The organism is Streptomyces sp. STR69, from assembly GCF_024519455.1.
In the GTDB taxonomy this organism is placed as follows: Bacteria; Actinomycetota; Actinomycetes; order Streptomycetales; family Streptomycetaceae; genus Streptomyces.
In genome coordinates this window covers 259,675-315,551 of the sequence record NZ_JALJRY010000003.1, presented here as the reverse complement: position 1 = coordinate 315,551, position 55,877 = coordinate 259,675, and the positions used below count along the sequence as shown (strand labels likewise).

General features: G+C 70.9%; 54 protein-coding genes and 1 pseudogene (1 of these 55 running past the window's edge). 28 read left to right on the top strand and 27 right to left on the bottom strand.

Features of this window, described 5'->3' with window-relative positions; genetic code table 11:
* The 3 genes from OC490_RS07740 to OC490_RS07730 all read left to right on the top strand — a co-directional run.
* Positions 1-128, top strand: partial view of an SCO0930 family lipoprotein gene (locus tag OC490_RS07740; RefSeq protein ID WP_262057200.1) — the 3' end only. The gene continues 784 nt to the left of window position 1, outside the view; 128 of the gene's 912 nt are visible here — the last part of the coding sequence; the start codon falls outside the window, past its left edge; the stop codon is at positions 126-128.
* 339 nt (positions 129-467) lie between these two features.
* Entirely contained in the window at positions 468-1,280 is an 813-nt protein-coding gene (locus tag OC490_RS07735) for an SAM-dependent methyltransferase (RefSeq protein WP_262057061.1), read from the top strand.
* Entirely contained in the window at positions 1,277-3,421 is a 2,145-nt protein-coding gene (locus OC490_RS07730; protein ID WP_262057060.1) for a putative bifunctional diguanylate cyclase/phosphodiesterase, read from the top strand. Before OC490_RS07735 ends, OC490_RS07730 begins: the two co-directional genes overlap by 4 nt.
* Positions 3,422-3,433: 12 nt before the next feature.
* Here the strand turns inward: OC490_RS07730 and OC490_RS07725 are convergent, their stop codons facing one another.
* Together OC490_RS07725 and OC490_RS07720 are read right to left on the bottom strand one after the other, a co-directional pair.
* Positions 3,434-4,657: a PQQ-like beta-propeller repeat protein gene (locus OC490_RS07725; protein ID WP_262057059.1), complete on the bottom strand. Its 1,224-nt coding sequence runs from the start codon at positions 4,655-4,657 to the stop codon at positions 3,434-3,436.
* Positions 4,658-4,701: 44 nt separating this feature from the next.
* Positions 4,702-5,583: a LysR family transcriptional regulator gene (locus OC490_RS07720; RefSeq protein WP_262057058.1), complete on the bottom strand. Its 882-nt coding sequence runs from the start codon at positions 5,581-5,583 to the stop codon at positions 4,702-4,704.
* Between the two features lie 120 nt (positions 5,584-5,703).
* On the opposite strand from OC490_RS07720, the gene OC490_RS07715 reads away from it, so the two are divergent.
* The 7 genes from OC490_RS07715 (at position 5,704) to OC490_RS07685 (ending at position 13,370) form a co-directional block, all read left to right on the top strand.
* Positions 5,704-6,375, top strand: coding sequence for a succinate dehydrogenase (locus OC490_RS07715; protein WP_262057199.1), 672 nt, complete (start codon positions 5,704-5,706; stop codon positions 6,373-6,375).
* 1 nt (position 6,376) lies between these two features.
* Positions 6,377-8,329, top strand: a complete 1,953-nt coding sequence (locus tag OC490_RS07710) for a fumarate reductase/succinate dehydrogenase flavoprotein subunit (protein WP_262057057.1) — start codon at positions 6,377-6,379, stop codon at positions 8,327-8,329.
* The gene (locus OC490_RS07705; protein ID WP_262057056.1) at positions 8,326-9,075 is read left to right on the top strand and encodes a succinate dehydrogenase/fumarate reductase iron-sulfur subunit; all 750 of its coding nucleotides are present in this window, start codon (positions 8,326-8,328) and stop codon (positions 9,073-9,075) included. Before OC490_RS07710 ends, OC490_RS07705 begins: the two co-directional genes overlap by 4 nt.
* Before the next feature lie 122 nt (positions 9,076-9,197).
* Positions 9,198-10,223, top strand: a complete 1,026-nt coding sequence (locus OC490_RS07700; protein WP_262057055.1) for a hypothetical protein — start codon at positions 9,198-9,200, stop codon at positions 10,221-10,223.
* 172 nt (positions 10,224-10,395) lie between these two features.
* A complete protein-coding gene (locus tag OC490_RS07695) occupies positions 10,396-11,169 on the top strand; it encodes a GNAT family N-acetyltransferase (RefSeq protein ID WP_262057054.1) in 774 nt (257 codons plus the stop codon).
* The gene (locus tag OC490_RS07690) at positions 11,169-12,104 is read left to right on the top strand and encodes a lysophospholipid acyltransferase family protein (protein ID WP_262057053.1); all 936 of its coding nucleotides are present in this window, start codon (positions 11,169-11,171) and stop codon (positions 12,102-12,104) included. The genes OC490_RS07695 and OC490_RS07690 overlap by 1 nt, the downstream gene beginning before the upstream one ends.
* A 120-nt stretch (positions 12,105-12,224) precedes the next feature.
* Positions 12,225-13,370 (top strand): alanine--tRNA ligase-related protein, encoded by a 1,146-nt coding sequence (locus tag OC490_RS07685; RefSeq protein ID WP_262057052.1) that lies wholly within the window; start codon positions 12,225-12,227, stop codon positions 13,368-13,370.
* Between the two features lie 73 nt (positions 13,371-13,443).
* Here the strand turns inward: OC490_RS07685 and OC490_RS07680 are convergent, their stop codons facing one another.
* A complete protein-coding gene (locus OC490_RS07680) occupies positions 13,444-15,786 on the bottom strand; it encodes an excinuclease ABC subunit UvrA (protein WP_262057051.1) in 2,343 nt (780 codons plus the stop codon).
* A 172-nt stretch (positions 15,787-15,958) separates the two neighbouring features.
* Between OC490_RS07680 and OC490_RS07675 the strand changes: the two genes are divergently transcribed.
* Positions 15,959-16,981 carry an alcohol dehydrogenase catalytic domain-containing protein gene (locus OC490_RS07675; protein WP_262057050.1) on the top strand — a complete coding sequence of 341 codons (1,023 nt, stop codon included), beginning with the start codon at positions 15,959-15,961 and terminating at the stop codon, positions 16,979-16,981.
* Here OC490_RS07675 and OC490_RS07670 read toward each other — a convergent pair.
* Together OC490_RS07670 and OC490_RS07665 are read right to left on the bottom strand one after the other, a co-directional pair.
* Positions 16,971-17,975, bottom strand: coding sequence for an LLM class flavin-dependent oxidoreductase (locus OC490_RS07670; protein ID WP_262057049.1), 1,005 nt, complete (start codon positions 17,973-17,975; stop codon positions 16,971-16,973). The genes OC490_RS07675 and OC490_RS07670 overlap by 11 nt on opposite strands.
* Before the next feature lie 52 nt (positions 17,976-18,027).
* Positions 18,028-18,450, bottom strand: a complete 423-nt coding sequence (locus tag OC490_RS07665) for a (2Fe-2S) ferredoxin domain-containing protein (RefSeq protein ID WP_262057048.1) — start codon at positions 18,448-18,450, stop codon at positions 18,028-18,030.
* A 69-nt stretch (positions 18,451-18,519) separates the two neighbouring features.
* On the opposite strand from OC490_RS07665, the gene OC490_RS07660 reads away from it, so the two are divergent.
* From OC490_RS07660 to OC490_RS07645, 4 genes are all read left to right on the top strand, one after another.
* Entirely contained in the window at positions 18,520-19,011 is a 492-nt protein-coding gene (locus tag OC490_RS07660) for a hypothetical protein (protein WP_262057047.1), read from the top strand.
* Between the two features lie 109 nt (positions 19,012-19,120).
* Complete coding sequence (locus OC490_RS07655; protein ID WP_019068355.1) at positions 19,121-19,462, top strand: ArsR/SmtB family transcription factor; 342 nt, start codon at positions 19,121-19,123, stop codon at positions 19,460-19,462.
* A gap of 3 nt (positions 19,463-19,465) precedes the next feature.
* The gene (locus OC490_RS07650) at positions 19,466-19,978 is read left to right on the top strand and encodes an SRPBCC family protein (protein ID WP_262057046.1); all 513 of its coding nucleotides are present in this window, start codon (positions 19,466-19,468) and stop codon (positions 19,976-19,978) included.
* On the top strand, positions 19,978-20,646 hold the full coding sequence (locus OC490_RS07645; protein ID WP_262057045.1) for a dihydrofolate reductase family protein: 669 nt from the start codon (positions 19,978-19,980) through the stop codon (positions 20,644-20,646). The genes OC490_RS07650 and OC490_RS07645 overlap by 1 nt, the downstream gene beginning before the upstream one ends.
* Positions 20,647-20,666: 20 nt before the next feature.
* On the opposite strand, the gene OC490_RS07640 is transcribed toward OC490_RS07645, so the two are convergent.
* The 5 genes from OC490_RS07640 to egtA form a co-directional block, all read right to left on the bottom strand.
* Entirely contained in the window at positions 20,667-20,882 is a 216-nt protein-coding gene (locus OC490_RS07640; RefSeq protein WP_019068358.1) for a dodecin, read from the bottom strand.
* 93 nt (positions 20,883-20,975) lie between these two features.
* Entirely contained in the window at positions 20,976-21,938 is a 963-nt protein-coding gene (egtD, locus tag OC490_RS07635; protein ID WP_262057044.1) for an L-histidine N(alpha)-methyltransferase, read from the bottom strand.
* Positions 21,935-22,708 carry an ergothioneine biosynthesis protein EgtC gene (gene egtC, locus OC490_RS07630; RefSeq protein WP_262057043.1) on the bottom strand — a complete coding sequence of 258 codons (774 nt, stop codon included), beginning with the start codon at positions 22,706-22,708 and terminating at the stop codon, positions 21,935-21,937. Before egtC ends, egtD begins: the two co-directional genes overlap by 4 nt.
* The gene (egtB, locus tag OC490_RS07625; RefSeq protein WP_262057042.1) at positions 22,708-24,039 is read right to left on the bottom strand and encodes an ergothioneine biosynthesis protein EgtB; all 1,332 of its coding nucleotides are present in this window, start codon (positions 24,037-24,039) and stop codon (positions 22,708-22,710) included. Before egtB ends, egtC begins: the two co-directional genes overlap by 1 nt.
* On the bottom strand, positions 24,036-25,340 hold the full coding sequence (gene egtA / locus OC490_RS07620) for an ergothioneine biosynthesis glutamate--cysteine ligase EgtA (protein ID WP_262057041.1): 1,305 nt from the start codon (positions 25,338-25,340) through the stop codon (positions 24,036-24,038). The genes egtB and egtA overlap by 4 nt, the downstream gene beginning before the upstream one ends.
* 280 nt (positions 25,341-25,620) lie before the next feature.
* Between egtA and OC490_RS07615 the strand changes: the two genes are divergently transcribed.
* Positions 25,621-26,445: a TIGR02452 family protein gene (locus OC490_RS07615; RefSeq protein ID WP_262057040.1), complete on the top strand. Its 825-nt coding sequence runs from the start codon at positions 25,621-25,623 to the stop codon at positions 26,443-26,445.
* 4 nt (positions 26,446-26,449) lie between these two features.
* Here OC490_RS07615 and OC490_RS07610 read toward each other — a convergent pair whose 3' ends face one another.
* From OC490_RS07610 to OC490_RS07595, 4 genes are all read right to left on the bottom strand, one after another.
* Positions 26,450-26,896 carry a type II toxin-antitoxin system PemK/MazF family toxin gene (locus OC490_RS07610; RefSeq protein ID WP_262057039.1) on the bottom strand — a complete coding sequence of 149 codons (447 nt, stop codon included), beginning with the start codon at positions 26,894-26,896 and terminating at the stop codon, positions 26,450-26,452.
* 55 nt (positions 26,897-26,951) lie between these two features.
* Positions 26,952-28,439, bottom strand: coding sequence for a flotillin family protein (locus tag OC490_RS07605; RefSeq protein WP_262057038.1), 1,488 nt, complete (start codon positions 28,437-28,439; stop codon positions 26,952-26,954).
* Positions 28,440-28,583: 144 nt separating this feature from the next.
* Positions 28,584-28,802: a hypothetical protein gene (locus OC490_RS07600; RefSeq protein ID WP_262057037.1), complete on the bottom strand. Its 219-nt coding sequence runs from the start codon at positions 28,800-28,802 to the stop codon at positions 28,584-28,586.
* A gap of 2 nt (positions 28,803-28,804) precedes the next feature.
* On the bottom strand, positions 28,805-30,250 hold the full coding sequence (locus OC490_RS07595) for an amidase (protein ID WP_262057036.1): 1,446 nt from the start codon (positions 30,248-30,250) through the stop codon (positions 28,805-28,807).
* Between the two features lie 237 nt (positions 30,251-30,487).
* Here OC490_RS07595 and OC490_RS07590 point away from each other — a divergent pair, with 237 nt between their 5' ends.
* Positions 30,488-31,876, top strand: a complete 1,389-nt coding sequence (locus OC490_RS07590) for a glycoside hydrolase family 43 protein (RefSeq protein ID WP_262057035.1) — start codon at positions 30,488-30,490, stop codon at positions 31,874-31,876.
* A gap of 126 nt (positions 31,877-32,002) precedes the next feature.
* Here the strand turns inward: OC490_RS07590 and OC490_RS07585 are convergent, their stop codons facing one another.
* The 4 genes from OC490_RS07585 to OC490_RS07575 form a co-directional block, all read right to left on the bottom strand.
* Complete coding sequence (locus tag OC490_RS07585; protein WP_262057034.1) at positions 32,003-32,938, bottom strand: SMI1/KNR4 family protein; 936 nt, start codon at positions 32,936-32,938, stop codon at positions 32,003-32,005.
* Between the two features lie 47 nt (positions 32,939-32,985).
* The gene (locus OC490_RS07580) at positions 32,986-34,248 is read right to left on the bottom strand and encodes a cation:proton antiporter (protein ID WP_262057033.1); all 1,263 of its coding nucleotides are present in this window, start codon (positions 34,246-34,248) and stop codon (positions 32,986-32,988) included.
* A 72-nt stretch (positions 34,249-34,320) separates the two neighbouring features.
* Positions 34,321-34,587, bottom strand: coding sequence for a hypothetical protein (locus OC490_RS49530; RefSeq protein WP_410098593.1), 267 nt, complete (start codon positions 34,585-34,587; stop codon positions 34,321-34,323).
* Positions 34,588-34,929: 342 nt separating this feature from the next.
* Positions 34,930-36,237 carry an MFS transporter gene (locus tag OC490_RS07575; RefSeq protein ID WP_262057032.1) on the bottom strand — a complete coding sequence of 436 codons (1,308 nt, stop codon included), beginning with the start codon at positions 36,235-36,237 and terminating at the stop codon, positions 34,930-34,932.
* Positions 36,238-36,731: 494 nt separating this feature from the next.
* Between OC490_RS07575 and OC490_RS07570 the strand changes: the two genes are divergently transcribed.
* From OC490_RS07570 to OC490_RS07560, 3 genes are read left to right on the top strand one after another with little or no spacing between them, the layout of a single operon-like run.
* Positions 36,732-37,034, top strand: a complete 303-nt coding sequence (locus OC490_RS07570; protein ID WP_262057031.1) for a hypothetical protein — start codon at positions 36,732-36,734, stop codon at positions 37,032-37,034.
* Positions 37,034-37,783 (top strand): hypothetical protein, encoded by a 750-nt coding sequence (locus OC490_RS07565; protein ID WP_262057030.1) that lies wholly within the window; start codon positions 37,034-37,036, stop codon positions 37,781-37,783. Before OC490_RS07570 ends, OC490_RS07565 begins: the two co-directional genes overlap by 1 nt.
* A gap of 46 nt (positions 37,784-37,829) precedes the next feature.
* A complete protein-coding gene (locus tag OC490_RS07560) occupies positions 37,830-38,351 on the top strand; it encodes an ABC transporter permease (protein ID WP_262057029.1) in 522 nt (173 codons plus the stop codon).
* A 73-nt stretch (positions 38,352-38,424) separates the two neighbouring features.
* On the opposite strand, the gene OC490_RS07555 is transcribed toward OC490_RS07560, so the two are convergent.
* From OC490_RS07555 to OC490_RS07545, 3 genes are all read right to left on the bottom strand, one after another.
* On the bottom strand, positions 38,425-40,026 hold the full coding sequence (locus OC490_RS07555) for a purple acid phosphatase family protein (RefSeq protein ID WP_262057028.1): 1,602 nt from the start codon (positions 40,024-40,026) through the stop codon (positions 38,425-38,427).
* Between the two features lie 87 nt (positions 40,027-40,113).
* Positions 40,114-40,641, bottom strand: a complete 528-nt coding sequence (locus OC490_RS07550) for an MFS transporter (RefSeq protein ID WP_262057198.1) — start codon at positions 40,639-40,641, stop codon at positions 40,114-40,116.
* A gap of 27 nt (positions 40,642-40,668) precedes the next feature.
* Positions 40,669-41,304: a hypothetical protein gene (locus OC490_RS07545; RefSeq protein ID WP_262057027.1), complete on the bottom strand. Its 636-nt coding sequence runs from the start codon at positions 41,302-41,304 to the stop codon at positions 40,669-40,671.
* 131 nt (positions 41,305-41,435) lie between these two features.
* Here OC490_RS07545 and OC490_RS07540 point away from each other — a divergent pair, with 131 nt between their 5' ends.
* Positions 41,436-42,515 carry an AraC family transcriptional regulator gene (locus tag OC490_RS07540; protein ID WP_262057026.1) on the top strand — a complete coding sequence of 360 codons (1,080 nt, stop codon included), beginning with the start codon at positions 41,436-41,438 and terminating at the stop codon, positions 42,513-42,515.
* Positions 42,516-42,519: 4 nt separating this feature from the next.
* Here OC490_RS07540 and OC490_RS07535 read toward each other — a convergent pair whose 3' ends face one another.
* From OC490_RS07535 to OC490_RS07525, 3 genes are read right to left on the bottom strand one after another with little or no spacing between them, the layout of a single operon-like run.
* Complete coding sequence (locus tag OC490_RS07535) at positions 42,520-43,932, bottom strand: aldehyde dehydrogenase family protein (protein WP_262057025.1); 1,413 nt, start codon at positions 43,930-43,932, stop codon at positions 42,520-42,522.
* Positions 43,929-44,807, bottom strand: coding sequence for an SDR family NAD(P)-dependent oxidoreductase (locus OC490_RS07530; protein ID WP_262057024.1), 879 nt, complete (start codon positions 44,805-44,807; stop codon positions 43,929-43,931). Before OC490_RS07530 ends, OC490_RS07535 begins: the two co-directional genes overlap by 4 nt.
* On the bottom strand, positions 44,804-46,150 hold the full coding sequence (locus OC490_RS07525; protein WP_262057023.1) for a flavin-containing monooxygenase: 1,347 nt from the start codon (positions 46,148-46,150) through the stop codon (positions 44,804-44,806). The genes OC490_RS07530 and OC490_RS07525 overlap by 4 nt, the downstream gene beginning before the upstream one ends.
* Before the next feature lie 232 nt (positions 46,151-46,382).
* Here OC490_RS07525 and OC490_RS07520 point away from each other — a divergent pair, with 232 nt between their 5' ends.
* Positions 46,383-47,336, top strand: a complete 954-nt coding sequence (locus OC490_RS07520) for an SMP-30/gluconolactonase/LRE family protein (protein ID WP_262057022.1) — start codon at positions 46,383-46,385, stop codon at positions 47,334-47,336.
* 60 nt (positions 47,337-47,396) lie between these two features.
* On the opposite strand, the gene OC490_RS07515 is transcribed toward OC490_RS07520, so the two are convergent.
* A complete protein-coding gene (locus OC490_RS07515) occupies positions 47,397-49,019 on the bottom strand; it encodes an MFS transporter (RefSeq protein ID WP_410098592.1) in 1,623 nt (540 codons plus the stop codon).
* 141 nt (positions 49,020-49,160) lie between these two features.
* Here OC490_RS07515 and OC490_RS07510 point away from each other — a divergent pair, with 141 nt between their 5' ends.
* A complete protein-coding gene (locus tag OC490_RS07510; RefSeq protein ID WP_262057021.1) occupies positions 49,161-50,156 on the top strand; it encodes an Lrp/AsnC family transcriptional regulator in 996 nt (331 codons plus the stop codon).
* 77 nt (positions 50,157-50,233) lie between these two features.
* Here the strand turns inward: OC490_RS07510 and OC490_RS07505 are convergent, their stop codons facing one another.
* Positions 50,234-51,574 carry a jacalin-like lectin gene (locus tag OC490_RS07505; RefSeq protein WP_262057020.1) on the bottom strand — a complete coding sequence of 447 codons (1,341 nt, stop codon included), beginning with the start codon at positions 51,572-51,574 and terminating at the stop codon, positions 50,234-50,236.
* A gap of 605 nt (positions 51,575-52,179) precedes the next feature.
* Here OC490_RS07505 and OC490_RS07500 point away from each other — a divergent pair.
* From OC490_RS07500 to OC490_RS07485, 4 genes and pseudogenes are all read left to right on the top strand, one after another.
* Positions 52,180-52,461: pseudogene (locus OC490_RS07500) on the top strand (SDR family NAD(P)-dependent oxidoreductase); the annotation flags it as partial.
* A gap of 55 nt (positions 52,462-52,516) precedes the next feature.
* A complete protein-coding gene (locus tag OC490_RS07495; protein WP_262057207.1) occupies positions 52,517-52,681 on the top strand; it encodes a hypothetical protein in 165 nt (54 codons plus the stop codon).
* A 108-nt stretch (positions 52,682-52,789) separates the two neighbouring features.
* Positions 52,790-53,737, top strand: coding sequence for a TerC family protein (locus OC490_RS07490; protein WP_262057019.1), 948 nt, complete (start codon positions 52,790-52,792; stop codon positions 53,735-53,737).
* Positions 53,738-53,812: 75 nt separating this feature from the next.
* Entirely contained in the window at positions 53,813-54,694 is an 882-nt protein-coding gene (locus OC490_RS07485; RefSeq protein WP_262057018.1) for an LLM class F420-dependent oxidoreductase, read from the top strand.
* Positions 54,695-54,767: 73 nt separating this feature from the next.
* Here the strand turns inward: OC490_RS07485 and OC490_RS07480 are convergent, their stop codons facing one another.
* Positions 54,768-55,331 (bottom strand): NAD(P)H-dependent oxidoreductase, encoded by a 564-nt coding sequence (locus tag OC490_RS07480; protein WP_262057017.1) that lies wholly within the window; start codon positions 55,329-55,331, stop codon positions 54,768-54,770.
* Positions 55,332-55,433: 102 nt separating this feature from the next.
* On the opposite strand from OC490_RS07480, the gene OC490_RS07475 reads away from it, so the two are divergent.
* The coding region (locus OC490_RS07475; protein ID WP_262057016.1) for a TetR/AcrR family transcriptional regulator at positions 55,434-55,877 on the top strand (444 nt) is incomplete at its 3' end.

Genomic DNA, 55,877 nt, shown 5'->3' with positions numbered 1-55,877 from the left:
TCGACTGCTGGCCGATCTACACCTTCTCCGGTGACACGGCCGCCGGAGAGACCAACGGTCAGGGCGTGGGCGGCACTTGGTACGCCGTCTCCCCTGAAGGTAAAGCGGTCGGCGCGCCCGCGGCGTAGCGAGAACCTCCCCAGGGTTCGTCGCCCCCGCCCACTCGGCAACGGATACGCGGAAGGGAGGGACCCGGGCAAGCGACAAGAGTGCCGAAACACAGCAGCGCGTACGACCACAGGTCCGCCCCCTCCGCACCGCACGGAGGGGGCGGGCCGCTTTGGCGTTTCCCGTACAGCAATTCCGGCATTCTGCGCGCCTCTCCGCGTGTCCCCGCACGTCAATTCGGCACGTGCCGTGGGCAGTGACCGAGAACGGACGGTCAATTTCCGTTTCCGCTCGCTCCTTTGGCGGGCGATCAGTAGCCTCAGCTCGAACACCGGATCGCCTACGCCTTGGAGAGATACATGGAGCGTCCCGCCTGGGCACCACGGAGCATCGACATCTCGGTGCCGAGCGTTTCGCGTATCTACGACTACTACCTGGGCGGTTCGCACAACTTCGAGGTCGACCGGGAGGCGGCCCGCAAGGCCATGGAGTTCCTCCCGGGACTTCCCAAGATCATGCAGGCGAACCGGGCGTTCATGCGTCGCGCCGTACGCTTCGCGGCGGCCGAGGGCATCACCCAGTTCCTCGACATCGGCTCCGGAATTCCCACCTTCGGAAACGTCCACGAGGTGGCCCAGGAGGCCAGCCCCGGCGCCCATGTCATGTACGTCGACCACGACCCGGTGGCGGTCGCGCACAGCCAGGCCGTCCTCGCGGGCAACGCGACCGCGGGCGTCGTCGCGGCCGACCTCCGCAAGCCCCAGGAGATCCTGGCGAGTGCCGAGGTTCAGCGTCTGATCGACGTGAATCGGCCAGTGGCCTTACTTCTCGTTGCCATACTGCACTTCGTGGAAGACGCGGACGACCCGTACGGAGCGGTGGCACAGCTGCGCGACGCACTCGCGCCCGGCAGCCTGCTGATCCTCACGCATGCCTCGTACGAGGGAATCCCGCTGCCACCGGAGCGGGCGGAGGGCGCGGTGGACGTGTACAAGGACATTCGCAATCCGCTGATCATGCGCTCGCGCGAGGAGATCGCGCGGTTCTTCGAGGGGTACGACATGGTGGAACCCGGACTGGTGCCGATGCCGGACTGGCGGCCCGACACCGCACCGGAGGACGAGGATCCGTATTCCTTCTCCGGTTTCGCCGGCGTAGGACGCACGGCGTGACCGCGGAGCCGGACGGGCCGGAGGACAGACTGCGCAGGTTCGCGACCATCTGGAGCCGGGCGGTGTTCCCGGCGACCTCGACCTCGCTGACCCGGCCGGAGTTCGAGGAGCTGCTCCTGCCGCTGGCACGGCGGTTGAGCGAGGCGCTGCGGGCCAGGACCTTCGAGGCCGAGGAGGGCAAGGCGGTCGGCACCGCCCTCGTCGCAGCGCACTGCACCGACCCCGACGCGCTCAGCCGCACCCTGGAGTGCGTCGACGCCTACCTGGTGCTCTACTGCGGCGGCGACGGCTCCCAGGAGGACCTGCGGATCCGCTCGGCCCGCCTCCAGCACGCCATGGCCGCCGGCTTCGCCCAGGAACTGCGCGAGCGCACCCTTGCCGAGCAGGAGGCCATCTCGGTGGCCGCGCTCCAGGCCCAGGGTGTCGTCGCCCAGGCCCTGCACGCGACGGAGGCCCGCTTCCGTGCGGTTTTCGAGGGCGCGGCCATAGGAATCGGCATGGCCGATCTCGAAGGCAACATCCTCCAGGTCAACGGCGCGCTGCTGCGCATGTTCGGGATCTCCGACCAGGCCATGGGCGGACGCAACGTCCGCGAGTGGACCCACCCGGACGACGCGCCCCAGACCTGGACCCTCTACGACGAACTCGTCCGCGGCGAGCGCGAGCACTACCACGTCGAGAAGGCGTTCTACCGGCCTGACGGAACGGTCCTGTGGACCAACCTCACGGTCTCCCTGCTCCGCGACGCCGACGGCAAGCCGCAGTACCAGCTCGCCCTCATGGAGGACACCACCGAGCGACGGCTGCTCAACCTCCGGCTGCGCTACGAGGCGACCCACGACGCCCTCACCGGCCTCCCCAACCGCACCCTGTTCTTCGAACGCCTGGAGAAGGCGCTCGGCGCGGGCGACAACCAGCGGTTCGGGCTGTGCTACCTCGACCTCGACGGCTTCAAGACCATCAACGACAGCCTCGGCCACGCGGCCGGCGACCGGCTGCTCGTCGAGGTCGCCGACCGGCTCCAGTCGTGCGCGACGGCACCCGGCGAGATGGTCGCCCGGCTCGGCGGCGACGAGTTCGTGGCGCTGACCACGGGACCCGACACCGAGCGCGAGGTCGACGAGCTCGCGGGCCGCATCATGAACGCGCTGATCACCCCCGTCAGCATCGACGGCCGTGACCTCACCGTGCGCGGCTCGATCGGCATCGTCGAGGGCCCGGCCGGCGAGCGCGGTCCGGCGGAGGTGCTGCGCAGCGCCGACATCACGATGTACCGGGCCAAGTCGGCGGGCGGCAACCGCTTCGAGCTCGCCGACCCCGAGGCCGACGCCCGCGCCATCACGCGCCACGGTCTGACCACGGCACTTCCTGCCGCCCTGGACCGCAACGAGTTCTTCATCGAGTACCAGCCGCTGGTCCACCTCGGCGACGGCAGCGTGCGCGGCGCCGAGGCACTGGTCCGCTGGCTGCACCCGCAGCACGGCGTCCTGGGCCCCGACCGGTTCATCCCGCTCGCCGAACACACCGGTCTCATCGTGCCGTTGGGCCGCTGGGTCCTCGACCAGTCCGTCCGCCAGGCCAAGCAGTGGCAGGAACGACACGGCGGCAACGACGCCACCGGACCGCTGCGCATCAACGTCAACCTCTCGCCCTGCCAGCTCAGCCACCCCGGCCTGGTGCAGGACACCGTCGACATCCTGGAGCGCGCCGGTGTCCGCCCCGACGCGCTCTGCCTGGAGGTCACCGAGTCCGCGCTCATCGGCGCCGACGACGACCTGCTCAAGCCGCTGCGCCAACTCGCCGAGATGGGCGTCGACATCGCCCTCGACGACTTCGGCACCGGCTACTCCAACCTCGCCAACCTCCGCCGCCTCCCGGTGAGCATCCTCAAACTGGACCGCTCCTTCACCCAGGGCATGCAGCAGTTCCCGGCCGACCCCGTCGACCTCAAGATCGTCGAGGGCATCGTCTCCCTCGCCCACAGCCTGAACCTCGCGGTGACGGTCGAGGGTGTCGAGACCGGCGCGCAGGCCGAGCAGTTGCGGATACTCGGCTGCGACACGGCCCAGGGCTGGTACTACGCCCGCCCCGGCCCGCCGGACCGGCTGCACGACCTCGCGTTGGTGGACGCGACGGGCTGAGCGCCCGCTGCCTCAGGGCAGCGGGATCGACCGCAGACTGCGATGGGTGCCCGCCTGCACGACGACATGGTCCGGGTCACCGCCCGGCACGACGAGCCGGGGGCCTTCCCCGTCCCTCGCCTGTGAGTACCGCGGGGACATGCGCGGCGCGGCGTCGCCGGTCCCCTTCGGACCGGCGCGCAGGTCGATCGAGATCACCCGGTCCCTGACGGCGGCGTCGTTGCCCGGGGTGAAGGTGACGAACCGGTCACCCGCCAACTCCCCCTCCTCCGTGGTGTCGTAGTAACTCCACAACCTCTTGGGGTGGACGAGGTCGTACGCGTTCCAGGAACCGGCGCTCGTGTCCTCCGCGCCGGCCTCGAACAGCACGAGCACACCGTCGGACGAGATCACACCGCGCTCGGGCTTGTCGCCGGTGTCCTCGGCGGTTTTCATCGGCCGGAGCGTGACCGGGTCCAGGCGCTGGAGCGGCGGAAAGACGTCCCCGGCGGAGTACGGGCTGCCGGTGCACACGAGGTAGTGGCCACCGGAGATGAGGTTGGCGCACTCGACACCCTTGGGGGTGGTCGCCACGGCGTCGCCGGTACGCGCGTCACGGGCGGTGACCTTCGTGCCGTCGGTGGTGTAGACACGGCCCCCGAAGGCGGCGACGCCCCCGTACGAGTCCGCGTGGAAGGTGCGGCTCCACAGCGACTCGCCGTCGGACATCCGGAAGGCGGCCAGGGTGATGCCCCTCTCGTTCACGTCCGGATTCTCGACGGCGTAGACGGTGCCGTCCGCCGCGCCGAGGACCGCGGGGATGCTGGCGTCGGTCAGCGGGCGTGTCCAGGCGACCCTGCCCGTGCGCAGATTCACCGCGCGCAGCGTCTTGCCGGAACTGGTCACGGCCCGTTCGGTGGCCGGGTCGACGACAAGGTCGGCGTCCTTGCCGCGGTCGGCCGGCGGGACGGACCAGGTGACCTGGCCGGTGCTGCGGGACCGCCCGACGAACCCGCCGGAACCGGTGCGGCACACGACCTGATGAGCCGTCGCCTCGCAACGGCCCTCCGCCGCGGAGTAGGAAGCGGTCCACGCGTTCCACCCGGCGCCGACGGCGGCGGTCGGCGAGGCGCTGGGCGTTCCGGGTGCCGAGACCGTCGTCCGGTACGACTCGCCGGAAGGCGTACTTCCCGAGCCCGTACAGCCCGCGAGTATCAGCCCGAGCAGCGGCACGCCGGCCAGCCATGTTCTTCGCATCTCTGGTTCCCCCCTCGTACGCGAAGGGTTCATGTTACGGACGATCAGCGCTCCAGCAGCATCCGTTGCAGTTCTCTGGCGGCCCGCGGCGGAGCCACATCGCTGCGATGCGCGAGCGCGATCGTCCGGTGCAGCCCGGGCCGGGCCAGTGGGGTCACCCGCAGCCCGCGACCGGACTTCGTGGCGACCATGCGCGGCACTACGGCCACACCGAGCCCCGCCCGTACGAAGCCGAGGACGGCGTCCATCTCGCCGCCCTCCACCGCGAAGTCGGGTTCGAAGCCCTCCGCGCGGCACGCGGCGACAGTCAGTTCGCGCAGGTCGTAGCCGTGCCGGAACATCACCAGGCGCTCGCCCTCCAGATCGGAGATCCGCACCGTCCGCCCACGCCCCGGCACCGCCGCCTCCGGAGACGACACGACCACCAGGTCCTCGCGCAGCAGCTCCACCGTCGTCAGCGCCGGTGACGGGGTGGGCAGCGGCAGCACCACCAGGGCCAGGTCCAGGGCGCCGCGCGCGAGTTCGCGTACGAGATCGTGCGAACCGCCCTCCTCGATCAGCAGCCGGATGCCCGGATAGCGGTCGTGGAAGGCGCGCAGCACATCCGGCAGCAGGCCCGTGCACAGGCTCGGCGTCGCGCCGAGGCGGATCCGGCCGCTGCGCAGCTGGACCAGTTCGAGGACCTCGTGCCGGGCCGTGTCCGCGTCGGCCAGGATCCGCCGGGCCAGCGGCAGCAGCGCCTCGCCCGCGTCGGTGAGCGTGATGTTCCCCCGCGCCCGCAGGAACAGATCCGCGCCCAACTCCCGCTCCAGCGCCTTGATCTGCTGGGACAGCGAGGGCTGCGCGACATGGACGAGATCGGCGGCGCGGGTGAAGTGCCGGGTCTCGGCGACGGCCACGAAGTACTGGAGCTGCTGGAACTGCATCCACCCACGATAGTCGTAGCCTATGGAAACCAGGCAGATCATGTCTTGGACCGATCGACTCTCCGGCGCCTAACGTCCGTAGTCATGGCTCTGGCAACGCGGACGGACCGACGGCCGTCGATGGCGCGCACGGTGTGGGACAGCTCCGTCGGCAAGAAGACAGTGATGGCGGTCAGCGGCCTGATCATGCTGCTGTACCTGGTTGTCCACATGATCGGGAACCTGAAGATCTTCTTCGGCGCGGGGGAGTTCAACCACTACGCCCACTGGCTGCGCACCGTCGGCGAGCCCTTCATGCACTACGAGTGGACGCTCTGGCTGATCCGGATCGTCCTCGTCGTCGCCGTCATCGCACACGCCGTCTCCGCGTACCAGCTCAGCCGCCGCGACATCAGGGCGCGCCCCAGCAAGTACGTGCACAAGAAGCCCCGGGCGACGTATGCCACCCGCACCATGCGCTGGGGCGGGATCATCCTCGCCCTGTTCATCGTCTGGCACATCCTCGACCTGACGACCGGCACCGTGCATTCAGGCGGCTTCCAGGAGGGCCACCCGTACCAGAACGTCGTGGACACCTTCTCCACCTGGTACGGCGACACCATCTACATCGTCGCGATGCTCGCCCTCGGCCTGCACGTCCGGCACGGCTTCTGGAGCGCCGCGCAGACCCTCGGCGCGGGCAGCCGCAGCCGCGACCGCGCTCTGAAGTCGACCGCCAATGTCCTCGCACTGCTGCTCACCGCCGGCTTCATCGCCGTCCCCGTGGGCGTCATGACCGGAGTGGTGAGCTGAAATGGCCCATGAATACGCCGACTTCACGACCGGCGACCCCGTCACCGACACCAAGTCCCCCACCGGCCCCATCAACGAGCGCTGGGACACCCGCCGTTTCGAGGCCAAACTCGTCAACCCCGCCAACCGGCGCAAACACACGGTGATCGTCGTGGGCACCGGCCTCGCGGGCGGCTCCGCGGGCGCCACTCTCGCCGAACAGGGCTACCACGTAGTCCAGTTCTGCTACCAGGACTCCCCGCGCCGCGCCCACTCGATCGCGGCGCAGGGCGGCATCAACGCGGCGAAGAACTACCGCAACGACGGCGACTCCGTCCACCGCCTCTTCTACGACACCGTCAAGGGCGGCGACTTCAGGGCCCGCGAGTCCAACGTCCACCGCCTCGCGCAGATCTCCGTCGAGATCATCGACCAGTGCGTGGCGCAGGGCGTGCCGTTCGCGCGGGAGTACGGCGGCCTGCTCGACACGCGTTCCTTCGGCGGCGTACAGGTGTCACGGACGTTCTACGCCCGCGGTCAGACAGGACAGCAACTCCTGCTCGGCGCCTACCAGGCACTGTCCCGGCAGATCGCCGTCGGGAACATCGAGATGCACCCGCGCACCGAGATGCTCGACCTGATCGTCATCGACGGGAAGGCACGCGGGATCGTGGCGCGCGATCTCATCAGCGGCCGTATCGACACGTACTTCGCGGACGCCGTCGTCCTCGCCAGCGGCGGCTACGGCAATGTCTTCTACCTGTCGACGAACGCCATGAACTCCAACGCCACCGCCGTCTGGCGCGCGCACCGGCGCGGAGCGCTCTTCGCCAACCCGTGCTTCACGCAGATCCACCCCACCTGCATCCCGCGCACCGGCGAGCACCAGTCCAAGCTCACCCTGATGAGCGAGTCGCTGCGCAACGACGGCCGGATCTGGGTGCCGAAGGCACAGGGCGACACGCGTCCGGCGAACCAGATCCCCGAGGACGAGCGCGACTACTACCTGGAGCGCATCTACCCGTCCTTCGGCAACCTGGTGCCGCGCGACATCGCCTCCCGAGCCGCCAAGAACGTCTGCGACGAGGGCAGGGGCGTCGGCCCCGGCGGTCAGGGCGTCTACCTCGACTTCGCCGACGCCATACGGCGGTTGGGCCGCAAGGCCGTCGAGGAGAAGTACGGCAACCTCTTCGACATGTACGCCCGGATCACGGCCGAGGACCCGTACACGGTCCCGATGCGGATCTATCCCGCCGTGCACTACACGATGGGCGGCCTCTGGGTCGACTACGACCTCCAGACCACGATCCCGGGCCTGTTCGCGATCGGGGAGGCCAACTTCTCCGACCACGGCGCCAACCGGCTCGGTGCCTCCGCGCTGATGCAGGGTCTCGCCGACGGCTACTTCGTCCTCCCGGCGACCATCAACGACTACCTCGCCCGACACCCCGGACACGAGGACATCACCGTCGAACACCCCGCCGTGCAGGAGGTGTTGGCGGAGACCGAGGACCGTCTCAACCTCCTCCTCTCCGTCGACGGCGACCGCACCCCCGACTCCTTCCACCGCGAAGTCGGCGAGCTCATGTGGGAGTTCTGCGGAATGGCCCGTACCGACAGCGGACTGCGCAAGGCGCTGGAGCGCATCCCGCAGATCCGTGAGGAGTTCTGGCGGCGGATCAAGGTCCCGGGCACCGGCGAGGAGTTCAACCAGTCCCTGGAGAAGGCGAACCGCGTCGTCGACTACCTCGAACTCGCCGAGCTGATGTGCCTCGACGCGCTCAACCGCGCCGAGTCCTGCGGCGGGCACTTCCGCGAGGAGTCGCAGACCCCGGACGGCGAAGCGGCGCGCAGGGACGACGAGTTCAGCTACGCCGCCGCCTGGGAGTTCACCGGCACCGGATCGTCTCCCGTGCTGCACAAGGAAGACCTGGTCTTCGAGTACGTCCACCCCACTCAGCGGAGCTACGCATGAAGCTCACCCTGCGCGTCTGGCGGCAACGCAACGCAGACGCCGAAGGCGCCATGTCCACCTACCAAGTGGACGGAATCTCCACGGACATGTCGTTCCTGGAGATGCTCGACACCCTCAACGAGGAGCTCATCCTCAAGGGAGAGGACCCGGTCGCCTTCGACCACGACTGCCGCGAGGGCATCTGTGGCGCGTGCAGCCTGGTCATCAACGGCGACGCGCACGGCCCCGAGCGCACCACCACCTGCCAACTGCACATGCGGTCCTTCCAGGACGGCGACACGATCGACATCGAACCGTGGCGCGCCTCGGCCTTCCCGGTCGTCAAGGACCTGGTGGTGGACCGCTCGGCCTTCGACCGGATCATCCAGGCCGGCGGCTACATCACCGCCCCGACGGGGGCCGCCCCCGAGGCCCACGCCACCGCCGTCCCCAAACCGGACGCCGACTTCGCCTTCGAGCACGCCGAGTGCATCGGCTGCGGGGCGTGCGTGGCCGCGTGTCCCAACGGGGCGGCGATGCTGTTCACTTCGGCCAAGATCAACCACCTCAACGTGCTCCCGCAGGGCGCACCCGAGCGCGAGACCCGCGTCCTCGACATGGTCGCGCAGATGGACGACGAGGGCTTCGGCGGCTGCACCCTCGCCGGCGAGTGCGCCACCGCCTGCCCGAAGGGCATCCCGCTGGTCTCCATCACCGCCATGAACAAGGAGTGGCTGCGGGCGACGCGCAAGGTCGCCAAGCGCTGAACTCCCCTGCGAACTCCCTTACGGGACAAGAACGTTCGCCGACAAGATGCGGACGGGCGGGACCGGGAATGGTGCTCATCCCCGGTCCCGCCAGGCATCGAGCCGCTCGGTAAGCTGCGCGCATGATCTTCACAGGCAGGGGAAAGGAGCGGTTTCTCGACGCCGTCACGGGGTTCGAGACCGCTGTGCGCGAGCGGGACGGCGAGCGGGCCCAGCGCCTGCTCCAGGACATGTACGGCCGGTTCGACAAGGCGGCGGAGCATGAGCTCGTAGCCGCCGGGCCCCGTCTCGCGGCACTGCTGCCGGACATGCCCGTGGGGCCGCGAGCCCTGACGGCCGTGGCGGTCGGCGCCTGTGTCGAACGGGGCGCGGACGCGACGCTGTGCGGTCCGTACGTCTTCGACGGGCTCGCCGCGGCCCTAGGCTCCGCCGGGGAGTTCTGCGAGCGCTGGGCGGCGACCGGGGGAGGAGACCTGCCCGATCCGGACTCGGGCGACCCGGAACCCGCCGTACTCGAACGGGCCGGACGGGACGCCACCTTTGGCTGGTGGCTACTGCCCCGCTGGGAGATGGCCACCGTGTCGATGCTGAACCGCCCCTCGGTGCGCACGGCACTCGAACCCGCCCTGCGCACTGGCCTGTTGGACGCCCTGCGTGCCGTACAGGAGGCGTCCGGCGACAGCTTCAAGTGCCTGCACTACGCCCTCCTCGTCCTCGACGACGAACCGCTCCTCGCCCTGCACCGCCCCACCGGCACCGGCTACCTGCTCCGGATGACCGGCATCGGCGACACCTTCCAACTGCACACCCTCCTCGCCGACGTCCTCATCGGCGGCGGACACATACCCGGGCAGGCGCCCTCCGCGCAGGAGGCGGCCGTGTGCCGGGACGCCCCGGGGCAGGTGCCGACCACCGGATCCTTCAACCTCGTGACCCCGGGCGGCGAATGGGTGTGGAACGAGGGAACTCCCACCGACATCCCGGTCGTTGAAGGCGTACGGTTGCTGGTCCTCGACCCGGCACCGTACAAACGCGGCTGGCCCGCCGGCCGTTTCTTCCCCGGGATGACCGGTGACCTGGTGCTGGAGCGGGTGCTCGGCGCCGACGAGACCCGGGAGTGGCTGGGGCGGTGCGCCCCGCCGAAGTGAACGGCACACCCTGATGGTCCGGGTGTGGGGACGCCGTTCAACAACCCCACATCCCGGCTCCGGGCACAGGTCACGCGCAGGACGCCCGGCGTAGGAAGAACTGTTGCGGCTGGACATACGGAACCGGCCAGCTTGTTCCTTCGCCGAACCCGGCCCGTGATCAGGGAGAGCCATGACCGGCGTTTCCACCCTCGACCGTCCCTCGCAGCCCGCCGCGCCGACCCGCTACACCGTCACGCTCGCCCGTGACGAGGACGATGTGCGTGCCGCGCAGCGGCTGCGGCACGACGTCTTCGCCGGTGAGATGGGCGCCCTCCTGTCCAGCCCGCAGCCCGGCCTGGACGTGGACGCCTTCGACGCCTACTGCGACCACCTCCTCGTCCGCGACACGGTCACCGGGCAGGTGGTCGGCACCTACCGGCTGCTGCCGCCCGAGCGCGCCGCGGTCGCCGGACGGCTCTACTCGGAGAGCGAGTTCGACCTCGCCCCCCTCGACTCGATCCGCCCGGGCCTCGTCGAGGTCGGCCGCTCCTGCGTCCACCCCGACCACCGCGACGGCACGGTCATCGGCCTCATCTGGGCCGGCATAGCCCGCTACATGGTCGACCGCGGCCACGAATGGCTCGCCGGCTGCTGCTCGATCCCGCTCGCCGACGGCGGCGCCCTCGCCGCCGGCACCTGGGACCGGGTCAGCGCCAAGCACCTCGCGCCGGAGGAGTTCCGGGTACGGCCCCTGCTGCCCTGGAGCCCGGACGGCGTCACCCGCCCCACGGACCGCGTCGAACTCCCGCCGCTGCTGCGCGGATACGTCCGCCTCGGCGCCTGGGTCTGCGGCGAGCCCGCCCACGACCCGGACTTCGGGGTCGCCGACCTGTACGTGCTGCTGTCGATGCGCCGGGTCAACCCGCGCTATCTGCGGCACTTCCTCTCGCTCGTCCCGGCCTGATGAGCGTCTGGCTGCCCAGCGCGCCCTGCACCCCCAGGACGTGCATCGGGTCGACGGGGTCCGTCACGGCCCTACCGCGCGCCGTGCTGAGATTCGTGGCCGTACTGGTCGTGGTGGCAGTCGGGGCCGCCCTCACACCCATCGGCGGGCGCATCCCCGCCCGCGCGGTGCGCTGGTGGTGCCGGACCATCGTCCGGGCCGCCGGCATCCGGCTCCGCATCACCGGAAGCACCACGCCCACCGGCGGACTGCTGCTGGTCGCCAACCACATCTCGTGGCTGGACATCCCCCTGATGGCCGCCGTACGCCCGGCCCGCATGCTGGCCAAGGCCGAGATCCGGCACTGGCCCGTCGCCGGGCCACTCACCGCGGGCAGCGGCGCCCTCTTCATCGACCGCGACCGGCTGCGCGCCCTGCCCGAGACGGTCGCCTCCATCGCGGGCGCCCTGCGGGCCGGCGGAGCGGTCGCCGTCTTCCCCGAGGGCAGCACCTGGTGCGGCCTGGCCCAGGGACACTTCCGGCGGGCCGTCTTCCAGGCCGCGCTGGACGCGGGAGTGCCCGTACAGCCGGTCGGCCTGCACTACCTCACCGACAGCGGCACGGCCAGCACGGCCCCCGCCTTCGTGGGCAGCGACTCGTTGCTGACCTCGGTGTGGCGGGTGGTGTCGACGCGCGGACTGGTCGCCGACGTCGAGGTGGGGGAGACCATAGCTCCCGGCAGCCACCCCGACCGCCGCTCCCTCGCCCACGCGGCACAGACCGGAGTGTCGGGCCGGGCCCAGCACCCGGACCACTGCACCTCGGTGGTGCGGACCCCGGTGAAAATTCGCAGGACGACGCGGAGGCGTCCTGCTAGCGTCGCGGCCATGAGGATCATCAGGCACACCGGCACCGCGACCGCGCGAGCGACCAGCTCGCCGGCTGCCGACGCCTGACCTCACCCACCTCTCCCGGCGGCCGGAAACGGACCGCCGGGACGTGTCGTTTCCACCCCCCCTCGCACCCTGCCCAGCGGTCCCTTCCGGTCCCCACCCGACCCGAAGGACCCAACCGCCATGAACACCGACGACACCGTCCGCACCTTCCTCGACTTCTACCGCGAACGCGGGCACGAGCCGATCACCGGCAGCACACTCCTGCCACCACCGTCCGACCCGGTCCTCTTCACCACCTCCGGCATGCACCCGCTCACGCCGTACCTGCAGGGCAGCCCCCATCCACAGGGGCGGCGCCTGGTCGACGTCCAGCGCTGTCTGCGCACCACCGACCTCGACGAGGTCGGCGACCGTACCCACCTGACCGTGTTCGAGATGCTCGGCTCCTGGTCGCTGGGCGACTACGACCATCCGCAGAGCCTGCGCTGGGGCTACGAACTCCTCCGCGACGGTTTCGGCGTCCCACCCGAGAAGCTGTACGTCACCGTCTTCGACACCGACCTTGAATCCCACTGCACCTGGCGGGAGTTGGGCCTGCCCGTGGAACCGACCCAGGACGAGAACTGGTGGTCCAACGGACCGACCGGCCCCTGCGGCCCCGACTCCGAGATCTTCTTCTGGACCGGCGACGGCCCGCCGGAGGGGAGCCCGACCACCGACCCGCGCTGGGTGGAGATCTGGAACCACGTGCACATGCGGTACGACCGTGGCGAGGACGGTGAGCTGGTGCCGCTGCGGCAGGTCAACGTCGACACGGGGATGGGGTTGGAGCGGCTTGTTTCCGTCCTCCAAGGCCGCAGCTCGGTCTATGAGACGGACCTGTTCGAGCCGTGGATGCGACGGATCCCGCAGTTGTGGGATCTGGACGAGCGTTCCGTGCGGGTGGTCTGCGATCATCTGCGGTCGAGTGTCGTGATCCTCGGGGACGGGGTGCGGCCGTCCAACACCGGCCGTGGATATGTCCTACGGCGGCTCGTCCGGCGGCTGCTCACCGTCCTGCGGCGCGATGATCCCTCGCGCACGCTGGGAGATCTGCCGGGGGAGCTTGTCGAGCACACGCTCGACCATTTTCGTCAGTCCCTCGGCGGCGGCACCGTGAGCGAGGTGCTGGTGGACGAGGAGCGGCGGTTCGATCTGCTTCTGGAGCGGGGGCGGCGGGTGCTGTCCCGGCCGCAGTTTCGAGGTCCTCTGAGTGAGGAGAACTATCGCTATCTGCATGACACTCATGGGTTGCCCCGTGAGTTGGTTGCCGGTCTGTTGCGCTAGGGCTGCGGGTGCGTGGGGGCGGGTCGCGTCCACGCGGCGGGGCGGAGCCGCAGATTGATACGGCCTCGCGCCCCTAAGGGGTTGCCAGTGCCCTTCGTAGATAAGGGGCCGTAGTGCTTCCTGCCGCCTCCGCCACCTCCCGCGGCGGGCCCGCTGCCACGATCCTGCCGCCCTCCTCCCCGCCGCCCGGGCCCATGTCGACGATCCAGTCCGCGCCCGCCACCACCGCCATGTCGTGCTCGACCACCACCACGGTGTGGCCCGCGTCGACCAGTCCGTGGAGTTGGTGGAGGAGGACCTCGACGTCGGCGGGGTGGAGGCCGGTGGTCGGTTCGTCGAGGAGGTAGAGGGTGTGGCCGCGTCGGGTGCGCTGCAACTCGCTTGCCAGCTTGATGCGTTGGGCCTCGCCACCGGAGAGTTCGGTGGCGGGCTGGCCCAGTCGCAGGTAGCCGAGGCCTACGTCCAGGAGTGTGGTGAGGCTGCGGGCCACGGCCGGGGTGTCCGTGTCCGCGAAGAAGTCGGACGCGGCCTCCACCGTCAGGTTGAGGACCTGGGCGATGTTCCGTCCCCGGTACGTCACTTGGAGTGTCTCGGGGTTGTAGCGGGCCCCGCCGCAGTCGGGGCAGGGTGCGTAGGTGCTCGGGAGGAAGAGCAGCTCGACGCTGACGAATCCCTCGCCCTGGCAGGTCTCGCAGCGCCCGCCCGGCACATTGAAGGAGAACCGCCCTGCGCCGTAACCCCGTTGCCGTGCCTCGTCGGTGGCCGCGAACACCCTGCGGACGACGTCGAAGAGGCCGGTGTAGGTGGCGAGGTTCGAGCGCGGGGTGCGGCCGATCGGTCTCTGATCGACCGACACCAGTCGTCCCACGCCCGGCAGTTCCTCGGTGATCTCGCCGATCAGCGTCGACTTCCCGGAGCCGGACACGCCGGTGACGGCGGTGAACACACCCAGGGGGAAGCCGGCTGTCACGTCCCGCAGGTTGTGCCGGGTGATCGGGCCGACCTTCAACTCACCCTGCGGCGAACGGACTTCGCGGGCCGGTGCGGGGGTGTGGTCGAAGAGGTAGCGCGCTGTCGCCGATTGCCTCACCTTCGCCAGGTCGGCCACGGGGCCGCTGTGCAGCACCCGGCCGCCGTGTTCGCCGGCCAGTGGGCCCACGTCCACCAGCCAGTCGGCGGCGCGCATCACGTCGAGGTGGTGCTCCACCACGAACACCGAGTTGCCCGCCGACTTCAGCCGCGCCAGCACCGTGAGCAGGGCCTCGGTGTCGGCGGGGTGCAGTCCGGCGGAGGGTTCGTCGAGGACGTAGACGACGCCGAAGAGTCCGGAGCGCAACTGTGTTGCCAGGCGCAGGCGTTGCAGCTCGCCCGCCGAAAGAGTCGGGGTCGCGCGGTCCAGGCTGAGATAGCCGAGGCCGAGTTCGAGGACGGGGGAGATGCGGGACTTGAGGTCCTGGGTGAGGACGCGGGCCGCCTCCGAGGTCGCGTCGAGGGTGCCCGTCAGTTCCGTGAGGGGGAGTGCGGCCAGGTCGGCGATCGTGCGGCCCGCCACGGTCACCGCCAGGGACTCGGCGCGCAGTCGGCTGCCTCGACAGACCGGGCAGGGTGCACTGGTCAGGAAGCGTTCCGCTTTGGCCCGTAGGGTCGGGCTCTTCGTGTCCGAGAAGGTCTTCATGACATAGCGGTGGGCGCTCATGTACGTGCCCTGGTACGGGCGTTGGATGCGGTCGGCGTCCCGGACCGGATGGACCGTGACCACCGGCTGCTCGTCCGTGAACAGGATCCACTCCCGCTGTTCGGCGGGGAGTTCGCGCCACGGCACGTCGACGTCGTGGCCGAGGGTGTCGAGGATGTCGCGCAGGTTCTTGCCCTGCCAGGCGCCCGGCCAGGCGGCGATCGCGCCCTCGCGGATCGACCGGGAGGGGTCGGGGATCAGGGACTCCTCGGTCGTACGGTGCACCCTGCCGAGCCCGTGGCACTCCGGGCACGCGCCCGCCGCCGTATTGGGGGAGAAGGCGTCCGAGTCGAGGCGTTCGGCGCCGAGCGGGTAGTCGCCGACGCGGGAGAACAGCATGCGGAGTGAGTTGGAGAGGTTGGTGACCGTGCCCACCGAGGAGCGGGAGGTGGGGGTCGAGCGGCGCTGCTGGAGCGAGACCGCGGGCGGAAGGCCGGTGATCTCGCCGACCTTCGGGGCGCCGATCTGGTGGATCAGTCTGCGGGCGTACGGCGCGACCGACTCGAAGTAGCGGCGCTGGGCCTCCGCGTAGATCGTGCCGAAGGCGAGGGAGGACTTCCCGGAGCCGGAGACGCCCGTGAACACGGCCAGCACGTCCCGCGGGATGTCGACGTCGACGCCCTGGAGGTTGTGCTCGCGGGCGCCGCGGACGCGGACGTAGGGGTCGTGGGGGCTGTGCATGACCCGGCGAGTCTATGCGACCCCGCCGGGTGACGCCCGCCGACCTGCGGGGGTGCGGTGGTGCCTGTGCTGTGCCACGTTGGAAGACACGGAAAGCGGTCGCCGCAGAGTCGCGTGTGCCCACCGCCCTGCGCCTGACCAGGCCGTATTCGCATCCCTCCGGGAGACAGGTATGAGCAGTTATCGAGTCGCGCAAGTCGGTGCCGCCGGCGGTGAGTTCGAGGTCGTCGAGCGTGAGGTGCAGCAACCGGGCCCCGGCCATGTGCGGATCGCCGTGGAGGCGTGCGGGATCTGCCACAGCGACACCTTCTTCGTCGACGCCGGAGTGCCGGGCGTGCGGTTCCCGCTCGTCACCGGGCACGAGGTCGCCGGGCGGATCGACGCGCTCGGCGAGGGCACCGCGGACCGGGGCTGGCGGGTCGGCGACCGGGTGGCGGTCGGCTGGTTCGGCGGCAGCTGCGGCCACTGCACCCCTTGCCGGCAGGGCGACTTCATCGTCTGCGAGAACCTGAAGGTGCCCGGCTGGGCCTACGACGGCGGCTTCGCCGAAATGACCATCGCGCCCGTCGACGCGCTCGCCCGGATCCCCGAGGGCCTGTCGGCCAGTGCTGCCGCGCCCATGGGCTGTGCGGGCGTGACCACCTTCAACGGGCTGCGGCGCAGTTCGGCGGGGCCGGGCGACCTGGTGGCCGTACTCGGACTCGGCGGTCTCGGTCACCTGGGTGTGCAGTACGCGGTCGCGATGGGATTCGAGACCGTGGCGATCGCGCGCGGCGCCGAAAAGGCCGACTTCGCCAAGCAGTTGGGCGCGCACCACTATGTGGACAGCACGGCGGACACCGATGTCGCCGAGGCGCTGCGCGCGTTGGGCGGCGCGAAGGTGGTGCTGGCCACGGCGGGCAACGCCGACGCCGCCGCGGCGACCGTGGAGGGGCTGCGCCACCGCGGCGAGCTGGTGGTCATCGGCGCGGACAGCGCGCCGCTGGGGATCAGCCCGTTCCAACTGATCATGCCCGGCAAGGTGGTTCGGGGCCATCCGTCCGGCACCGCGCAGGACGTGCAGGACACCCTGGCCTTCAGCACCCTGCACGGCATCCGCCCGATGGTGGAGACCGTGCCCCTGGACCAGGCCGGCGAGGCCTATCAGCGGATGCTGTCCGGGGCCGCGCGTTTCCGGATGGTGCTCACCCCGTGAGCGAGGCGATGCGGGCGAGCCGCCGGTACGAGTCCAGCAGGGCTTCGCGGTCGTAGGTGCTGGTGGTGACGAGGACCTCGTCCGCGCCCGTCTCCTTCAGCACCGTCTCCAGCTCGTGGGCCACCTGCTCCTCGGTGCCCGCGAGCTGTCCGGTCAGCCCGGCCTCGTAGAAGCCGAACTCCTTGTCGGACATGGCCAGTTGCTCCACACGTTCGGCGGACGGCAGCGGCGGGAACGTGCCTTGGGTGCGCGAGTACGCCATGGACCACGCCTCCGGGACGAGGAGCCGTCGGGCCGCCTCGGGGGTGGCGGCCACGGCGATCGTCCCCGAGATGACGACATACGGCTGCGGGGCCCAGGGGGAGGGGCGGAAGCGGGCGCGGTAGTGGTCGATCCCGCGCCGCATCTTCTCCCGGTTGCGCAGGTCGCCGATCACCATCGGCAGACCGGCCCGGGCCGCGATATCAGCGCCCTCGCCCATCGCGAGCACGAACGGCGGAACGGCGAGGCCCTCCGAGGGGCGTGCGTGGGCGCCGGTGGGTGAGGTGCCGCGGAACCAGTCGAGGAGTCCGGCGAGTTGTACGGCGAAGTCGTCGGCGTCGCCCTTGTCGCGGCCCAGGGCCCGGCGCACGCCGTCGGTGAAGCCGACCGAGCGGCCCAGGCCCATGTCGATCCGGCCCGGGAACAGCGACTCCAGCACCCCGAACTGCTCCGCCACGATCAGGGGTTGGTGGTTGGGCAGCATCACCCCGCCCGTCCCGACCCGGATGGTCCGGGTGGCCGAGGCGACGGCGGCGGCCAGCACGGTCGGCGCGGAACCGGCGACCCCTGGCACACCGTGGTGCTCCGACACCCAGAACCGGTGATAGCCCAGGTCCTCGATCTCCCGCGCCAGCCGCACGGTGTCACGCAGCGCCTCGCCGGGCGGGTGGCCCTCGCGGGTGCGGGAGCGGTCGAGCACGGAGAAAGGGGTCGAGGCGATCAAGGAACTCACATCAGGTTCAACGCCCGCGCGTCCCCGGCATTCCCCGAGTCGCCCGGAGCGCTCAGCGCCGGGACCGGACGCGTGCGTCCCGGGGCGGGTCGATGAACTGCAGCTCCAGCGTCACGGGCGGCTCCGCGAGCCCCGGCCCGCCCGCCGCCGCCCACTCCAGCACTTCCTCCGTGCAGTCGTCGTCCATCGCGAACCCGACCCAGGTCGGCCGCCCGCCGGCCCGCCGCCCCGCGGCCGACGGCTGCACCACGATCACGTTGGCCTGGTCGCACGGGCCGAGACAGTCCGTCGTACGCACCGCGAAACCGTGCTCGGCGGCCCCCGACCGCAGCCGTTCCAACTGCCAGGCGTGGTCCGTGCCCGGGTGCTTGCGCGGGTCGCCGCAGCAGCAGCCCCGGCAGACGACCAGGGTGCAGGGCCGTTCTCGGGCGGCGCCTATGAGGAACGTACGGGGAGCGGGAGTTGGGGCAGACATACGAGAAGCATGAGGCCACGGCCTCGGGCGGTCGCTGCCGGGGTGCGGGGGGCTGTCTAAGGTGGCCCGGTGACAGCTGACAGCAGGCGGCCCCTCGCCGTGTTCGACCTCGACAACACCCTCGCCGACACGGCCCACCGGCAGCGGTTCCTGGAGAACAGGCCGCGCGACTGGGACGGCTTCTTCGGCGCCGCGTCACAGGACCCGCCGTTGGCGGAGGGCGTCGCACTCGCCCTGGAGTGTGCCGAGGAGTGCGAGGTCGTCTATCTGACCGGGCGGCCCGAGCGCTGCCGACGCGACACCCTCGACTGGCTCGCCGCGCAGGGGCTGCCCGAGGGGCGGGTCTTCATGCGGCGCAACGACGACCGCAGGCCCGCTCGCCGCACCAAGCTGGAGATCCTCAAGCGGCTGGCCCGGGACCGGGACATCCGGGTTCTGGTGGACGACGACGAGCTGGTGTGCGACGACGCCGAGCGGGCCGGGTTCAGGGTCGTACGAGCCCGCTGGACCGCCCCCTCCGCCGCGCTGGAGGCGGCGCAGGAGGGCGAGGGCCGGACCTGAGAGGGGACCTGCGAGGGGACCTGAGAGGGCGCTGCCCGCGCCGTCCGACAGGACCCGCGCCGTCTCCGGTCGACTTGACGCATTCCCATATCGGCATACGATGGCTGTCATGGCACGAGCAGCGACGACGTCGGACGTCTTCAACGCGATCGCCGAACCGCAGCGGCGGGAGATCCTGGCGCTGCTGCGGGCGGGTGAGCGGCCGGTGACCGAGTTGGCGCACGAGCTGGGGATGAGCCAGCCGGGGGCGTCCAAGCATCTGCGGGTGCTCCGGGAGGTCGGGCTGGTCCGGGTCCGTGAGGCGGGCAAGCAGCGCCTCTACGGCCTGGATGCCCGCGGACTGCGGCCCGTCCACGAGTGGGCCGGCGGGTTCGAGCGGTTCTGGAACGAGAGTTTCGACCGGCTCGACACCTATGTGCAGGACCTCAAGCAGGCACGGCAGGAGGACTGACCGATGGCAGGGACAAGGCAGGAAACGGGGGCGGGGGCGGAGTCGCCTACGGCCGACCGGGAGATCGTGATCTCCCGGGTCGTCGACGCTCCGCGGGAGCTGGTGTTCGAGGCGTTCACCGAGGTCCGGCATCTGTCGCGGTGGTGGGGTCCGGACGGGTTCACCACCACCACGCGGTCCTTCGAGTTCCGCGAGGGCGGGGAGTGGGTCTTCGTCCTGCACGGCCCGGACGGGACCGACTACTCCGAGTGGATCCGCTGGGCGCGCATCGTCCCGCCGGAGCGGATCGAGCTGCTGCACGGTGAGACCCGCGACGACCCGAACGCCTTCGAGTCGGTCCTGACCTTCGCGGCGGACGGCGCGGCGACCCGGCTCGTCATGCGCACGGTGTTCCCCACCAAGGAACTGCGCGACGAGGCGGCCGAGAAGTACCACGCGATCGAGGGCGGCAACCAGACCCTGAGCAGCCTGGCGGCCTACGTCACCGACCTCGCGCGGAAGGCGGTGGAGGGCTGATGGCCGGCAAGGTGTTCTTCAGCGTGTCGATGTCCCTGGACGGCTTCGTCGCACCCGAGCCCGTGCCCGACCAGGACGAGCTCTTCGCGCCCGAGAGACGGGACGATCCGGATGTCCGGCGCTGGCTGGCGCAGTGGACGGAGCTGCAGCAGTGGGTGTTCCCGCTGCGGTTCTTCCGGGAGAACCTGAAGCTGGGCGAGGGCGGCGAGGAGGGCCTCGACAACGACATGGCGCGGGAGACGTTCGGACGCACCGGCGCGAGCGTGATGGGCAGGCGCATGTTCGACCTCGGCGAGCGGTCATGGCCGGAGGAGGCGCCCTTCCACACCCCGGTCTTCGTGGTGACGCACACCAAGCGCGACCCGTGGGAGCGGCCCGGCGGCACCACGTTCCACTTCGTCGACGACGGCATCGAGCACGCCCTCGACCGGGCCCGTGAGGCCGCCGGCGACCGCGACGTGCGCATCGCCGGCGGCGGCGCGACGATCCTGGAGTACCTGAACGCGGGCCTGGTCGACGAGTTCTCGATCACGCTGTCACCGGTGCTCTTCGGCAGCGGCACCCGTCTGTTCGACGGCGTGGACGCGTCCAGGATCGCGCTGGAGCCGCTCCGTTCGCAGCCGTCGTCGCGGGTGACGCACCTGACCTACGCGGTGCGCCGACGGTAGCCGCAATACGACTCCGGCCGTCAGTCCTCGTCCTCGATGCGGAAGCCGACCTTCAGGCCGACCTGGTAGTGCTCGATCTGCCCGTTCTCGATCTGGCCCCTGACCTGCGTCACCTCGAACCAGTCGAGGCTGCGCAGGGTCTGCGCGGCGCGGGCGACGCCGTTGCGGATGGCCTGGTCGATGCCCTCGTGAGAGGTGCCGACGATCTCGGTGACCCGGTACGTGTGGTTGGACATGCGGGTACTCCTCTCGGCCGTGACGGGCGCGTCACGCGTCACTCCACCGTGCCCCAAGGTGCGGCGGTACGCGAGACGGCCCGTCACCCGATGTCAGTTCACCACGCTCAGTGACAGCGCGAAGCGGCCCTCCCGGTCGGTCCACCAGTGGGCCAACTCCAGCCCGGCCGCCGCCAGTTCGGTCCGCACGCCCTCCTTGCGGAACTTCGCCGAGATCTCGGTGCGCAGTTCCTCGCCGGCCGCGAAGTCGACGGCGAGATCGAGCGCCGGGATCTTCACGGTCTGGTCCGTGCGGGACCGCAGCCGCATCTCGATCCACTCGTTGTCGGCGTCCCAGAGGGCCACGTGGTCGAAGGCGGTGACGTCGAAGTCGGCGCCCAGCTCACGGTCGACCACGGTCAGGACGTTCTTGTTGAACGCGGCCGTCACCCCGGCCGCGTCGTCGTACGCCCTGACCAGGACCTGTTCGTCCTTGACCAGGTCCGTGCCGAGCAGCAGCGCGTCGCCGGGTGAGAGCAGCGCGCGGAGGCCGGCGAAGAACGTGGCGCGTTCGGCAGGCAGCAGGTTGCCGATCGTGCCGCCGAGGAACGCCAGCAGCCGGGGACCCGGTGTCTCCGGGAGGGCCAGGGCGCCGGTGAAGTCGGCGATCAGGGCGTGCACGTCGAGACCCGGGCGCTCCTCGATGAGGGCGTGCCCGGCCTGGGTGAGCGCGCTCTCGCTGACGTCGACCGGGACGTACACGGCCAGGTCGGTGAACGCGTCGAGGAGATGGCGCGTCTTGTCCGAGGAGCCGGAGCCCAGCTCGACGAGCGTCCGGGCGCCGGTCGCGGCGGCGATCTCGCCGGCCCGGTCGATGAGGATCTCCCGTTCCGCGCGGGTCGGGTAGTACTCGGGCAACTCGGTGATCCGCTCGAAGAGTTCGCTGCCGTGGGCGTCGTAGAACCACTTCGGCGGGAGGGTCTTCGGGGTGCGGGTGAGGCCTTCCAGGACGTCGGCGCGCAGGGCCGCGTCGGTGGCGTCCTCGGGCAGGGTGCGGGTGAGAAGGAACGGGCTCACGTACGGGGCTCCTTCGATGGTGCGAGGTCTTTCAGGGGGGTGAGGAGGACCTCGGCGCGGTTCGCGGTGAGCAGAGTGCGGTCGGGGACCTCCTGCCAGTGCGGGTCGTCGTCGTAGGGCTCGGAGGCCACGACCGTGCGGCGGCCGGGCTCCGAGAGGTACCAGAGGGTGTCGCCCCAGGCTGTCGCGGCGATCGAATCGCCGTTGGTGAGAAGGAGGTTGAGACGGGAGCCGGGGGCGGCACGGGCGACCTCCACCACCGTGTCGGCCAGCGCCTGGCCCTCCTCGTCGCCCGCCCGCAGCCGGCCCAGGACCAGCGCCCAGACCAGCGCCGAGTCGCAGCGGGCCTCAAGGGACAACAGGTCGACCGGGGGCAGGCGTTGGGCGAGAGCGGCGAGCGTCCGGGGCCAGCCGGTGACGGCGCCGTTGTGGCTGAACAGCCAGGGGCCCGCTGCGAACGGCGCCGCCGCGGCCTCCCCGTCCGCGCCCGCGAACGTGGCGTCCCGCACGGCGGCCAGCAGCGCCCCCGAGCGGACCACCCGGGCCAGGTCGGCGAAGGACTGGTCGCCCCAGATGGGTACGGCCCGCCGGTAGCGGCCCGGCACCGGGTCGCCCTCGGCGTACCAACCCACCCCGAAACCATCGGCGTTGACCGTCCCGTGCCGTTGGCGTCGGGGTTCCCAGGACTGGCGGTACAGGCTGTGCTCGGGTTCCACGAGGAGCCGGCCGAGCGGCTCCTCGGGTCCCAGGTACGCCAGATGGCGGCACATCAGACGGCCCCCGAGCGGGCCGTACGGAATCCGGAGAAGATCTGCCGCCGGATCGGATAGTCCCAGTTGCGGAACGTGCCCCGGCAGGCCACCTCGTCCACGGCGAACGAACCGCCCCGCAGCACCTTGTACTCAGGGCCGAAGAACACCTCCGAGTACTCCTTGTACGGGAACGCCCTGAACCCCGGGTAGGGCAGGAAGTCGCTCGACGTCCACTCCCACACGTCACCGATCAACTGCCGTACGCCCAGCGGTGATTCGCCCGCCGGATAGCTTCCGGCGGGGGCCGGGCGCAGATGGCGCTGGCCGAGGTTGGCGTGTTCCGGTGCCGGGTCGGCGTCGCCCCACGGGTAGCGCATCGAGCGGTCGTTCACCGGGTCGTGGCGGGCCGCCTTCTCCCACTCCACCTCGGTGGGCAGCCGCCGTCCGGCCCAGCGGGCGTAGGCGTCGGCCTCGTACCAGCAGACGTGCAGGACGGGCTCGTCGGGCGGCACGGCCTCCGTCGCGCCGAAGTGGCGCCGCAGCCACTGCTTGCCGTCCTTGCGCCAGAACAGCGGCGCGACAACGGAGTTGCGGCGGATGTGCGCCCAGCCCTCCTTCGTCCACCAGCGCGGGTCGTCGTAGCCGCCGTCCTCGATGAACGCCAGATACGCGCCGTTGGTCACCGGGGTCGTGTCGATGTGGAAGGGCGCCACCTCGCGCCGGTGCGCGGGCTTCTCGTTGTCCAGCGCCCATGGCTCGGCGGAGGTGCCCATTGTGAACGGGCCGCCGGGGACGAGGACTTCGGCCGGGCCGGTGAAGAGAAGCATCGGGTCCGGGTCCGGAGCCGTCAACGCCTGTGGCCCCGTGCGGAGCTGATGGGTGATCAACATCGTTTCGTCGTGCTGCTGTTCGTGCTGGGCGACCATCCCGAAGGCGAAGCCCGCCTCCGTCAGCCGCGACCCGCGGAACGCCGAATCGGCCAGTACGTCCGTCACCCGGCCGCGCACCTCGGCCGCGTACTGCCGGGCCTCCGCGGGCGGCAGCAGCGGCAGCGAGGGGCGTTCGGAGCGCGGGTGCTCGAACGCGTCGTAGAGGCCGTCGATGTCGGGCCGCATCGCGTCCCGGCCGCCGACGGCCCGCAGCAGCCACAGCTCCTCCTGGTTGCCGATGTGTGCGAGGTCCCAGACCAGCGGGGACATCAACGGCGAGTGCTGGGCGGTGAGTTCGGGCTCGTCCACACAGCTCGTCAGGAGCGTGGTGCGGTCCCGGGCCGTGGTGAGGGTGGTCAACGCCCGTTCCCTGAGCGCCTCGATATCGATGTCATCAACGGTGGTGTCGGCGTCGGTCATGTGCGGATGTCCTTCCCGTGCGGGCGGTTGTCGGTGCCACGCACGCGGTCGAGCAGATCGTCGGCGGGGCAGCGGCCCCGGATGACATAGCGGTCGAAGTACGCGCGGACGGCGTCCGTGACCTCGGAGCTCGCGCCCAGCCGGGGCAGCGCCTCCAGCGCCGTCGCGAAGCACACGAGCGCCACCTCGTGCAGCTCCGGGTCGGACAGCCCGTAGCGGGCCGCGTCGATCCACAGCGGATTGTGCGGCGCGGGCAGCCCCAGGGACCGTTCGGCCAGCGGCGTCACCGCCCGGTACGCCGTCTCGGCGGCCTCCGGGTCGTCGAACAGCGCCGTCGTCACGGCCAGCGGCACGATCCAGCCGTCGTCCCCGGGCTGCGCGTCGATCATGCGCAGTTCGAGATGGCCCCGCGGTCTGACCGGCGGAAACAGGGTGGTGAGGTGGTAGTCGAGGTCGTCACGGGTCGGGGGTGTCGACGACCGGGTCCACTCCCGGAAGGTGAGCCCCTCGGGCACGTCCCACGGGCCGTCCTCGCGCCGGACGCACATCACCGGCGAGTCCAGCACGTGCTCCGCCCAGGCGCCGCGCGGTTCCGCGTCCAGCGGGGGCGCGCCCGCCCGCCCGGGGCCGATCTCCATCCAGATCAGCTGCCGGGAGGAACGCCAGCCCGTGGGGCTGCGGCCGACCAGCGGGGAGTTGGCGAACGCGGCCACCAGCACCGCGCCCAGTTGGTGCGCCAGCCACCAGCGCCGCCCGTGGCCGAGCGGTCCCGGCTCCTCGTAGCCCGCGTCCAGGCACACCTGCACGGATGCCGAGGTGCACATCATGCGGCGGCCGGCGGGGCCGGTGCGGTCGAGGCAGCGCTCCATGGCGTCGTAGCGCGGCTCGTGCAGGAACCGGCGCGGCGGGTGCCAGGGGTCGTGGCCGACGCCGACCAGCCCCAGGTTGTCGCGGGCCAGCACCGCGCGGACGGTGTCGAGGTCTTCGGCGACGGAACCGATGCACTCCATCAGGGAGGTGGCGGGCGACGAGCTGAGTTCCAGCTGGCCGCCGGGCTCGACGGTGAGCGCCGACCTCAGGTGCACGGTCTTCAACGCGGCGTAGGCCGCTTCGAGTCGTTCGGGTGTCACGGGGAGCTGCGGCAGCCGCAGCTCGTGGACGAGCCATTCCACTTCGACCCCGAGCGTGCGGGGCGGACCGGTCTTGAAGCAGATGCCCCTGACCAGGGCCTCCACCTCGGGTTCGGTGACCGCGGTACGGGGCTCCGTACAGTCGCTACAGTCACTTGCCGTATCGGACATGTCGGGATCCTCCTGAGATTCCACCATGCCACCGGCCCGGTTTCGGTTGGGCCCGGGCCGGCACACTCGTACCACCCAAGACCCTCGCGCCCCGTCGCACAAGGGTGCGTATCGGCACGTTCGGGATCGGTAATCTCCGGTTCGCCGGCCGTTCGCGGAGCCCGGAAACTCCGTTGCACCGCACGACCAGCATCGCTCACGATGCATGTATGAGCACGACGGGGGAGAACACGGGGGAGATCGCGGGGCGCGCGCTCATGGCGTACACGGGGGTTATGCCATGAGCGCGCGTCTGCGCGGCATCGCGCGGCAGACCGAAGAGATCGTCGCGGCCGGGGGCTACCGCACGGCGGACGGGCGCGAGGTGTCCATCGCCGCGGAGACCGCGGCGGCCCGGGCGGGCACCCGCCTGCACGGACCGGAGCCGGTGCGCATACCGGTCTTCTCGCCGGCGGACACGTTCATCGAGGTCACGGGGGAGAGCAGCCTGGAGGCCGCCCGCCGGCTCACCGGCCCGGTCGCCGTGCTGAACTTCGCCTCGGCCCGCAATCCGGGCGGCGGTTTCCTCAACGGAGCCCAGGCCCAGGAAGAGGCGCTGTGCCGCGCCTCCGCGCTGTACACCTGCCTGCTCGAGGCCCGCGGCTTCTACGACCACCACCGCGCCCACCGCGATCCGTTCTACACGGACCGGGTCATCCACTCACCGGCCGTCCCCGTCTTCCGCGACGACAAGGGCCGCCTGCTGGACGAGCCGTACCCCGCGGGCTTCCTGACCGCCGCCGCGCCGAACGCCGGGGTCGTGCTGCGCACGGCACCGGAGCGCGCGGCCGAGCTGCCGCAGGCCGTCGCCGTCCGGGCGGAGCGGGTGCTGGAGACGGCGCTCGCGCACGGCTACCGCCGGCTGGTCCTGGGGGCCTGGGGCTGCGGGGTGTTCCAGAACGACCCGGCGCAGGTCGCGGACGCCTTCCACACGCTGCTCGGGCCGGGCGGACGGTTCGCCGGGGCCTTCGAGCACGTGGTGTTCGGCGTCCTGGATCGCACACCGGGTGCCGCGGTCCGGGACGCCTTCGTACGGGCCTTTCCGGAGCCTCAGCTCCAGAAGTAGCCGCTCAGGTCCAGCCGTAGCGCTCGTGCAGCCGGTGGCGGACGAGGTTGAAGCGCATCTGGTCGATGGCGCACGCCTCGCGGCGCATGCCGTCCTCGTGCAGCCGCAGGATGCGGTCCACGTCGACCCAGGAGTCGCGGCCCGACTTGTCCCACGGGCCGCTGCCGATCGCCACCCACTCGCGGTCGGCGTCGTGCCGCTTGCTGGAGAGCTGGACGGCGAGCAGTGTCCCACCGGGCTCACGGGCCACGACGAGCACCGGGCGGTCCTTGCCCCGGCCGTCGTTCTCCTCGAACGGCACCCAGGTCCAGACGATCTCACCGGGGTCGGGATCCCCGTCGTGCGCGGGGGAGTACTCGGTACGCACCTTGCCGACCTCGCGCGGGTCGGCCTCGGTGGTGGCGGAGGGGCCGTAGCGGCCCGGGACGTTCTCATCGGTAAACGCGGTCACGGGGGGCACCTTAGAGGGTGTCCCCCGCGACCCGTACGTCAGCCTCCCGTTGACGTCACTTCTCGTCCTTCTCCACCGGCACCTTCTGCGACGGCGGTGCCGCGCTCCCGTTCAGGGCCGAAGTCCCGTTCGTGGGCTGGCCGTTCTGGTTCATCGAGGAGAGCAGCTGACGGGCCAGACCGAGGCCCGTGCCGCCCATCGTGAGCGCCTTGGCGAGCATCTCCGCCATGCCGTCGGCCCCGTTGAGGACCACCATGTTGTCGACGCTGCCGAACGCGGACGCGCCGGCCTTCACGATCTCCGGCCAGTTCTCGGCGAGTTGCTGGGCGACCACCGCTTCCTGGTTCTCGGCGAGGGCCGCGGCCCGCGCCTTGATGGCCTCCGCCTCGGCGAGACCCTGGGCCCGGGTCGCCTCGGCGGCGGCCAGACCCTTCGCCTGCGCGGCTGCCGCCTCGGCCTCACCGGTGGCCCTGGTCGCCGTCGCTGCGGCGGCACCGCGTGCCTGGGTCGCCTCGGCCTCGGCGATCGCGGCCGTCTTGATCCGGCTCGCCTCGGCCGTGGCCGCCAGTTCGGTCTCCTTGGCCTTGGCCTGTGCGGCGGAGATCCGCGCGTCACGCTCGGCCTCGGCACGGGCCCGGGTCTCGTACGCCTGGGCGTCCGCGGGCTTGCGGACGTCCGCCTGGAGCTGCTGTTCCCGGCGCAGGGCGTCGAGTTCGGCGATCCGGGTCTCCTGTACGACGACGTCCTGCCGGGCGGCGGCGTCCGCGAGCGGTCCGGCCTGCCGGGCCTTCGCCGCCGCCTTGTCCCGCTCGGCCTGGTAGCCGGCCTGGAGGATCTCGCTGTCCCGGGTGGCCTCCGACATCCGTGCCGCGGCCTTCTGCTCGGCCTCGGTGGCCAGCCGGTTGGCCTCGGCCTGCGCGATGCGCGCGTCCCGCTGCACGGCGGCGGCGTGCGGCATCGCGAGGTTCTTGATGTACCCGGTCGGGTCCTCGATCTCGTGGATCTGCAGCGAGTCCACGATCAGGCCCAGCTTCTCCATCTCCGTACCGCACGCGGCACGGGTCTGGCCGGTCAGCTTCTCCCGGTCGCGGATCATGTCCTCGACCGTCAACCCGCCCACGATGGACCGGAGATGACCGGCGAACACGTTGTGCACCCGCTCCGACATCATCTTCTGCTGGTCGAGGAAACGACGGCCCGCGTTGGCGATCGACACGAAGTCGTCGCCCACCTTGAAGATGACCACGCCCCGCACCTTGAGCGGAATGCCCTGGGTGGTCACGCAATCCACGTGCAGTTCGGTCTCGTTGAGGTCCAGCGAGATCTTGCGCACCGCCTGCACACCGGGCAGCACCAGCGTGCCGCGCCCCGTGACGATGCGGAACCCCATGCCCTCTTCGAGGCCTTCGGTACGGTGTTTCGAGCCCGAGATGATGAGTGCCTCGTTGGGCTCGGCGACTCGCCACATCGACTTGAACAGACCGATCAGTACGAGGACGGCGACAAGCGCCACCCCCGCTACGACGCCGATGACCATCGGCATACGCCCCCTAGTGATGGTGCCCTTTCGGCACCGAACGAAGGGAGTGTGCGCCTGTGCGACACCGCGGTACAGACGTTGACGGATCCTTGTTGCAATCTTGACGCGAACACCCTTGAAACGGCTCTCACCTGCGGGGGAGCACGCTCAACTGTCGTACGCCGCTGTTACGTAGACGGTACGTGGCGGGAGATATTCCACGACCATCACCACGGTGCCCCGCTCGATCCGGTCGGTGCCCGTGGCGGCGTACGCGAGGAAGTGCTCGGCGCCGCCGCGCACCCGGACGATCACCTCGCCGACGAGCCCGGGTCCGACCGCCCCCGTGACCCGCCCCATCAGCCCGACCATCGACGCATCGTCCATGGTCACAGGGTACGGGCCGAAGTGGCCTGTGCCGCCGGGTAATCCGCGCCGATCGGCTCCGGCCGCCGCTCGTGCCAGCGCAGCTCGGCCTCCAGCTGGGCGGCCAGCGACAGCAGGAGGGGTTCGCTGTTCGCCGGGCCCAACAGCTGGGCGCCGACGGGGAGTCCGTCGGCGACGAACCCGGCGGGGACGTTGACGCCGGGCCAGCCGAGGATGTTCCACGGCCAGGCGTACGGACAGGCGGCGATCATCGCGCGGTCGGTGGCCAGTCCGTCCAGGTCGAGCAGTGCGCCGACGAGCGGCGGGGGAGCGGCAGTTGTCGGTGCGAGGACCAGGTCGTACATCCCGAAGAACGCGCCGAACCGGTCGTGCAGGGTCGCCTCCGCGCGCCGGGCCGCCCGCAGCGGGGCCCCGCCGAGCAGTCGGCCGAGGCGAGCGGCGTCCAGGGTGCGGCGGTCGAGGAGCCCGGGGTGCGGTGCCTCGCGGACCCGCTCGGCGAGACCGACGGTGGCCCGGGGGAGGAAGGTCAGCCCGATCCGGCCGTAGGGCGGGTCATCCGCTACGACCGTGTGGCCCAACCGGGTCAGTTTCTCGGCGAGTTCGAGCACCCGAGCCCGTACCTCCGGTCGCAGCCGGGCGGGCAGCGCGGTGAACGGCGGCTTCAGGGAGAGCGCGATGCGCAGTCGGCCGGGGTCGCGGTCCACGGCCTCGGACATCCGCAGCGCGGGCGGCCGGTGCGGGTCCTGGGCGTGATTGCCGCTCGCCGCGTCCAGGAGCAGGGCCGCGTCCGCGACCGTACGGGCCAGGGTGCCGTTGACCGTGATGCCCTGGAAGGACTCGCCGCGCGGCCAGGTCGAGATCCGGCCGCGCTGCGGTTTGACGCCGATGAGGTGGGTCCAGGAGGCCGGGATGCGCACCGATCCCGCGCCGTCCGAGCCGAGCGCGGCCGGGACCAGGCCCGCGGCGACCGCCGCCGCCGAGCCGCCGGACGAACCCCCGGGTGTGTGACGGGAGTTCCACGGATTGCGGGTCGCCCCGAACGCGGGTCCCTCGGTGAACGGCCACTGCCCGAGCTCGCAGGTGTTGGTCTTCCCGACGATCACGGCACCGGCCGCCCGCAGCCGTCGTACCGCCTCGCCGTCCTCGGCCGCCGGCGGGAACTCGCCCCGGCAGCCGAAGGCGGTCGGCTCGCCCGCCACGTCCGTGTCGTCCTTGACGGCGACCGGTACGCCGAGCAGCAACTTGCGGACTCCGGCGGCCAGTTCGCGGTCCGCCGTGTCGGCCTCGGCGAGCGCGGCCTCCCGCCGTACGACCCGAAAGGCGTTCAGGGAGGCCTGGGTTGCCTCGATCCGGTCCAGTGCCTGCTCGGTCAGGGCCCGTGACGTCACCTCCCCGGCGGCCAGCGCGCGGGCGGACTCGGCCAGGCCTGGGGAACGGTCGGGCGTCATGGCGGCACCTCCGGAGCGGGTGGTCCACCGAACGGTAACGGGCGGGCGGCCGGTGTGGTGCGGATGCGGCAACTTCCCGTGTGGGGTGCACGGTTGACGGTCCGCCACAGGCTTCCCACAGAGATCGTCCAGCACTGCGCAACCCATTGACGTGTTCTTGACCCACCCTTACCTTCTGACCGAATTCACGAACCGCGTTCGATATGACGAACGTCCGAGTCTCCGGGAGAGCCGCCCGTGACCACACGTCCCCCCACGCCGTCCCGTCGCGCCCTGCTGCGCGCGCTGGCCGCCCTGCCCGTCTCCGCACTCGTCCTGGGCGAGGCCCCCGGACTGCTCGGCACGGCCCTGGCCGCCGCCCCGTCGAGCGGCTACGCCACCCGCTACACGATCGTCCCGTTCCTCAACAGCGACGACGGCACCGTCAACGTCTACCAGTCCGACGACGCCACCGACTTCCGCCTCGTCCAGGCCTCCGCCTACACCCCGCCGAGCAACCGCATCCGCGACGCGAGCGTGTTCAAGCACACCGACGGCTACTACTACCTGACGTACACCACCCACACCTGGGAGGACGTCAGCACCACCATCGGCTTCGCCCGCAGCACCGACCGGGTCGACTGGACGTTCCTGTACGACTACACGGTCCCGATCACGAACCTGTCCCGCGCGTGGGCGCCCGAGTGGTTCGTCGACAGCGACGGCAGCGTGAACGTCATCGTGTCCTGCTCCACCACCGACGACGAGTGGATCTTCACGCCGTACCGGCTGAAGGCCACCAACTCCGCGCTCACGGCCTGGAGTTCACCGGTGGCCCTGTCCGGCATCGGCTCCAACCACATCGACACGTACATCGTGCGCATCGGCTCGACCTACCACGCCTTCACCAAGAACGAGACGGCCAAGTACATCGAGTACGCCACCGCCACCAGCCTCACCGGCCCCTACACGATCTCCAAGACCGGCGACTGGGCCGGCTGGGGCAGCTACCGCGAGGGCCCCTCGGTCGTCCAGCTCGACAACGGCGGCTGGCGGATCTTCTTCGACGGCTACGGCGACGGCACCTACTACTACAGCGACAGCTACGACACCTTCGCCACCTGGTCCGCGCCGACCGCGCTCACCACCCTCTCCGGCACGGCACGCCACTTCACCGTCATCAAGGAGACCGTGTCCGGCGGCCCGAGCCTCGCGACCGGTGTCACCCGCTCCTTCCAGTCCGCCAACTACACGACCCGCTACTGGCAGGAGCAGTCCGCCCTGCTCAACCTGCCGGTGGTGACCAGCGCCGGCACCACCGCGCTGAAGCAGGCGTCCACGTTCACCGTCGTCGCGGGCCTCGCCGACGCGACCGGCTTCTCCTTCCGGGACAGTGCGGGCAACTACCTGCGCCACTACGACTTCCGGGGCCGCTTCGACGCCAACGACGGCACGACGACGTTCGCGAAGGACGCCACGTTCTACGCCCGGACCGGCGCCACCACCGCCTCGCTCCGCTTCGAGTCGTACAACTACCCCGGCTACTACCTGCGCCACTACAACTACCAACTCCGGGTGGACCCGACGGACGGCACGGACCTCTTCCGTACGGACAGCTCGTTCGTGCCGGTGACGGCCTGGGCCTGAGCGCGGGCCGGGCTCGGTCGGTGAGATCCAGTGCCCCCGCCGCCTGGATCGCGCCGGCCAGACCTCGGCCGTGTCGGTGCGGCGGTCCCGCTCCGTATGACGTCACTCCGACCTGAGGTTGGTCGGTCACTTCAGGGGCCGCCAACTGCCCTCCCGCGCAGGGTCGATGCTGCTGCGCCACACCAGCGTCCCGCCGATCAGACCGGGCTCGTCCCGGGGCGCCAGGGCCGGGGCTTCGAGCGCGTCGGCGGTCTCCTCCAGGTAGGTCACCAGCGTGTCGCGCTCGTCGCCGGGGTGGTCGTCGTAGCGCGACCACCGCCCGAGGAAGCCGCTCTCGGTGTCGAGACAGAGGCCCGAGACCCGGTCGGCGGGGCCGTCCGCGGCGACCGGAATCCAGGCCGGACGCCACACGGTGATCCGCTCCTCCTCGGGACGACCGGCGTTCGCGCTGTCCAGGTGCGCCTGGGCATCCGTCTTCAGCCGGTGTACGGCGGCCACCGCGTCCAGGGGCAACAGCGCCCGGTTGCCCGGCAGGCAGCCCCGCCCGTCGGACCCGTCGTCGCCCGCGGTCAGCAGCCACAGGACGGTCAACTCGACCGGTATCCGCACCCCGAGCTCGCTCTCCAGCGCGGCTACGGCGGCCAGATCGGCGCCGGTGCGCAGCGCGGCGAAAGAGTCGGGCGCGTTGTCCCGGAGCCAGCGCGTGATCCGGCGCCAGGCATCCGCGACCTCCCGCACGGTGACCGCGGTGACATCGGGATCGGCGGGCAACTCCCGTTCCCGCTCCGCCTCTTGCACGCCGTCGGGCTCGGCGGACGGGGCCAGGGCGACGTACCGGATCTCGATGCGGTCGGGCTCATGGAGGTAGCCGACGGCCAGCGCGGGACAGTCCTCGAACAGGTCACCGTCGACCAGCACGGTACGAATACCGGGCAGCCGCGAGGGCACCCCCAAGTCCGGATCGTCGGCGAGCTGCCCGGCCAGGACCTTCAGCGCGTAGGGAGCACCGGCCCCGAACCGGGCGGCGGCGTCCCGCACGAGCGCGGGTATCTCGACGTCCACGGCCTGGCGCTCCTTGCGGTCGGGGGAAGAGCGATGCGTCCCACACCCTAGGGCGCCACCGGCTCCCGGTGTCTGCGGGTCATGTCCTGTGGGGTCGCCCGCAGGGCGAGGGCGCGGGGGTAGACCGCCTGGAGGAGGGGCCCTGTCATGGCGGTGGTCAGTACCGCCATGACCACCATCAGGGAGTACAACCGCTCGTCCAGGAGGCCGAGTTGGCGGCCGACACTGAGGATGATCAGTTCGGTGAGGCCTCGGGTGTTCATGAGGACGGCCAGGGCGGAGGAGATGCGCCGGTCAAGACCGTTGGCGTAGGCGCCCGTGTACGCGCCGACGAGCTTGCCGCCCACCGCCACCAGGAGGATCAGCGCCAGCTGGCCGAGGTCGGACCAGCCGAGCCGGGACAGGTCCACCTGGAGGCCGGCGACCAGGAAGAACACCGGGAGCAGCAGCACGTTGTTCACGAGCCCGACCCGTTCGTGCAGATCGGCCCGCAGCCGCCCCGACCCCGAGCGCGGGACGACCGCCCCGAACAGGAACGCCCCGAAGATGAAGTGCAGCCCCATCCACTCGGTCGCGGCCCCCGACAGCAGCAGTCCGGCGAACGCCGTGGCCAGCAGGACCGCGGTCGGCTGCCCGGTCACCCCCGGCCGTTGCAGCAGTCTGCCCAGCAGCCACCGTACGGGGTAGAGCATCAGCAGCAGATACGGCAGGAACAGCAGCGCCCGCTCGGGGTTCCCGCCCGGTGCGACGATCGCCATCACCACGGCCAGCAGTGACCAGGCCAGTACGTCGGCGAGGGCGGCGCAGCACAGCGCCAGCGCGCCGAGCGGGGTGCGGTCCAGGTTCCGGTCGGTGAGGATCCGGGCCAGCACCGGGAACGCGGTGACGGACATCGCGGCGCCCATGAAGAGGACGAAGCCCACATGGTTGGGGCTGGGATGGTCGCTCAGGAGACGGACGCCGAGCGCCATGCCCAGGCCGCACGGCAGCAGCAGCGAGGCCAGTGAGACGGAGGCGGCGATCCGGCCGGTACCGCGCACCATGCCGCGGTCGAACTCCAGGCCCACCAGGAACATGAAGACGGCGACCCCGACATCGGCCAGTGCGGTCAGGAACGGCCGGATGTCGGTCGGCAGCAGGGCGCGCGAGACCGCGCCGTCGAACAGGGTCGGGCCGAGCAGGATGCCGGCCAGGATCTCGCCGACGACCGGGGGCTGCCCGAGTCTGCGCGCGAGCGCGCCGAACAGGGCCGCGGCGACGATGACGACGGCCAGTCCGGCCAGTAACGCGGATGCTTGGGAGGAGGTCATGACGTGATGGACTCCTTGTGCCGGGGGTGCCGCGACGGCAGGTGCGGCACCGGGCGGTGCCGTACAGACACGTCAGCGCCTGTGCGGTGTGGTAGGTGGAGCCGTTCTTGACCTCGGTCGACAGACGGGGACGCCGGCCGGTGCAGTGGCCGACATGCGGAAACACGATGACAACCCGGATGGTTTCCCTTCCCTGTTGCGGTCCGCGGTGGTGCGGCGGGTTGTGGTTGTGTGGCGCCTTTGCATCGGCAGGATTCCGCGAGGGTCGAATCGGCTCTTGGCCCGGACGAAATCGTGCCACCTCGGGCCGAAGTGACGGCGCCAGTCCTCCGACGGCACCGGCACTGCGTTAACGGGACAGGCGACCGCGCCGACTTCAAGGAAGGCTCCGGGAATGCTGACCGGGGACAGATGGGTGCCGGTGTCCGTGTGCAGGCAGGTCGCCCGGCCCGAGTTCGGCCGTGAGGTCTCCCTGCTCGCGGCAGGCGGCTGAACAACCGACCTTGTTCTTCCGGTAGTTCCGCGCCGCTCACTCCGCCTCCGGGCAGGGCGCAGAGACCCACATTGTTTTAGTAGTCAAGGTTTCGGGGCGGAAGATGCAACCCGCAATATCCTTTTGTCGATATCAAGGTTCACCTGTCAAGGTCGGGAATTCGTTGCGGACGCGGGCGGCGCGCCCCGTCAACGTGGCGTCGTCGACGGCTCGTTGGGGAGGGCGGTCCTCGGCGGTCGGCCGGCGGTCGCGCGCAGCGTGGGCTCGTTGCGCAGCCGTACGAAGGTGATGGCCAGGGCGACTGCCTGGACGGCGGCGCAGCCCAGGACGGCCGTGCCGAGGTGGGCCGGCGGGGTGAGGGCGACGAGGATGCCGGCCACCGGGAACGGCAGCAGCAGGAGCAGCATGGTCAGGGAGAGCGTGGTGCCGAAGGCCGTCGCCGGGATGACCAGGGAACGCAGGGTGCGCAGTACGACGGTGAGGCCGCCGTCGCCCGCCATGAACAGCGCGACGAGGACCGTGTAGGCGGCGTAGGACGGGGCCTGCGGGAGAGCCAGGCAGGCCGCCGAAGCGAACGTCGCGCACACCACCCCCACACCCCACAGGTCGAGTCGGCTCAGTGCGAGGCGGCAGCAGGTGACCGCCAGCAGGGTCGTCGCCGCTGCGGCGGACCACAGGGTGCCGACGTCGGCGGAGGAGCGGCCGAAGTTCTCCACCACGATCACGGGGCTGGCCGACTGGAGCAGGCCGAGGGCGAGATTGGAACAGGCCAGGCCCGCCACCAGCCAGCGCAGCGCGGGCAGCTTGCGCAGCATGCGCAGCCCGGTCCGCAGCCCGCCCGGAGTCCGCTCGCCGTCCGGCCGCGCCGAGCGCAGCGGGGTGGGCGGGGTCTGCAGACCGAGCACGGCGGCCAGCAGGGACAGCGCGGTCAGACACCCGAGCATCCAGCCCGGTCCCACCAGCAGCAGGAAGCCCGCGAGCAGGGGGCCGACCAGCATGGCGGTCTGATCGATGCCGATGAGGACCGACTGCACTCCGTGCGGCCGGTGTTGGGCCCGCCGGGTGACGATCGCGCCCACCGCCTCGTTGGCCACGAAACTGAACTGGGTGAGCGTGCCGGTTACCGCGGCCAGCACCAGCACGGTCACCGTCTCCGCGGTGCCGCGCGGCAGCATGGCCAGTGTGACCGCCGCCCCGGCCAGCACCAGGGCCCGTAGCAGCGAGGCCAGGAAGCAGACGATGGCCGCGCCGCGCCGGTCCACCACGTTGCCGGCCAACACGAACGCGGCGATCCGGGGCGTCCACTCCAGGGCGAACGCCAGACCCGTCAGCGACGGGGACCGGGTGATGGTCAGGACGAGGAGCGGCATGGCGTACGTCGACATGGAGAACGCCAGCGCGTCACTGGTGCGGGGTGCGTAGATCCGTCGAAAGAGACTGCCGGACGGAACGGCTGCATGGCGACCGGCGGGCGGCCGGTCCTCGTGCAGGGTCATGGCCACGGAGCGGAGGGCTTTCGGTGAGGCGTATCACGGAGGGGAAACGGGCGGCCCCCGCCCACGGCGAAAGGAATTCGCGGGGGCGGGGGGCAGGGTAAAACGCCTACGGGCAACGGCAGTTGAGGCGTGAAATATATCGTAGCCAAGAGGTTGGGCATATCCCGAGCGCACATCTCTGCACAGTCTCCGCAAGGGATTCGTGGCATTTCCGCTGCCGAAATCGGAAGTGTCCGCAGATTCATGGCCCCGGGGCCGAGAGGCTGATGGTCCCGTTGGCCCGCTCAGAGGCGAAAGCCCTCGGCGAGGCGCTCGACGTGGGCGCCATGACCGTGCCCGCCGGCGCGATCCGCATGGCCCCGCGCTCGGTACGGAGCCCGGTGTGGGCCGTGACCCGGTTCCGGACGGTGGGCTCAAGGCGGCGTCCTCGTCGCCGATGGCGTGCGCGATGCGCCGGACGGTGACCTCCGCTGTCGGTCATGGCTGTGCCGGTCATGGCCGATAAGCCTCTCGCCGACCTCATCGACTCCGCCGCCGGCGCCCATCTGACCATCCGCACCCTTCCCGCACGGCGCGGTGAACTGGCCGCCACCCTGCGGGCGTTGGAGGCCCGCGTCGAGACACGCGCCGACGACGCGCTCGCCGTCCGCGGCACCACTCCGCAGGAGGCGGGCATGCTCGCCCACCACCGCGGTATCCCGCTCACCGAACTGTCCATCCAGCGCTCGACGTTGGAGGACGCGTACATGGCCCTCACCGACGACGCCGTCGAGTACCGGGCGAAGGAGGCAGCGTGATGCGCGACGTGATCGCCTCGGAGTGGCTCAAACTCCGCTCGGTACGCTCCACTTGGTGGGCGCTGGGCATCGCCTTCGTCCTGATGCCGCTGACGGGCCTGCTCATCGGTGCGAACACGAGCCCCGACGAACTCGGCAACCCGTCCTACGACGCCCTCGACACCCTGACGGGCGCGGCCATCGCGCAGTTCGCCTTCGGTGTCCTCGGTGTGCCGGCCATCTCACCCGAGTACGGCACCGGCCTGATCCGCACGACCTTCGCCGCCGTACCGTCGCGCAGCCGCGTGATCGCGGTCAAGGCAGGCCTGCTCGCAGCGGTGTTCGCGGTCGCGGGCACGGTGATCTCGCTGGTCACGTTCCTCGTCGGACAGGCCGCGCTCCCCGCGGGGCTGGGTGTCTCGCTCGGTGACCCGGGCGTCCTACGGGTCGTGCTCGGAGCCGCCTTCTACATGGTGTTCATCGGGATGTTCGGCTTCGCGCTCGGTGCGTTGATCCGGCACACGCAGGGCGCCCCGTCGGTGCTGACGGCGGTGGTCTTCGTGATCATGGGCATCGTGCCCTCCCTGGTACCGCAGTCCCTCCAGGGCGGCGTCGCCGCCTACTCGTTCACCGGACTCGGCCGCTCCCTGATCGTCGTCAAGCGCGTCGACGGCGTCACCACCCCGCTCACCGCGCTGGTGCTGTGCCTGGTGTACGCGGCCGTCGTCCTCGTCCCCGCGTTCATCCTCACCAACCGACGCGATCCCTGAGCTTCCCCAACTCGCTTCCCCTGTACGGCACTTGACGGAGGCCATCATGTCCCAAACCACCTACACCCAGCAGCGGTCCGCAGTGAGCGTCGTCCTCGACAACCGTCTGTCGTACGTCAGTTTCGGCCTCGCCTGGCTCGTCGGGCACGGCGTGAACGCGCTCACCCACGGCGACGATCCCGTCGTCGACCTGCCGTCCGAGATACCGGCGTCGCTGCTCGTCGTAGGCCTGCTCGCCGCGTCCTGGCCGATCGGCTTCGGCGCCCTGTTCCTGATCATCACCGCGCTGAGCGCGGCCCTCGACGAGCAGAAGGTGCACACCCTGATGTGGCCCACCGCGTCCGGGCTCGTCGTGGGACTCCTCTACCTCGCCGGGGGCGCCGTCTACCGCGACCGCCTCCAGTACGTCCTCGGTACCTGGCTCGCCCTCACCTCCTCCGCCGCGCTCTTCCTCCACGGCGCGCCCCTGTACTGGGTGCTCGCCCTCGCGGGCGGTGGCAGCTACCTCGTGGCGGCGGCCCTGGAACCCCGCCGCCACGCCAAGGCCCTGCTCGCCAGGGCGAGTTGAGACGGCACCTGCGGACGGCGGTCACCGGCACCACGCCGGTGGCCGCCGCTCCGCGTCTTCCTGGCAGGCGTGCCTAGTAGCCGTGCCCGGACTTCTTCACCTTGCGCGAGACCGTGAAGCGGTCCACCTCGGCGCCGGTCGCGGCCAGCGCCCGGACCGTGAGGGTCGTCGTGCGGCCGGGCGTCGCGGGGGCGACGTCGACGCGGATGAACGAGTAGCCGGTGTAGCGCACCCGGGACCAGTCGACGTTCTCGGTGACCTTGCCGTCCTTGCCCGTCCAGTACGTCGGCACCGAGTCGATCGCGTCCTCGTGGCTCTCGTAGCTGTCGGCCACCGGGAAGCTGTACACGCTCTCGCCGCCGGCGCCCGCCGTCACGTACACCACACCGCCACGGGCCGGCTCGTGGGTTCCGCCGATGGGCAGGGACCGTACGGCCTTGTCCTGGACGACCGGGTCGGTGCGCTCGTAGACGTGGTTGTGGCCGTTGACCACCAGGTCCACCTGGTGCTTCTCGTACAGCGGCACCCACTGCTCGCGCACCCCGCCCTCGGAGGCGTGCGAGCTGGTGGTGGAGAAGGCGCAGTGGTGGTGGAAGACGACGATGAAGTCGACGTCCGCGCGGGCGCGGAGCTCGGTGAGCCTCTTGTCGAGCCAGGCGGTCTGCTTGCCGCCGGTGTAGCCGATGTTGGCGGGGATCTCGTACGACACGTCGTTCGCGTCGACCGAGACCACACCCACGTTGCCGTGGACGAAGGAGTAGACACCGGGAGCTGACGTGGCGTCAAAACCGTTGCCTGGCAGGGTGAATCGGGCCTCGTTGCCGCCGTACCCGTTGGGGGAGTACCAGGACTCCATGTCGTGGTTGCCGAACGCCACCATCCACGGCACCCGGCTGGAGAGCGGTTCGATCTGCGCCAGGAACGAATCCCATTGGCGGGCGTCGTAGTTGCCCGCGTCCCCGGGCAGCCCGTGGCCGGTCTCCTCGGCGTAGCAGATGTCGCCCGCGTGCAGATGGAACGCCGGACTCTGCGCCTGCACAAGGGCGTTGAGGCCGATCGAGGTGTAACTCGGGTTCTGGTCACCGAAGGCGGTGAACGTGAACGGCCGGGTGCTGTGCGTGCGGGGAGCGGTGGTGAAGGAGTAGACCGTGTGCGCCGCGCCCGGGTCGGCGGGGTCGAAGCCGTCGTGGCCGACGCCGTAGTAGTACGTCGTGTCGGGGCTGAGATTGTCGAGCGCCGCGTGCACGTAGTACTGGTCGATGTCGGCGCTCTTGCCGATCCCGGCCGGGGTGAACAGGTCACGCACCTCCGCCGGTATGCGGTGGCTCAGGCCGAGGGGACTTCTGCCGATCCGGAGGAACGGCTTGCTCACCGGCAGCGGCACCTGCCACGAGACACGCATCTGGGTGCGGGGATCGGCGCCGTAGGCCAGGTGCCGGCCGAACGGCGCGACCAGCGAACCGTGCACGGTGGACGTGGTGGATGCCGGCATCAGCGTGGGCGTCGCCGCAGCCGCGACACCCCCGCCGCCCGCGAGGGCGACCCCGGTCGCGGCGACCGCGCCACCGCGCAGCAGACCCCGGCGGGAGAAGGCGCGGCGGAGGTATTCGTGTTGCTCGGGCATGCTCAGGGTGTCGGCGAGCCGGTCGGGGAGGCCCATGCGAGGAGTGTTCATGGGCGCGACGCTGGCAGCGCCGGTTGAACGACCGATTGCCGCCTGCCCATGGGCTGGCCATATCCCGCCCATCGCCTGGCTTGTTTCCTATGTCCCGGACGTCCTCGGCGGCTGCGTGAAGTGCCGGGCCCCGGCCAGGACGAACAGCGCCAGGGCGGCCGGCGCCGCGTACGCGAGCCGGAACTCACCGGTGGAACCGAGCAGCCCGCTCACCGCGCCACCGGAGACGACACCCGCGTAGTTGAAGAGGTTCAGCCGGGCCAGGACCGCTTCCGAGGCGGCCGGGCGCAGCCGCGCGGCGGAGGCCAGACACAGCGGGGCCAGCACCGACGCCCCCAGGCCCACCACCCCGGCCATGAGCACGGCGAACGGCCAGCTCGGCGCCATGGCCATGCCCGCCAGCGCACCCGCCACCACCAGGGCGGCCGTGCGGACGACGGCCACGGTCCCGACCCGCTGCACCAGCCGGTCCACGCTCGCGCGGCCGACGACCGTGCCGGCCTGGTACGCCGCGTACGCCATCGGCGCGACCGTGAGCGACGCGGCGAGGGTCTGCCGCAGATAGACCGCCGACCAGGCGGAGACCGTCGAGTCCACGACGTAGACGACGAGCAGGACCAGACCGAAGGGGAGCAGTCGCAGCTACAGCCGACGCCCCAACGCCGGTTGTGCCGACGGCTCTTGGGAGGAGGGGAGTTCGTGTGTGCGCAGACAGCAGGCGACGAGCAGCAGGATGCCCGCCTGCACGGCCAGGCCGTCGCCCACGGGCCAGTCGAGACGGGCCGCCCCGGCGGTGAGCAGGGCCGCGAGCACACCGCCCACGCTCCACGCCGTGTAGAAGGAGCCGAAGACGCTACGGCCGTAGGCGCGTTCGATCGCGGCGGCCCGGGTGTTGATCCCGACGTCGAGGCCGCCCACCGCGACACCGAAGAGGACGTACGCGCAGACGGCGGTCTGCGGGCAGGGTGCCTGTCCGATCAGGGTGAGCGCGACGGCGGCCGTGAGCAGGGCGCCGCGCATCGTGGCGACCGGACCGGCGACACGGACCGCGGCCAGCCCGAGGAAGCTGCCGAACCCGGCCGCCAGGGCGACCGCGACCAGCGTGGTGGTCGTCAGGAGCGGGGACAGCCCCTGGTGCTCGGTGACCGCGGGGACGGTCGTGTACACGGCGGCGACGGACACACCCTGAGCGGCGAACGCGAGCGTTGCCACCCTCCGGGCGCCCGCCCTGCCGGGGCGACGCCCGCTCTTGGCCCGACTTGGAGCGCTGACTGACATGCACAGACCGTAGTCAGGTGGTGCGCGACGGACGCAGGACGCCGGGGGCCGTTGAGGGGACTTCGGCGGCCAGCGATACGACCGGTGAGGCCCGGGTGCTTACGGTGGTGGCCCAAGAGGAGGTGAGTGCGATGTTCCCCGACCCCGCCCCGGCGGACCCGCACGGGACCAGCCGCAGCACTTCGGCGACGATCCAGCCGAACATCCTGCGTTATCTCGTCACCGTCGCCGACGAACGCGGTGTCGACCTGCAGCCCCTGCTGAGCCAGGTCGGCCTGGACGAGACCCTCATGCGGTCCGCCGCGCTACGGGTGTCCTACCGGCAGGGCAGCGCGGTGATCCGGCGCGCGGTGGAGCTCACCGGGGACGAGCGGCTGGGTCTGAAGGTCGGCGCGGCGCAGCACCTCACCGCGTGGGGCCTGCTCGGCTTCGCGCTGCTGGCCGCCGACACACTGCGCCATGCCATCGAGACCGGTGTGAGGTACCAGAACCTCTCCGGCGCGATGACCGTGTGGTCGACCGGCGTGGACGAGGACGGCGCCTTCGTCCTGCGCGCCGACCTCCCCGATCCCGCCGTCGACCCGAGCGTGGCCTCCTTCCTCATCGAGGAGGCGCTCGCCTCCGTGGTCACCGTGTCCCGACTGGCCGTCGGCCCGGACTTCGCGCCGCGCGTGGTGGAGTTCTCCGCTCCGCCACCCCGTCAACGCGAGCTGTACGACGCCCTGTTCGGCTGCCCGGTGCGCTTCCGTGCCCCGGCCGACCGCATCGTCATCGAGCCCGCGTGGGCCCGCGCCCCGATGCCCGGCCGCGACCCGGTGACGTACGCCTCGACCCTGGAGACACTCGACGCCCAACTGGCCTCCCGCACCGGGCAACAGGATCTCCTGGAAGTACTGGAGGTGTCCGTCGCGCAGAGCCTCCCGGCGATCCCGTCCTTCGGCGAACAGGCACGACGGCACGCGACCAGCGAGCGGACGCTGCGCCGTCGGCTGGCCGACTGCGGCACCACCTACGAGGCACTGGCCGAGGGAGTACGCCGGGAGCGTGTCGAACAGCTGCTGCTGCGCCCGGAGTTGACCCTGCGTGACATCGCCCACCGGGCGGGCTTCTCCGACGAACGCGCCCTGCGCCGCGCGGTTCGCCGCTGGCACGGCACCTCCCCGGTCCAGCTGCGGGAGCGGCTGCTCCAGGCGGCGGCGCACCGCGAATGACGGGTCAACGGGTGCGGATCCAGACCGTCTTCTCCCGCGTCCACTGGTCGAAGGCGTTCGTCGACTTCTCCGCGCCGCCGAACCCGGACTGCTTCCAGCCGCCGAACGGCGTGGTGATGTCCCCTTCGCTGTAGGCGTTGACGGAGACCACGCCCGCCTCGATGCCGCGGGCCAGCCGCAGCGCGGTGTCGAGGTCGCGGGTCCAGACGGAGGCGGCGAGCCCGTACTCGGTGGCGTTCGCCATCCGGACCGCCTCCTCCTCGGAGCCGAAGGTCTCGACGGTGACCACGGGACCGAACAACTCCCTTGTGAGTACGGCACTTTCGGCCGGGGCCCGGGTGATCACGGTGGGCGGGTAGTAGGAGCCGCGCGCGGGGAGCCCGTGGGGGAGTCCGGCGGTGTGGATCTGGGCTCCGGCCTCGCGCGCCGCGTCCACGGCGCCCACGACCCGGTCGAAGGCGGCGCGGTCGATGAGCGGGCCCTGCTGGGTACGCGGGTCGGCCGGATCGCCGACGACGAGATTCCGTGCCGCCGCGGTGAACCGCTCCACCACCTCCTCGGCGATGCTCCGGTGCACCAACACCCTTGAGCCGGCCGTGCAGTTCTGCCCCATCGTCAGGAACGCGGCCTCGATCATGTCGTCGATCAGCTCGTCGCCGTAGGAGAGCGCGTCGGCCATCAGCACCTGCGGGCTCTTGCCGCCCATCTCCAGGGAGACGCGTTTGAAGTTGCTGTCGGCGGCGGCCCTGAGGACGCGGCGGCCGGTGGCGGTGGAGCCGGTGAAGGAGAGTGCCCGGACGAGGGGGTCGTGGGCGAGGGCGGCGCCGGCCGCCGCGCCGTAGCCGGGCAGTACCGTGAGCACTCCGTCGGGGAGGCCGGCCTCGGTGGCGAGGGCGGCGAGGTGGAGGGCCGAGCGCGGGGTGGCCTCGGCGGGCTTGACGAGGAGACAGTTCCCGGCGGCCAGCGCCGGGCCGACCTTCCAACTGGCCATCGCCAGCGGGTAGTTCCACGGCAGGATCGCCGCGCCGACACCGACGGGCTCGCGGCTGACGAGACCGAGCGCGTCGGGCCCGCCCGGCGCGACCCGGCCGAAGACCTTGTCGGCCGCCTCGGCGAACCAGCGCATCGACTCGATCGCCCCCGGCACGTCCCCCGTACGGCACTCAGTGATCGGCTTGCCCGCGTCCTCGCTGTCGAGCCGGGCGAGGAGTTCGGCGTCCCGTTCCATCAGGTCGGCCAGCCGCAGCAGTACGGCGCTCCGCTCGCGGACCGGCAACCGCGTCCACACCCCTGATTCGTAGGTGAGTTGGGCCTGCTCGGCGGCCTTGGTGACGTCGTCGGCGCTCGCGGCGGACAGGGTGGTGAGCGGCTCACCGGTGGCGGGGGCGACGACGGTCAGCGTCTCGTTCCTGGTCATGCCTCCTCCACCAACTCCCAGCGCCCGTCGGTCTGTCGGGCCAGGCCACGGCGGTGAAGCTCTTCCAGATAGCGGGCCATGCCGCGGTCGCCGCGCTTGCGGAACAGGGGGAAGATCCTGGGCAGCAGGTTCGGGACGAGCATCGCGCACCGGACCAGACGCGACTCGCCGGACCGGGGGTAGGCCTCAAGCCGTGGCCTGTCCAGCAGGCTCACCACGGCCGCGACGACGTTCGCCGGTTGCTGCGGCTGGTCCTGGAACTGCATCGAGTTGCCGCCGTCCACGGCCTCCTGGCGCAGCATCCGGGTGTCGGTCGCCGAGGGCAGCACCGACCCCGCCAGGATGCCCCTGCCGCGCAGATCCAGGCCGATGGCGAGCATCGCACCGCGCAGCCCGAACTTGGATGCCGTGTAGATCGGGGTCTCGCCCAGCGGGAAGATCCCGCCGAGGGAGACGGTGGTGACCACCCGGGCGTCCCGCGAGGCCTTCAGCAGGGGGATCGCGATCCGGGTGGCGACCAGCGGGGAGGTCAGGTTGAGGGTGATCTCCTGCTCGATGCTCTCGACGCTCCGCGCGTCGAAGCGCTCCGAGCTGGTCATCCCCACGTTGTTCACCAGCACGTCGAGCCGGCCGTGGACCTCGGCCACCCGCTCGAACAGCCCCTCCAGCTGGGCGCGTTGGGTCAGGTCGCAGCCGATGCCCGAGTGCCCGGCGCCGGGCAGTGCGGCGGCCACCTTCTCGGCACGGACCCCGTCGATGTCGACGACGACACAGCGCGCGCCGCCCGCCGCGAAGCGCCGGCACAGGGCACTGCCGATACCGCCCGCGCCACCGGTCACCAGCACAACCTTGTCGGTGAAGTCGAACCGCTTCATGCCGCCGTCTCCACCCGTCGCGGGGACCGCACCGGCGGCGCCTGGCCCTCGGTTCGCCAGCCCATCTGCCGGGCCACCTTGCCGAGGTACTTCACGAACGCGCCGCTGTCGACGTAGCCGGTGTGCCGGGGCGAGGCGACGAACTTCAGCCCGCCGGACAGATCCGGCCGGTCGGCGCGGATCATCTGGGTGAACCGCTCCGCGTTGGCCAGACCGTGACGCGCGTCGTGCAGATACCCGGCGATCAACTGCGCCTGCGTGTCGAAGAGTTGGTACGCCCCCGCGTTGGTCTCGACGAACCCGATCCCGAACAGGCCCTGGTGCTCGCGCGAGAACGACGACAGATACAGGTCCGGATGCTGTTCGTCGCCGAAGTACCGCTGCGCGACCGGGACTTTGTGGACGAAGCCGGTGGCCAACAGGATCAGGTCGAAGTCGTCGCTCGTGCCGTCCGTGAAGTGCACGGTGCTGCCCTCGGCGCGGGCGATGCCGGGCCGGGCGGTGATGTCGCCGTGCTGGAGATGGTGGATCAGCATCGAGTTGATGGCCGGGTGCGTCTCGAACAGCCTGTGGTCCGGCTTCTGCAGCCCCAGCCGCGTCGGATCGCCGTTGACGATCCGCAGCAGACCACCGAAGACCCGCTGCGCCAGCCACATCGGCAGATGCGGACCGCTGTTGGCGATGGTGTCCACCGGCCGTCCGAAGAGATGCTTCGGGATGAACCAGTACCCGCGCCGCATGCTGATCACCGCACGATCGGCCGACCGGGCCGCGTCGCACGCGATGTCACAGCCGGAGTTCCCCGCGCCCACGACCAGCACCCGCCTGCCTCGCAACTCCTCCGCGCTGCGGTAGCCGACCGTGTGCCGGATCTCTCCGCTGAACTCCCCAGGTATGTCAGGGATGTTGGGGTGCCACTGGGAGCCCGTGCACACCACCACCTGCCCGTGCAGACTCTCCCGCCCGTCGGCCCGGACGACCGTCCAGGTGCCGTCCGCGTTCTTGTCGACGCTCGCGACCCCGACGCCGAACTCGATCCGGTCGGTCAGCCCGTAGGCGTCGGCGAAGGACCGCAGATACGACAGGACCTGCCGGTGCGGCGGATAGTCCGCGAAGTGATCGGGCATGGGGAAACCGCTGAAGCCCGACAGGGTCCGGCTGGAGATGAAGTGCGCCGACTCGTACATCGGCCCGCCCGGATTCTCGATGTCCCAGATCCCGCCGACCCCGGTGTGCCGCTCCAGATGCGTGTACGGCAGCTTCCGCTCCGCCAGAGCCCTGGCGACCGCCAGCCCGGCGGGCCCCGCCCCGATCACACACGTGTCCAACTGGCCTTCCGTCACGAGCCTGCCTCCTCGGTCGTCCCGTTTCACGGGTGGTGGAGGAAACGTATGCACCCGCTGTCCTGCGGGAACTGACCCGCGCGGCCAGGGACGGGACCTCAGCGGCCGGGGAGGTCGGATACGCGTGGGGTGGATGGGAACTCCGGGCAGTGACGGGTCGTTACGCGAAGACAGATTCACTCCACGCGTATCGCCGCCCCCGCTCACCCCCTCGTCCCCGGAGGCCCGAACGATGACCCGGAACCACCCCCGGCCCAGCCGGCGCGGCGCCTTACTCGGCGGCGCCGCTCTGACCGCCCTCGCCGTCACGGCCGGCACCGGCACGGCACGCGCCAACTCATCCACCGCAGGGGCCAGTTGGCCGACGGAGTTCCCGCTGCCCAACGGCTGGCTCCCCGAGGGCATCGCCATCGGCAGCAGGCCGTACGCCTACCTGGGCTCCCGCGCCGACGGCGCCGTCTACCGCACCGACCTGCGCACCGGCGAGGGCAAGATCCTCTCCGAGGGCGCCACCGGCCTGGTCTCCGTCGGGCTGAAACTGGACCACGACGGCCTGCTGTACGTCGCCGGCGGCACCGGAGCCGCGAGAGTCGTCGACTCCCGCACCGGCGAGATCCTGACGACCTATCAACTCACTGCAACCACCGGCCACTTCATCAACGACATCACCCTGCTCGGCGACCGCGCCTGGTTCACCGACTCCCTGGACGCCGTGCTCTACGGCGTCCCCCGCGGCCGTACGGGCGAGGTCACCGCCCTGCCGCTCACCGGCGACTGGGTGCAGACGCCCGGGGTGAACAACGCCAACGGCATCGTCGGCACCCCGGACGGCCACGGCCTCATCGTCGTCAGCAGTACACCTGGCAAGCTCTACCGGGTGTCCCTCAGGACCGGCGCCGCCACCGAGATCGTCCTGAGCGGGGCCTCCGACGTGGCCAACGGCGACGGTCTGTTCCGGATCGGCCGGACGCTGTACGTCGTCCAGAACCGCCTGAACCGGATCAGCGTGTTCGACCTCGACGGCCAGGTCACCACCGCGACCCTGCGCAGTACGATCACCGACCCGCGCTTCGACGTCCCCACGACCGCCGCCCGCTTCGGCAACCGGCTCTATCTGGTCAACGCCCGCTTCACCACCCCGCAGACGCCCGACACGACGTTCACCGCCGTCGCCGTGTCGATCTGACGCGACAGCAGGCGGGCTCCCTTCGCGAAGAGGTGCGAAGGGAGCCCGCCCGCAGGCGGTTCAGCGGTTCGGCGTCGACTCAACCACCGCTGCGACAGCGGCCGTTGCGGCACCGGCGGTGTTCGTGCCGGCGACCGGAGCCGACGTGGAGCCGGCCGTCCGCCGCGGGCGGAGCAGCAGCACGCACACCAGCGCCGCGAGGAGCGTCAGCGCCCCGGCCACCACCAGGCACAGCCGCATGCCGTCCAGGAACGAGTCGCCCAGCGCGCCGAGCGCCCGCCCGGTGTCCACGCCGAGGTTCATATGGGCGACCGCGCCCAGACCACCGCTGTCGGCGGTCGAGACGATGCTGCGCTGCGTCGCGCCCGTCACCCCTGCGTCGGTGAGGTGGCCGGGCAGCGTGTCGAGCGCCTTGGTGGTGAGCAGGGCGCCCAGGACGGCCGGGCCCAGCGCGCCACCGACCTGCCGGAACGCGTTGTTGCCGGCCGCCGCCATACCCGCCTGCTGATACGGCACGGAGGCCACGGCGGTCGCGGTCATCGGCGTCAGGACGGTCCCGATGCCCAGCCCGAGCAGCGCCAGCCGCCAGGCGATGGACCCGAACGAGGTGCCGGCGTCGACGCCGGTCAGCGAGAACAGCGCGCCGGAGATGACGAGCAGACCCCCGGTGATCAGGACGCGCGGGGCGACCCGGTGCATGAGCCGCCCGACCGGCTGGCCGACCACGATCGCCGCCGCGGTGACCATCAGAAGCCGCCAGGCCGCCTGCAGCGTGTCGAGCTGCTGCACGAGGCCGAAGTACAGGCTGAGCAGGAAGAAGAAGCCGATCAGCGCCAGGAAGGTGATCATCGCGACCAGGGTGGTGGCGGTGAACGCCGGGCTGCGGAACAGCGTCAGATCCAGCATCGGACTGTCGCTGCGCCGCTCCGCGAACACGAAGGCGACTCCACCGGCCACCGCCGTGAACAGGGCCACCATGACCTTGACATCCGTGAAGGAACCGGCGCCGCCCTCGATCACGCCGTAGACGAGCGCGGTGATGGCGAGGGTCGCGGTGAGCTGGCCGGGCCAGTCCAGCTTCCGGCCGTGCGGGGCGCGTGAGTCGGGGAGCAGCCGGGCGGCGAAACCCATCGCGATCAGCGGGACGGGGACGGACAGCAGATAGATCCAGCGCCACGAGGTGTGGTCGAGGATGACGCCGGCGATCAGCGGGCCGATGGCCAGCGCGGCCATGAGGGCGGTCGCCCACAGGCCGATGAACTTGCCGCGCTCCCGGTGGTCGGGCACCGCGTGGCTGATCAGTGCCAGGGTGGTGGGCAGCAGGGTCGCGGCGCCGAGACCGGCGAGCGCCTGGCCGATCCACAGCACCTGCACCGACTGCGCCGACAGGGCCACGGCGGCACCGGCGGCGGTGAACAGCAGGCCCGCCTGGAACACCTTCTTGCGCCCGTGGACATCGCCGAAGACACCCGCGGTGAGGATGAACGCGGCCATCGGCAGGACGAACGCGTCCTGGACCCAGGACAGTTGGGCGGTCGACGCGTTCAGCGCCGCCTGGATGGCGGGCAGGCTCACGGCGACCGTGGTCACCGGCAAGTAGGCGACGAAGACGCCGAGGCAGGCCATGACGAGGGTGGCCGCCCGTCGGTCGGCCGTCCCGCTCGCCGGGGTCGTGACGTTCACGGAGAACTCTCCTTCTTGACTGCGGTGCCCTCGAACGGGCACGCCTCTCAGGATCGGCTCCGGCATCGACAATCACCAACGTGTGACCGAGAAGCGACCGGAAACCTCCAATCCGGCCCCGAGGAGTGTCAGACTTTCCCCATGACAGACGCAGTCGACGGGAAAATCCTCCGCGCCCTGCAGTGCGCGCCACGCGCCTCGTTCCGGCTGGTCGGCGAGGTGGCCGGGGTCTCGGAGCAGACCGCGGCCCGCCGTTTCCACGCGCTGCGCCGCGCCGGGGTGATGCGGGTGGTCGGCCTCGTCGACCCGGCCGTCCACGGCGACGCGCGCTGGGTGGCCCGGATCCGCTGCCGCCCCGACCGGGTCGGCCCGCTCGCCGACGTACTCACCCGCCGGCCCGACATCGCCTACGCGGGACTGGCGTCCGGCGGTTCGGAGATCATCTGCGTCATCAGCGCACCGGTCCACGTACCGCGCGACGACGTCCTGCTCCGCCAACTGCCCAAGTCCGCCTCGGTGTTGGACGTCAGCATCGACCTGCTCATCCATCCCTTCGGCGCGACGGGCAGAAGCGACTGGACGGGCCACGGCGGCCACCTCACGCCGGAGCAGGTCCAACTCCTCTCCGGAGACCGGCCGTTGGTGCCCACCGGACCGCCCGTACGCCTCACCGACGAGGACACCCCGCTCCTCGGCGCCCTCGCGGAGGACGGCCGCGCCACCCACACCCAGCTCGCCGATCTCACCGGCTGGTCCACGGCCCGCGTGGCCCGCCGTCTGGACGCGCTGGAGAACTCGGGCGCTCTCACCTACGACGTCGAACTGCTCGCCGCGCGACTGGGGTTCGCCCTCAACGCCACCCTGTGGCTGCGCGTCGCCCCGGCCCGTCTCGCCCACGTCGGCGAGGAACTCGCGGCCCACGACGAGGTCGCCTTCGCCGCCGCCATCAGCGGTGAATCCAATGTCATGGTCGTCGTCATCTGCCGTGACACCGAGGACCTGTACCGCTACCTGACCACCAAGGTGGCCTCGGTCCCCGGCATCGACGGCTACGCCGTGAGCATCCATGTGCACCGTCTGAAGCAGGCCACCTCGCTCATCTCACGCGGGCGGCTGGTACCCCCGGCGTTCGCATAGGGCGGCCCGGACGCACCGGGCCGGATCACCCGCGGCGGCGGGTGATCCGGCGGACGGAATCCAGGCGCTACGGCCGGTCAGCGCTTCGTGTAGATGAAGCCGACCTTGTCCAGCTCGTCGCCGGAGCGTCCGTGGAAGCCGGCGATCTGCCAGCCGGACGGGGCGGTGCGGGTCACGCAGTCCGAGGTGGTGGTGCCACCGGCCAGGGTGTTGCCCAGGTTGGTGGTGAACTTGGCGTAGAAGATCCGCGTGGTGTCGTTGTACTTGCTCTCGCACAGGTACGCCGACGTCACGTACTCGCCGCTGCCCAGTGTCAGCGAGGACGCGGTGCCGCCGGTCCCGCCGTGGGTGAGCGTGGTCCCGTTGGCCAGGGTGATGCCGACCTGGTCGACGCGGGAGCCGGAGCGCAGTGAGATCTTGGTGGCGCGGGCGGCGGCCGGGACGCTGTCGACGTCCTGGTAGTAGTCGCCGTGCGGGCCGCCGAACTGGTCGCTGAGCTGGAAGTCCGCGTTCTGCGACCAGGTGAAGCCGACCGTGATCGGGTCGTGGTCGGAGAGCATCAGCCCGTCCGAGGTCAGGAACTTGGCGTGCTCGTTGTTGTACGAGGTCGCATTCAGCGTCACCAGCTTGCTGCTGCGGTAGAGGACCTTGTCCACGACCTCGCAGGTGTTGGGCACGGTGGCACCGGTCTGGTCGCACACCAGCGCGTCGCTGCCCTTGACCGGTGCGACGCCGCCGCGGATCAGCTTGACCCAGGCGTCGGTGAGTCCGTTGGCCGCGCCGAACTCCGCGATGGTGTCGGCGGCGCGGGTGTAGCGGGTGTTCGTGTCACCCATCACCACGACGGCGTTGCCCGCCGAGTGGGTGCTGATGAACGAGGTCAGCTGGCTGAGGTTGTCCGCGCGGGAGGCCTCGTCGCCGTCGTTCGTACCGGCGTTGGTGTGCAGGTTGTAGAAGTCGACGTACACGCCCTCGGACAGGCGCTCGCGCATGAACGTGAAGCCCTTGGGGGTGAGGCAGTCGCCCGAGTCGATCTGGCAGGAGTTCCAGTGGACGCGCTCGAAGTCGTCGCCGTCCCAGGCGTAGTTGGAGACGGTGTTGAGCCCGCTGCCGATGCCCGCGCCACCGCTGGTCGCGGTGCGGTAGGGGTGGGTGTCGGTGGAGTACAGGTAGGCGTGGTAGTTGAAGTCCTCCTGCACGTTCACGATGTCGTACGGGGCGATGCGCGTGCCGATCGCGGTGGTGCTCGTGTCGCGCGGCGTCGAGGCGCTGGAGAGCGACTCGGGCAGCCCGGCGACGTTGTAGCTGAGCACGCTGAAGCTGCCCGAGGTCGCGGCGGCGGCCGGTGTGGCGGCAGCCACCGTGAGCCCGCCCAGGGCCGCGGCAGCGGTCGCCAGACAGGCGAGAAGTCTGCGCATGGGGAAGTGCCTCCTGCGGAGTGACAGAGGGGGAGGGTGGTGCGGCGGTCATGTCGAAATGTATCGACAAGCGCTTGCTATGGCTCCCCTCCGACCGCACCGAATCAGGAATTCCGCATGACGCCGAGATGGCCAAGTCCCCTTGTGTGCCCGTTTGTTGATGATGTGCCACGTTGAGCCCGCCCTCCGCACGACCTCGACACGGCACACCCGGTGCGGGGTCGGTCCGGTCAGGCGGGCGTCGGCCACACCTCCGGCGACCGGCCCGGCAGTCGTAGCGCCTCCTCCAGCGGGCCGCCGCCCTCCGGGACCTCCAGAGCGGGGGCGAAGGCGGAGCCCGGTACTCCGCGTCCGCCGGCACCGGACGGGCGACCGCCAGGGCCGCGCCCCGGACCTCGTCGGTGAGGTCGAGCCGTACCCCGAATGCGGCGGCGACGTCCCAGGCGGGCACCACGTAGTCGACGAAGTGGAAGGCGACCGCCTGGAACCCGGGGAAGCTGCGTCCGAGTTCCGGGAGGGCGAACTCCTTTTCCAGGGCGCCCGGTTCGGCGACCGCGGCCAGTGCCTCGGCCGCGGCCTCGCGGTGCACCCGGGCCGGTTCGCCCATGTCCTGCGGCTCACGCCAGTGCGCGGCCTCCTGTCCCGCGCCGCGCGCGGCGGCGGCGAACCCGCGGTGCTGCGCGGCCCGGCTCGCCGTCAACCTCACCGGCCCGGCCGAGCTGACCCGGGTCACCCTTCCGGCGCTGCGCGCGGCCCACGGCCATGTCCTCTTCCTCAACTTCTGGGCCGGTCCGACCGTCAAGCCCTACTGGTCGGCCTACGCCGCGAGCAAGTTCGGCCCCAAGGCACCGGCGGAGTCACTGCGCGGCGAGGAGGCGGGCAACGGCGTACGCGTGACGTCCGTCTTCCCCGCGTGCGTGGCCACGCCCACGCACGCGGGCCGTGAGGGAGGGCTTCGGCTTCCCGTACCGGCCGGAGCCCCTCGATCAGCCGGACGAGGTCGCAGGGCTGATCCTCACCGCGCTCGGCCTGCCCGCCGACACCCGCCTCAACGACCTCCACCTGGACCTCGGCCCGGAGGGCTACCCGCCAGGCTTCGCCGCGTGAGGGCCGTTGTCGTGCACGCGATGCCCTCACCTTTTGTTCAGCTCCCGGCGGTGGAAGGGATGCACAGTCGACAACGAAGTCGATCTCCCTTCCGCCCCAGGAGCACCAGTGAACGTCTCCCTCACCGTCTGGCTGTTGACCGTCGCAGCCCTGTGCGCCCTCGTCGGCGTCGACTTCCTCATCGGCCGCAAGCCCCATGACGTGTCGATCCGGGAAGCGGGCACCTGGACCGTGGTCTGGGTCGTCCTGGCCTGCCTGTTCGGGCTCGGGCTCCTCCTCTTCGGCGGGAGCGGGCCCACGGGCGAGTTCTTCGCCGGGTACATCACCGAGAAGTCGCTGAGCGTCGACAACCTCTTCGTGTTCGTGCTGATCATGGGCAAGTTCGCGGTGCCCTCCCAGTACCAGCAGCGCGTCCTGATGGTCGGCGTCCTCGTCGCCCTGGTGCTGCGCGCGGGCTTCATCGCGGCCGGCGCCGCCATCATCTCCACGTTCTCCTGGGTGTTCTACCTCTTCGGCGCGTTCCTGATCTGGACCGCCTGGAAGCTGGTCCAGGACGCCCGCAAGGGCGGACACGAGGAGGAGTACGAGGAGAACAAGCTCCTCAAGATCGCCGAACGCCGCTTCGGAGTGGCCGACCGCTATCACGGCACCAAGCTGTTCATCACGGAGAACGGCAAGCGGATCATGACCCCGATGCTGGTCGTGATGCTCGCCATCGGCTCCACCGACGTCCTCTTCGCGCTGGACTCGATCCCCGCGATCTACGGCCTCACCCAGGACCCGTACATCGTCTTCACCGCCAATGCCTTCGCCCTGATGGGCCTGCGCCAGCTGTACTTCCTCATCGGCGGCCTGCTGAAGAAGCTCGTCCACCTCAGCTACGGCCTGTCGATCATCCTCGGCTTCATCGGCGTCAAACTGGTGCTGCACGCCCTGCACGAGTCCGGTGTGCACGTCCCGCAGATCTCCATCCCCTTCTCCCTCGGCTTCATCGTGCTCGTGCTCGCGGTGACGACGTTCACCAGTCTGCGGGCCACAAGGACGCAAAGCGCTTGACTTCGAGAACGCTCGAAGACCTACCGTCACGAGGGACGGTGAAGGTCCGGGTGAACAGCTGAAACGGAGTCGGACATGCGGGTCGGCGTACACATCAACCGGTTCAACCATCCGGGAGGGCCCGCGGCGATCGGGCCCGAGCTGGCCGCGGCGGGCGCCGCGGCCGAGGCGGCGGGCGTCAGCTGGCTCTCGGTGATGGACCACTACTTCCAGATGGAGTTCAACGGCGGCGCCGAGGACGCCATGCTGGAGGCCTACACGACACTCGGCTTCCTGGCCGGCCACACCTCCACGGTCCGCCTCGGCGCACTGGTGACCGGTGTGACGTACCGGAACCCGGGGCTGCTCGCGAAGATCGCCACCACCCTCGACGTACTCTCCGGCGGCCGGGCCACCCTCGGCATCGGAGCCGCCTGGTACGACCGTGAGCACCACGGTCTCGGCGTGCACTACCCGCCGGTCGCGGAGCGTTTCGAGCGGCTGGAGGAGACCCTGCGGATCTGTCTGCAGATGTGGGACCCGGAGGCCAACGGCCCCTTCGAGGGCAAGCACTACCGGCTCGCCGAGACCCTGTGCGTGCCCGCGCCGGTCAGCAGCCCGCACCCCGAGATCATGATCGGCGGCAGTGGCGAGAAGAAGACCCTGCGGCTGGTCGCCCAGTACGCCGACGCCTGCAACCTGATCGTGTCGACGCCGGACGAGCTGCGCCACAAGCTCGACGTGCTGCGTGGTCACTGCGACCGGCTGGGGCGCGATTACGACCGTATCCGCAAGACGATCGTCTACGGCGGCGAGTCGGTCACCGCGGGCGACCTCGACCCGTTCCTGCGGGAGATCGACGGCTTCACGAAGCTCGGTGTCGACACGGTGATCCTGGGCCCGCGCACGGGTGAACCGGTCGAGTGGATCGAGCGGTTCGTGGCCCCGGCGGTACCGCGCCTGGCCGAACTGGACTGAGGTGAACTGAATGGAAAGGGGCCGGAGTCGATGTCAACTCCGGCCCCTTTCACGGTGAAGCGGGGTGCCTCGATCAGGCGGCGACGGCTTCGCCCGCGTGGCCCTTGAGCTGGGAGAGGACCTCGGTCAGCTGGGCGACGACCTCGGCGTCCTCGGACGGGTGGGTCTCGGCGAAGCGGACCACGGAACCGGGGATCGAGAGCTTGAGCTCCTCGATCACCTTGCCGCCGGCGATGCCCACGGCCTTGCGGGCCTCGTCCTGCGCCCACACGCCGCCGAACTGGCCGTAAGCGGTGCCGACCACGACGACCGGCTTGCCGCCGAAGCCGCTGGCGCCGTACGGGCGGGACAGCCAGTCGATGGCGTTCTTCAGGACGGCAGGGATGGTGCCGTTGTACTCGGGGGAGAAGAAGAGGAACCCGTCCGCGGCACCGGCGGCGGCACGCAGCTTGGCGGCGGCGGCCGGGACGTTGCCCTCGACGTCGATGTCCTCGTTGTAGAACGGGATGTCGGCGAGACCCTCGAAGATCTCGATGTCGGAGCCCTCGGGCGCGAACTTCACGGCGGCCTCGGCGAGCTGGCGGTTGTGCGAGCCGGCACGCAGGCTGCCGACGAGCGCGAGGATACGAACAGACATGGGGACTCCAAGGGGGGCTGAAACACTGCTGTAACGATCCGGACCGAGGTCCGTTTAAAAGTTGTACCAGCCTAAGCGGACCGCGGTCCAGTTTCATTCCCGGTGCTTTACGCTGTCTTCATGTCCAGCGCCCTGCCACCCTTCCCGAAGCCCGAGGAGTCCATGAGCGAACCCCAGCTGCTGGAGGTCCGCTCGTTCGGCGACGAGCCGTGCCTGCGCGCCGACGCGGCCCGCAACCGGGCCAAGCTGCTGGAGGCCGCCGCCCGCCTGATCGCGGAGCACGGGGTGGCCGGCGTCACCATGGAGGCGGTGGCCGCGGCGGCCCAGGTCGGCAAGGGGACCGTCTTCCGCCGCTTCGGCGACCGCACCGGCCTGCTGATGGCCCTGCTGGACCACTCGGCGAAGACGCTCCAGGCGGATTTCATGGGCGGACCGCCGCCGCTGGGCCCCGGAGCACCCCCGGTCGAGCGGCTGCGGGCGTTCGGTGTGGCGGTCCTGTACCGCTCGGCGGAGCAACTGGACCTGCAACTGGCCGCACAGCCGGAC

Excerpts from the sequence above, each read along its gene's own strand:
- OC490_RS07735 (WP_262057061.1), top strand. The coding sequence starts at position 468 with ATGGAGCGTCCCGCCTGGGCACCACGGAGCATCGACATCTCGGTGCCG.
- OC490_RS07725 (WP_262057059.1), bottom strand. The coding sequence starts at position 4,657 with ATGCGAAGAACATGGCTGGCCGGCGTGCCGCTGCTCGGGCTGATACTC.
- OC490_RS07720 (WP_262057058.1), bottom strand. The coding sequence starts at position 5,583 with ATGCAGTTCCAGCAGCTCCAGTACTTCGTGGCCGTCGCCGAGACCCGG.
- OC490_RS07715 (WP_262057199.1), top strand. The coding sequence starts at position 5,704 with ATGGCGCGCACGGTGTGGGACAGCTCCGTCGGCAAGAAGACAGTGATG.
- OC490_RS07710 (WP_262057057.1), top strand. The coding sequence starts at position 6,377 with ATGGCCCATGAATACGCCGACTTCACGACCGGCGACCCCGTCACCGAC.
- OC490_RS07705 (WP_262057056.1), top strand. The coding sequence starts at position 8,326 with ATGAAGCTCACCCTGCGCGTCTGGCGGCAACGCAACGCAGACGCCGAA.
- OC490_RS07700 (WP_262057055.1), top strand. The coding sequence starts at position 9,198 with ATGATCTTCACAGGCAGGGGAAAGGAGCGGTTTCTCGACGCCGTCACG.
- OC490_RS07695 (WP_262057054.1), top strand. The coding sequence starts at position 10,396 with ATGACCGGCGTTTCCACCCTCGACCGTCCCTCGCAGCCCGCCGCGCCG.
- OC490_RS07690 (WP_262057053.1), top strand. The coding sequence starts at position 11,169 with ATGAGCGTCTGGCTGCCCAGCGCGCCCTGCACCCCCAGGACGTGCATC.
- OC490_RS07685 (WP_262057052.1), top strand. The coding sequence starts at position 12,225 with ATGAACACCGACGACACCGTCCGCACCTTCCTCGACTTCTACCGCGAA.
- OC490_RS07680 (WP_262057051.1), bottom strand. The coding sequence starts at position 15,786 with ATGCACAGCCCCCACGACCCCTACGTCCGCGTCCGCGGCGCCCGCGAG.
- OC490_RS07675 (WP_262057050.1), top strand. The coding sequence starts at position 15,959 with ATGAGCAGTTATCGAGTCGCGCAAGTCGGTGCCGCCGGCGGTGAGTTC.
- OC490_RS07665 (WP_262057048.1), bottom strand. The coding sequence starts at position 18,450 with ATGTCTGCCCCAACTCCCGCTCCCCGTACGTTCCTCATAGGCGCCGCC.
- OC490_RS07655 (WP_019068355.1), top strand. The coding sequence starts at position 19,121 with ATGGCACGAGCAGCGACGACGTCGGACGTCTTCAACGCGATCGCCGAA.
- OC490_RS07650 (WP_262057046.1), top strand. The coding sequence starts at position 19,466 with ATGGCAGGGACAAGGCAGGAAACGGGGGCGGGGGCGGAGTCGCCTACG.
- OC490_RS07645 (WP_262057045.1), top strand. The coding sequence starts at position 19,978 with ATGGCCGGCAAGGTGTTCTTCAGCGTGTCGATGTCCCTGGACGGCTTC.
- OC490_RS07640 (WP_019068358.1), bottom strand. The coding sequence starts at position 20,882 with ATGTCCAACCACACGTACCGGGTCACCGAGATCGTCGGCACCTCTCAC.
- egtC (WP_262057043.1), bottom strand. The coding sequence starts at position 22,708 with ATGTGCCGCCATCTGGCGTACCTGGGACCCGAGGAGCCGCTCGGCCGG.
- egtB (WP_262057042.1), bottom strand. The coding sequence starts at position 24,039 with ATGACCGACGCCGACACCACCGTTGATGACATCGATATCGAGGCGCTC.
- egtA (WP_262057041.1), bottom strand. The coding sequence starts at position 25,340 with ATGTCCGATACGGCAAGTGACTGTAGCGACTGTACGGAGCCCCGTACC.
- OC490_RS07615 (WP_262057040.1), top strand. The coding sequence starts at position 25,621 with ATGAGCGCGCGTCTGCGCGGCATCGCGCGGCAGACCGAAGAGATCGTC.
- OC490_RS07605 (WP_262057038.1), bottom strand. The coding sequence starts at position 28,439 with ATGCCGATGGTCATCGGCGTCGTAGCGGGGGTGGCGCTTGTCGCCGTC.
- OC490_RS07600 (WP_262057037.1), bottom strand. The coding sequence starts at position 28,802 with ATGGACGATGCGTCGATGGTCGGGCTGATGGGGCGGGTCACGGGGGCG.
- OC490_RS07595 (WP_262057036.1), bottom strand. The coding sequence starts at position 30,250 with ATGACGCCCGACCGTTCCCCAGGCCTGGCCGAGTCCGCCCGCGCGCTG.
- OC490_RS07580 (WP_262057033.1), bottom strand. The coding sequence starts at position 34,248 with ATGACCTCCTCCCAAGCATCCGCGTTACTGGCCGGACTGGCCGTCGTC.
- OC490_RS07575 (WP_262057032.1), bottom strand. The coding sequence starts at position 36,237 with ATGACCCTGCACGAGGACCGGCCGCCCGCCGGTCGCCATGCAGCCGTT.
- OC490_RS07570 (WP_262057031.1), top strand. The coding sequence starts at position 36,732 with ATGGCCGATAAGCCTCTCGCCGACCTCATCGACTCCGCCGCCGGCGCC.
- OC490_RS07565 (WP_262057030.1), top strand. The coding sequence starts at position 37,034 with ATGCGCGACGTGATCGCCTCGGAGTGGCTCAAACTCCGCTCGGTACGC.
- OC490_RS07560 (WP_262057029.1), top strand. The coding sequence starts at position 37,830 with ATGTCCCAAACCACCTACACCCAGCAGCGGTCCGCAGTGAGCGTCGTC.
- OC490_RS07555 (WP_262057028.1), bottom strand. The coding sequence starts at position 40,026 with ATGAACACTCCTCGCATGGGCCTCCCCGACCGGCTCGCCGACACCCTG.
- OC490_RS07545 (WP_262057027.1), bottom strand. The coding sequence starts at position 41,304 with ATGTCAGTCAGCGCTCCAAGTCGGGCCAAGAGCGGGCGTCGCCCCGGC.
- OC490_RS07540 (WP_262057026.1), top strand. The coding sequence starts at position 41,436 with ATGTTCCCCGACCCCGCCCCGGCGGACCCGCACGGGACCAGCCGCAGC.
- OC490_RS07535 (WP_262057025.1), bottom strand. The coding sequence starts at position 43,932 with ATGACCAGGAACGAGACGCTGACCGTCGTCGCCCCCGCCACCGGTGAG.
- OC490_RS07530 (WP_262057024.1), bottom strand. The coding sequence starts at position 44,807 with ATGAAGCGGTTCGACTTCACCGACAAGGTTGTGCTGGTGACCGGTGGC.
- OC490_RS07520 (WP_262057022.1), top strand. The coding sequence starts at position 46,383 with ATGACCCGGAACCACCCCCGGCCCAGCCGGCGCGGCGCCTTACTCGGC.
- OC490_RS07510 (WP_262057021.1), top strand. The coding sequence starts at position 49,161 with ATGACAGACGCAGTCGACGGGAAAATCCTCCGCGCCCTGCAGTGCGCG.
- OC490_RS07505 (WP_262057020.1), bottom strand. The coding sequence starts at position 51,574 with ATGCGCAGACTTCTCGCCTGTCTGGCGACCGCTGCCGCGGCCCTGGGC.
- OC490_RS07485 (WP_262057018.1), top strand. The coding sequence starts at position 53,813 with ATGCGGGTCGGCGTACACATCAACCGGTTCAACCATCCGGGAGGGCCC.
- OC490_RS07480 (WP_262057017.1), bottom strand. The coding sequence starts at position 55,331 with ATGTCTGTTCGTATCCTCGCGCTCGTCGGCAGCCTGCGTGCCGGCTCG.